General features: G+C 70.1%; 50 protein-coding genes and 1 riboswitch (2 of these 51 cut by a window edge). Of the genes, 20 read left to right on the forward strand and 30 right to left on the reverse strand.

Features of this window, described 5'->3' with window-relative positions:
• Window positions 1-1,566: the 3' portion of a hypothetical protein gene (locus TA3x_RS16935; RefSeq protein WP_435015834.1), read on the forward strand. It extends 531 nt beyond the left edge of the window; only the last 1,566 of its 2,097 coding nucleotides appear in the window; its start codon lies off the left edge, out of view; it ends in the stop codon at window positions 1,564-1,566.
• A gap of 6 nt (window positions 1,567-1,572) precedes the next feature.
• On the opposite strand, the gene TA3x_RS16940 is transcribed toward TA3x_RS16935, so the two are convergent.
• From TA3x_RS16940 to carB, 8 genes are all read right to left on the reverse strand, one after another.
• Entirely contained in the window at window positions 1,573-2,982 is a 1,410-nt protein-coding gene (locus TA3x_RS16940; protein WP_435015835.1) for a DUF1501 domain-containing protein, read from the reverse strand.
• 26 nt (window positions 2,983-3,008) lie between these two features.
• Complete coding sequence (locus TA3x_RS16945; RefSeq protein ID WP_435015836.1) at window positions 3,009-5,981, reverse strand: DUF1553 domain-containing protein; 2,973 nt, start codon at window positions 5,979-5,981, stop codon at window positions 3,009-3,011.
• Window positions 5,982-6,069: 88 nt separating this feature from the next.
• A complete protein-coding gene (locus tag TA3x_RS16950; protein ID WP_435015837.1) occupies window positions 6,070-8,247 on the reverse strand; it encodes a VWA domain-containing protein in 2,178 nt (725 codons plus the stop codon).
• Window positions 8,244-9,167, reverse strand: coding sequence for a DUF58 domain-containing protein (locus TA3x_RS16955; protein WP_435015838.1), 924 nt, complete (start codon window positions 9,165-9,167; stop codon window positions 8,244-8,246). Before TA3x_RS16955 ends, TA3x_RS16950 begins: the two co-directional genes overlap by 4 nt.
• A 157-nt stretch (window positions 9,168-9,324) precedes the next feature.
• A complete protein-coding gene (locus TA3x_RS16960; protein WP_435015839.1) occupies window positions 9,325-10,299 on the reverse strand; it encodes an acyl-CoA desaturase in 975 nt (324 codons plus the stop codon).
• 98 nt (window positions 10,300-10,397) lie between these two features.
• Complete coding sequence (locus TA3x_RS16965) at window positions 10,398-11,504, reverse strand: alkaline phosphatase family protein (protein WP_435015840.1); 1,107 nt, start codon at window positions 11,502-11,504, stop codon at window positions 10,398-10,400.
• 54 nt (window positions 11,505-11,558) lie between these two features.
• Complete coding sequence (locus tag TA3x_RS16970) at window positions 11,559-12,338, reverse strand: AAA family ATPase (RefSeq protein WP_435022385.1); 780 nt, start codon at window positions 12,336-12,338, stop codon at window positions 11,559-11,561.
• A gap of 38 nt (window positions 12,339-12,376) precedes the next feature.
• A complete protein-coding gene (gene carB / locus TA3x_RS16975) occupies window positions 12,377-15,613 on the reverse strand; it encodes a carbamoyl-phosphate synthase large subunit (RefSeq protein WP_435015841.1) in 3,237 nt (1,078 codons plus the stop codon).
• Window positions 15,614-17,000: 1,387 nt separating this feature from the next.
• On the opposite strand from carB, the gene TA3x_RS16980 reads away from it, so the two are divergent.
• Complete coding sequence (locus TA3x_RS16980; protein ID WP_435015842.1) at window positions 17,001-17,669, forward strand: PEP-CTERM sorting domain-containing protein; 669 nt, start codon at window positions 17,001-17,003, stop codon at window positions 17,667-17,669.
• 103 nt (window positions 17,670-17,772) lie between these two features.
• On the opposite strand, the gene TA3x_RS16985 is transcribed toward TA3x_RS16980, so the two are convergent.
• Entirely contained in the window at window positions 17,773-18,687 is a 915-nt protein-coding gene (locus tag TA3x_RS16985; RefSeq protein ID WP_435015843.1) for a prolyl oligopeptidase family serine peptidase, read from the reverse strand.
• 164 nt (window positions 18,688-18,851) lie between these two features.
• Here TA3x_RS16985 and TA3x_RS16990 point away from each other — a divergent pair, with 164 nt between their 5' ends.
• Window positions 18,852-19,082: a hypothetical protein gene (locus TA3x_RS16990; protein ID WP_435015844.1), complete on the forward strand. Its 231-nt coding sequence runs from the start codon at window positions 18,852-18,854 to the stop codon at window positions 19,080-19,082.
• 209 nt (window positions 19,083-19,291) lie between these two features.
• On the opposite strand, the gene frr is transcribed toward TA3x_RS16990, so the two are convergent.
• The 9 genes from frr to TA3x_RS17035 form a co-directional block, all read right to left on the reverse strand.
• The gene (gene frr, locus TA3x_RS16995) at window positions 19,292-19,852 is read right to left on the reverse strand and encodes a ribosome recycling factor (protein ID WP_435015845.1); all 561 of its coding nucleotides are present in this window, start codon (window positions 19,850-19,852) and stop codon (window positions 19,292-19,294) included.
• 95 nt (window positions 19,853-19,947) lie between these two features.
• A complete protein-coding gene (gene pyrH / locus TA3x_RS17000) occupies window positions 19,948-20,715 on the reverse strand; it encodes a UMP kinase (RefSeq protein ID WP_435015846.1) in 768 nt (255 codons plus the stop codon).
• A gap of 97 nt (window positions 20,716-20,812) precedes the next feature.
• Window positions 20,813-21,436 carry an elongation factor Ts gene (gene tsf, locus TA3x_RS17005; RefSeq protein ID WP_435015847.1) on the reverse strand — a complete coding sequence of 208 codons (624 nt, stop codon included), beginning with the start codon at window positions 21,434-21,436 and terminating at the stop codon, window positions 20,813-20,815.
• A gap of 153 nt (window positions 21,437-21,589) precedes the next feature.
• Window positions 21,590-22,639, reverse strand: a complete 1,050-nt coding sequence (gene rpsB / locus TA3x_RS17010) for a 30S ribosomal protein S2 (protein ID WP_435015848.1) — start codon at window positions 22,637-22,639, stop codon at window positions 21,590-21,592.
• A 134-nt stretch (window positions 22,640-22,773) separates the two neighbouring features.
• Window positions 22,774-23,922 carry an aminotransferase class V-fold PLP-dependent enzyme gene (locus TA3x_RS17015; RefSeq protein WP_435015849.1) on the reverse strand — a complete coding sequence of 383 codons (1,149 nt, stop codon included), beginning with the start codon at window positions 23,920-23,922 and terminating at the stop codon, window positions 22,774-22,776.
• A 48-nt stretch (window positions 23,923-23,970) separates the two neighbouring features.
• On the reverse strand, window positions 23,971-25,041 hold the full coding sequence (locus tag TA3x_RS17020) for a ThiF family adenylyltransferase (RefSeq protein WP_435015850.1): 1,071 nt from the start codon (window positions 25,039-25,041) through the stop codon (window positions 23,971-23,973).
• Window positions 25,042-25,335: 294 nt separating this feature from the next.
• A complete protein-coding gene (locus tag TA3x_RS17025) occupies window positions 25,336-25,605 on the reverse strand; it encodes a ubiquitin-like small modifier protein 1 (RefSeq protein ID WP_435015851.1) in 270 nt (89 codons plus the stop codon).
• A gap of 105 nt (window positions 25,606-25,710) precedes the next feature.
• Window positions 25,711-26,991, reverse strand: coding sequence for a threonine synthase (thrC, locus tag TA3x_RS17030; RefSeq protein WP_435015852.1), 1,281 nt, complete (start codon window positions 26,989-26,991; stop codon window positions 25,711-25,713).
• A 196-nt stretch (window positions 26,992-27,187) separates the two neighbouring features.
• Window positions 27,188-27,328, reverse strand: a riboswitch (SAM riboswitch).
• Window positions 27,329-27,424: 96 nt separating this feature from the next.
• The gene (locus TA3x_RS17035; protein ID WP_435015853.1) at window positions 27,425-27,766 is read right to left on the reverse strand and encodes a hypothetical protein; all 342 of its coding nucleotides are present in this window, start codon (window positions 27,764-27,766) and stop codon (window positions 27,425-27,427) included.
• A gap of 274 nt (window positions 27,767-28,040) precedes the next feature.
• Here TA3x_RS17035 and TA3x_RS17040 point away from each other — a divergent pair, with 274 nt between their 5' ends.
• Window positions 28,041-31,073, forward strand: a complete 3,033-nt coding sequence (locus TA3x_RS17040) for a proline dehydrogenase family protein (protein WP_435015854.1) — start codon at window positions 28,041-28,043, stop codon at window positions 31,071-31,073.
• Window positions 31,074-31,131: 58 nt separating this feature from the next.
• On the opposite strand, the gene TA3x_RS17045 is transcribed toward TA3x_RS17040, so the two are convergent.
• Entirely contained in the window at window positions 31,132-31,623 is a 492-nt protein-coding gene (locus tag TA3x_RS17045; protein WP_435015855.1) for an aminoacyl-tRNA deacylase, read from the reverse strand.
• Window positions 31,624-31,871: 248 nt separating this feature from the next.
• Between TA3x_RS17045 and rpsT the strand changes: the two genes are divergently transcribed.
• The gene (gene rpsT, locus TA3x_RS17050; RefSeq protein WP_435015856.1) at window positions 31,872-32,150 is read left to right on the forward strand and encodes a 30S ribosomal protein S20; all 279 of its coding nucleotides are present in this window, start codon (window positions 31,872-31,874) and stop codon (window positions 32,148-32,150) included.
• 37 nt (window positions 32,151-32,187) lie between these two features.
• Window positions 32,188-32,883 (forward strand): endonuclease III domain-containing protein, encoded by a 696-nt coding sequence (locus TA3x_RS17055; RefSeq protein ID WP_435015857.1) that lies wholly within the window; start codon window positions 32,188-32,190, stop codon window positions 32,881-32,883.
• Window positions 32,884-32,991: 108 nt separating this feature from the next.
• Here the strand turns inward: TA3x_RS17055 and TA3x_RS17060 are convergent, their stop codons facing one another.
• A complete protein-coding gene (locus TA3x_RS17060; protein WP_435015858.1) occupies window positions 32,992-34,104 on the reverse strand; it encodes a hypothetical protein in 1,113 nt (370 codons plus the stop codon).
• 312 nt (window positions 34,105-34,416) lie between these two features.
• Between TA3x_RS17060 and TA3x_RS17065 the strand changes: the two genes are divergently transcribed.
• The 9 genes from TA3x_RS17065 to TA3x_RS17105 all read left to right on the forward strand — a co-directional run bounded on the left by TA3x_RS17065 (window position 34,417) and on the right by TA3x_RS17105 (window position 44,662).
• Complete coding sequence (locus tag TA3x_RS17065) at window positions 34,417-35,418, forward strand: hypothetical protein (RefSeq protein ID WP_435015859.1); 1,002 nt, start codon at window positions 34,417-34,419, stop codon at window positions 35,416-35,418.
• Between the two features lie 161 nt (window positions 35,419-35,579).
• Entirely contained in the window at window positions 35,580-37,340 is a 1,761-nt protein-coding gene (locus TA3x_RS17070; protein ID WP_435015860.1) for a DUF7507 domain-containing protein, read from the forward strand.
• Between the two features lie 323 nt (window positions 37,341-37,663).
• Complete coding sequence (locus TA3x_RS17075; protein WP_435015861.1) at window positions 37,664-38,710, forward strand: glycosyltransferase; 1,047 nt, start codon at window positions 37,664-37,666, stop codon at window positions 38,708-38,710.
• A complete protein-coding gene (locus TA3x_RS17080) occupies window positions 38,707-39,417 on the forward strand; it encodes a class I SAM-dependent methyltransferase (protein WP_435015862.1) in 711 nt (236 codons plus the stop codon). Before TA3x_RS17075 ends, TA3x_RS17080 begins: the two co-directional genes overlap by 4 nt.
• A gap of 75 nt (window positions 39,418-39,492) precedes the next feature.
• Window positions 39,493-40,950 carry an FAD-binding oxidoreductase gene (locus TA3x_RS17085; RefSeq protein WP_435015863.1) on the forward strand — a complete coding sequence of 486 codons (1,458 nt, stop codon included), beginning with the start codon at window positions 39,493-39,495 and terminating at the stop codon, window positions 40,948-40,950.
• 86 nt (window positions 40,951-41,036) lie between these two features.
• Window positions 41,037-41,804 carry a hypothetical protein gene (locus tag TA3x_RS17090; protein WP_435015864.1) on the forward strand — a complete coding sequence of 256 codons (768 nt, stop codon included), beginning with the start codon at window positions 41,037-41,039 and terminating at the stop codon, window positions 41,802-41,804.
• Window positions 41,801-43,054, forward strand: coding sequence for an FAD-binding oxidoreductase (locus TA3x_RS17095; RefSeq protein ID WP_435015865.1), 1,254 nt, complete (start codon window positions 41,801-41,803; stop codon window positions 43,052-43,054). The genes TA3x_RS17090 and TA3x_RS17095 overlap by 4 nt, the downstream gene beginning before the upstream one ends.
• A 34-nt stretch (window positions 43,055-43,088) precedes the next feature.
• Window positions 43,089-44,444 (forward strand): (Fe-S)-binding protein, encoded by a 1,356-nt coding sequence (locus tag TA3x_RS17100; protein WP_435015866.1) that lies wholly within the window; start codon window positions 43,089-43,091, stop codon window positions 44,442-44,444.
• Window positions 44,441-44,662, forward strand: a complete 222-nt coding sequence (locus TA3x_RS17105; RefSeq protein ID WP_435015867.1) for a hypothetical protein — start codon at window positions 44,441-44,443, stop codon at window positions 44,660-44,662. The genes TA3x_RS17100 and TA3x_RS17105 overlap by 4 nt, the downstream gene beginning before the upstream one ends.
• A gap of 12 nt (window positions 44,663-44,674) precedes the next feature.
• Here TA3x_RS17105 and TA3x_RS17110 read toward each other — a convergent pair whose 3' ends face one another.
• The 6 genes from TA3x_RS17110 to upp all read right to left on the reverse strand — a co-directional run bounded on the left by TA3x_RS17110 (window position 44,675) and on the right by upp (window position 50,049).
• Window positions 44,675-45,433 carry a PEP-CTERM sorting domain-containing protein gene (locus tag TA3x_RS17110; protein WP_435015868.1) on the reverse strand — a complete coding sequence of 253 codons (759 nt, stop codon included), beginning with the start codon at window positions 45,431-45,433 and terminating at the stop codon, window positions 44,675-44,677.
• A 103-nt stretch (window positions 45,434-45,536) separates the two neighbouring features.
• On the reverse strand, window positions 45,537-46,376 hold the full coding sequence (locus TA3x_RS17115) for a purine-nucleoside phosphorylase (protein WP_435015869.1): 840 nt from the start codon (window positions 46,374-46,376) through the stop codon (window positions 45,537-45,539).
• Window positions 46,373-47,668 carry a NupC/NupG family nucleoside CNT transporter gene (locus TA3x_RS17120; RefSeq protein ID WP_435015870.1) on the reverse strand — a complete coding sequence of 432 codons (1,296 nt, stop codon included), beginning with the start codon at window positions 47,666-47,668 and terminating at the stop codon, window positions 46,373-46,375. Before TA3x_RS17120 ends, TA3x_RS17115 begins: the two co-directional genes overlap by 4 nt.
• A gap of 65 nt (window positions 47,669-47,733) precedes the next feature.
• The gene (locus tag TA3x_RS17125; protein ID WP_435015871.1) at window positions 47,734-48,063 is read right to left on the reverse strand and encodes a TfoX/Sxy family protein; all 330 of its coding nucleotides are present in this window, start codon (window positions 48,061-48,063) and stop codon (window positions 47,734-47,736) included.
• 10 nt (window positions 48,064-48,073) lie between these two features.
• Window positions 48,074-49,372 carry a thymidine phosphorylase gene (locus TA3x_RS17130; protein ID WP_435015872.1) on the reverse strand — a complete coding sequence of 433 codons (1,299 nt, stop codon included), beginning with the start codon at window positions 49,370-49,372 and terminating at the stop codon, window positions 48,074-48,076.
• 41 nt (window positions 49,373-49,413) lie between these two features.
• Complete coding sequence (gene upp / locus TA3x_RS17135) at window positions 49,414-50,049, reverse strand: uracil phosphoribosyltransferase (protein ID WP_435015873.1); 636 nt, start codon at window positions 50,047-50,049, stop codon at window positions 49,414-49,416.
• 342 nt (window positions 50,050-50,391) lie between these two features.
• On the opposite strand from upp, the gene TA3x_RS17140 reads away from it, so the two are divergent.
• A complete protein-coding gene (locus TA3x_RS17140) occupies window positions 50,392-50,643 on the forward strand; it encodes a hypothetical protein (RefSeq protein WP_435015874.1) in 252 nt (83 codons plus the stop codon).
• Window positions 50,644-50,645: 2 nt separating this feature from the next.
• Window positions 50,646-51,101, forward strand: coding sequence for a type II toxin-antitoxin system VapC family toxin (locus TA3x_RS17145; protein WP_435015875.1), 456 nt, complete (start codon window positions 50,646-50,648; stop codon window positions 51,099-51,101).
• Between the two features lie 14 nt (window positions 51,102-51,115).
• On the opposite strand, the gene TA3x_RS17150 is transcribed toward TA3x_RS17145, so the two are convergent.
• From TA3x_RS17150 to fusA, 4 genes are all read right to left on the reverse strand, one after another.
• On the reverse strand, window positions 51,116-51,412 hold the full coding sequence (locus TA3x_RS17150; RefSeq protein WP_435015876.1) for a type II toxin-antitoxin system RelE/ParE family toxin: 297 nt from the start codon (window positions 51,410-51,412) through the stop codon (window positions 51,116-51,118).
• Window positions 51,409-51,639, reverse strand: coding sequence for an addiction module protein (locus TA3x_RS17155; RefSeq protein WP_435015877.1), 231 nt, complete (start codon window positions 51,637-51,639; stop codon window positions 51,409-51,411). Before TA3x_RS17155 ends, TA3x_RS17150 begins: the two co-directional genes overlap by 4 nt.
• A gap of 101 nt (window positions 51,640-51,740) precedes the next feature.
• Window positions 51,741-52,382, reverse strand: coding sequence for a hypothetical protein (locus tag TA3x_RS17160; protein WP_435015878.1), 642 nt, complete (start codon window positions 52,380-52,382; stop codon window positions 51,741-51,743).
• Window positions 52,383-52,548: 166 nt separating this feature from the next.
• A complete protein-coding gene (fusA, locus tag TA3x_RS17165; RefSeq protein WP_435015879.1) occupies window positions 52,549-54,630 on the reverse strand; it encodes an elongation factor G in 2,082 nt (693 codons plus the stop codon).
• Window positions 54,631-55,167: 537 nt separating this feature from the next.
• On the opposite strand from fusA, the gene TA3x_RS17170 reads away from it, so the two are divergent.
• The 3 genes from TA3x_RS17170 to TA3x_RS17180 all read left to right on the forward strand — a co-directional run.
• Window positions 55,168-55,677, forward strand: coding sequence for an HIT family protein (locus TA3x_RS17170; protein ID WP_435015880.1), 510 nt, complete (start codon window positions 55,168-55,170; stop codon window positions 55,675-55,677).
• A gap of 92 nt (window positions 55,678-55,769) precedes the next feature.
• A complete protein-coding gene (locus TA3x_RS17175) occupies window positions 55,770-56,861 on the forward strand; it encodes a PIN/TRAM domain-containing protein (RefSeq protein WP_435015881.1) in 1,092 nt (363 codons plus the stop codon).
• Between the two features lie 19 nt (window positions 56,862-56,880).
• Window positions 56,881-57,537, forward strand: partial view of a hypothetical protein gene (locus TA3x_RS17180; RefSeq protein ID WP_435015882.1) — the 5' portion only. 462 nt of this gene lie beyond the right edge of the window; 657 of the gene's 1,119 nt are visible here — the first part of the coding sequence; its start codon is at window positions 56,881-56,883; its stop codon lies off the right edge, out of view.

Genomic DNA, 57,537 nt, shown 5'->3' on the forward strand with positions numbered 1-57,537 from the left:
GACACCGGCTTTGCCGGTCTCATGCCGGGGTGGGACGCGGCCCACTGGGTCGATCCCGACGGGGCCATGCGGCGTGGCATCTTCAACCCCCACCTGAAGGCCAGGTCCCACGCCGTTTCGGGCCGGGCCATCGCGGCGCAGGGGGAGGGCGGGGCGCTGGCGGTGTTCCCGGCCCCCCATCGTTTCTTCTATCCGCAGGATGAGGCGTTCAACCTCGAATTCGTCTGGCATGGCCGCGACTACGCCGGATCCGACACCGGCTATGGCATCGGCATCCGCCAATCGCTGGAGGGCGACAAGCGTTTCTCGCCCTGGTTCAACGCCCCCCCCGGCACGGAGCAGCACCTCGGCGTCTTCCTCCTACTGGCCCGCGGCGACGGCAAGGCGGCGCTCGATGCGGTCGCGACGTACACCCACGGCGACCGCTACAAGGCCCTGCCCGGGCACCAGACCTTCACCAGCCACTACCACGTCGAGCACACCCTGGAAACCCTCCGCAAGCGGCGGGAGCAGGGGACCGACGGCGTGCCGAAGGGGCTGGAAGTGCCGGGCATGGTCACGACCTTCAAGGCCCGGGGCGTGGACATCGTCCACCTCGCCGAGTTCCACGTCGGCGAGACGCCCAAACTTCCCGACGAGCGCCGGCTGCCGCAGTTGAAGCTCCTCCATCAGGAATGCGAGCGGCTGTCCAACGACGAACTCCTCCTGCTCCCGGGCGAGGAGCCCAACGTCCACCTCGGCGGGCACTGGATCAGCTTCTTCCCGAAGCCGGTCTACTGGGTGCTGAACCGGGCGCCGGACAAGCCGTTCATCGAGCAGGTCGAGGGCTACGGCACCGTTTATCACGTCGGCAGTTCCGAGGACGTCCTCCGGCTCATGGAGGCCGAGGACGGCCTGATGTGGACGGCCCACCCGAGGATCAAGAGTTCGATCGGCTTCCCAGACGGGTACAAGGACCGCGACTTCTTCCGCTCGCCCCGCTTCCTGGGCGGTGCGTGGAAGGCGATGCCGGCCGACCTGTCGCGGCCGACCCTCGGCTGGCGGGTGCTCGACCTGCTCGACGACATGAGCAACTGGGGGGCGAGGAAGCAGATCGTCGCCGAGGCCGACCTGTTCCGGATGGAGCCGAGCTTCGAGACCTACGCCCACATGAACATCAACTACCTCCGGCTCGACCGCAAGCCCCGGTTTGCCGACGGCTGGCAGCCGGTCCTCGACGCCCTCCGGGGCGGCCGGTTCTTCACGAGCACCGGCGAGATCCTGATCCCCGAATTCACCGTGGGCGGCAAACCGTCCGGCGAGACCATGCCCGCCGTGACGGAGGCCGAGACCATCGTCGAGGCGAAGCTCGACTGGACCTTCCCGATGGCATTCGCCGAGGTCGTCTCGGGCGACGGCAAGCAGGTCTATCGCCACCGGGTCGACCTGACCGACACCGAAGGCTTCGGCACCCGCTCGCTCCGGATCCCGCTCGACCTCCGGGGCCGGACCTGGGCCCGGTTCGAGGCCTGGGACATCGCCGCCGACGGGGCGTTCACCCAGCCGGTCTGGATCGCCGCCCCCTGACGGCGATCAGGCCAGGATCGCCTTGATGACCCGGCCGTGGACGTTGGTCAGCCGCCGCTCGATCCCGTTGTGGTAATACGTCAGCCGCTCGTGGTCGACCCCGAGCAGGTGCAGGACGGTGGCGTGGAAGTCGGGCCACGTCACCGGGTACTCGGCCGCCTTCCAGCCGATCTCGTCGGTCGACCCGTGGGCCATGCCGTGCTTGAGCCCGGCCCCGGCCATCCAGACGGTGAAGCCCTCGGCGTTGTGGTCGCGGCCGGCGCCCACCACATCGGCGGCCGACTGGGTGTACGGGGTCCGGCCGAACTCGGTGGTGAACAGGACCAGCGTGTCGTCGAGCATCCCCCGGCGCCGGAGGTCGCGGAGAAGGCCGGCGACCGGCCGGTCGATCCGCAGGGCCTCCTGGCCGTGGTTCGCCTTCATGTCCTCGTGGCCGTCCCAGTTCCGCCGGGGGCTGCCGAACGTCCCGCCCGAGAGCAGCTGGACGAACCGAACGCCCCTTTCCATGAGCCTCCGGGCGAGCAGGCAGGACCGGCCGAAGTCGGCGGTCTCGGGGCGATCGACGCCGTACAGGCCCAGCGTCTCCGGGCTCTCCCCCTTCAGGTCGGCCACATCGGGGACCGAGGTCTGCATCCGCGCGGCGAGTTCGTACCCCTTGATCCGCGTGGCCAGGGCATCCTCGCCGGCGCGGGCGTCGAGGTGGCGGCGGTTCATCGCGGCGATGAGGTCGCGGGCGGCGGACTCGGCCCCGCGATCGATCGGCCGGGCCGGGAACAGGTCGTCGATCGGCTCCCCCTTCGGCCGGATCACCACGCCCTGATGCCGGGCCGGCAGGAAGCCGTTGGACCAGTTGATCGCCCCGCCGGCCGGGAGTTCGCGGGCGTCCGGGATCACCACGAAGGCGGGCAGGTCGTCGGCCTCGCTCCCCAGGCCATAACTCAGCCACGAACCCATCGCCGGGAAGCCGTTGAGCCGGAACCCGCTGTTTTCCTGGAAGGTGGCCGGCGTGTGGTTGGCCGTCTCGGCGACCATCGAGCGGATCACGGTCAGTTCGTCGGCCACCTCGCCGATGTGCGGGAACAGGTCCGACACCCAGAGCCCGGACTGGCCCTTCTGGGCGAATTGCCAGTCGGGCGCCCGCAGCCGCCCGACCTGGCCGAAGAAGGGGTCGGGCCGGGTGGAGGTCTGGAGCTTCTGCCCGTGCCCGGCGAACAGGTCGGGCTTGTGGTCGAACGAGTCGACGTGGCTCATCGCCCCGCACAGGCAGATATGGATCGCCCGCTTCGCCTTCGGCGCGAAGTGCGGGCCGGTTGAGGCGGTGGCCTCGCGGGCCACCCCGTCGCGCATGAGCAGCGAGGACGCCGCCGCGCCCGCCAGGCCGCCCCGGACCCACGAGAAGAAGTCGCGACGATCCATCGGAGTCACCCCACCGGGCCGGCCGGTCAATCGAGATACGAGAATTCGCCGCCATTGAACAGGGCCCGCGCCAGGGTCGCCGCGCCGAACCGCTCGACCGCCCGCACGGCCTCCACGCGCTCGTCGGCGCGGGGGGCGCGGCCGAACGCCAGGCGATAGGCCCGGTCGACCTGCCGCCCCGGGTCCGGCCCGGCCTCGCGGGCGAGCCGTCCGGCGAAGGCATCCGAGAGGTGCAGCACCAGCGCGTTGTTCATCATCGCCAGGGCCTGCAACGGCGTCGTCGTGACCGGGCGGCGGGGCGAGGTCGACGACGGGTCGGGGCAGTCGAACGCGTCCAGCAGCGGGCTCCGCCCGCCCCGGGTCCAGGCCCGGTAGAGGGTCCGGCGGTCGAGGCCGGGTGACCCCGGGTCGGTCGGGACGTACAGCACCGAGGGCGTGCCCTCGACCTTGGCGATCCTCCGGTCCAGGAAGCTCGGCCCGCCCGTCGTGGCGTCGAGCCGGCCCGCGACCGAGAACATGGCGTCGCGGACCATCTCAGCCTCCAGCCGAACCGGGGCCTTGCGCCAGAGCAGGCGATCGCCGGCATCCTTCGCGATCGCCGCCGGGTTGATCCGCGACGACTGGCGGTAGGTCGCCGTCAGGAGGATCGCCCGGTGCATCGCCTTGAGGCTCCAGCCCTTCGCGACTACCTCCGACGCCAGCCAGTCGAGCAACTCCGGGTGCGACGGGATCCCGCCGTTGAAGCCGAGGTCGCTGGGCGTCTCGACCAACCCGGTGCCGAAGTGGGCCTGCCAGAGCCGGTTGGCGATCGCCCGGGCAAACAGCGGGTTGCCCGGCGCGGCGATCCAGCCGGCCAGGGCCTTCCGCCGCCCGGCCTCCGGGGCGTCGGGCGGGAGCCCGAAGTCGGCGTCCGGCCCGTCCACCGCCGCCACGCCTCCGGCCGAGACGGTCTCGCCCAGTTGCCCGGGATTGCCGCGGAGGTTCACCTTCATCACCCCCGACTCGCGAGGGGAGACCGCATAGGCCCGATGCGATCGCCGACTCAGCGAACCCCGGAGCGAATCGATCTCGGCAAGAAGCCTCGCCCGCTCCTCGCGAAGCCCGGCCGGGAGCGCCTCGGCGATCGCGCCGGGCGGGAGGTAGGACCCGGAGGTGGCGGCCGACGCGGCAACTTCCTCCGGTCCCAAAGCCCGGTCGTAGAGCCGGGCACGGATGATCGTCCCGGCCAGCATCCGGTTCCCGCCCGCCGGCGCGTGGCGGAGGCCGAACAAAACCCGCGAGCGGCCCTCGCGGAACCGGGCCGGCCCGCGCGAGGCGTAGGCGCGGCCGTAGGGCCGACCGTCGCGATAGAGCCGGATCGTCCCATCCTCGGCATAGGTGATCGCGATCGCCACCGGCCGGCCGGTCGCGTCCGCCTCGGCTTCGCCGCCGACGTCGCGGGTCCGGGCGAAGTTCTCGCTCCCGGCCATCCATCGGCCCGGCTCCGCCTCGCCATAGACGATCGCGTCGAACGGCCCATCCTCCAGGGCCTGGAGGCTCATCACGCCCCCGCCACGCTGGTCGGGGCGGTCGAGCCGGACCCAGGCTTCGAGGGTCTTGCTCCTCAGGTCCCGGTCCAGCGGCGGCGAGGCGGCATAGGCGGCCCGGCCGTCGAGCCGGAGCCCTTCGGGCGTGATTGTCGCCCCTCCTTCCAGGCGGAGGTCGAGCGGGCCGAGCCCATCGTCGAGGCCCCGGTCAAAGTCCCAGGCGGCGACAGGCGTGGGCCCGGTTTCGGGCCGCCCGGACCGGAGCCGGTCGCGGGCCGGGGCCTCGATTGCCGCGACGCGGGCGGCCAGCCCTTCGATTCGGGCCCGGGCCGCGATCCGGTCGGGGTCGATCGCCGAAAGGTCGCGCACCCCGGGGCGGATCCCGCCGAGGGCCGAGGCCATCCGGTAGTACTCGGTCTGGCGGATCGGGTCGAACTTGTGGTCGTGGCACCGGGCGCAGTGGACGGTCAGGCCCAGGAAGGTCTGGCCCACCGTACCGACGAAGTCCTCCAGCTCGTCGGCCCGCACCGCCGCCTTCATGGCCACGCTGACCTGGTTATTGCCCACGGTGTCGTACGCGCCGGCGACCAGGAACCCGGTCGCGTCGACGGCGGCGGGGTCGTCGGGGCGGAGGACGTCGCCGGCGATCTGGAGGCGGGCGAACTCGTCGTAGGGCAGGTCGCGGTTGAGGGCGCCCACGACCCAGTCGCGATAGCGCCAGGCGTCGGGGCGGAACTCGTCGTACTCGAACCCGTTGCTCTCGCCGAACCGGGCGAGGTCGAGCCACCATCGGGCCCAGCGCACCCCGTACTGGGGCGAGCCCAGCAGGCGATCGACCAGGGATTCATAGGCCGTCGGCGACGCGTCGGCCGCGAAGGCGTCGACCTCCTCGGGCGTCGGCGGCAAGCCCGTCAGGTCGAAGGTGACGCGGCGGATCAGGGCGACCCGGTCGGCCTCGCGCGCCGGGGAAAGCCCATTGGCCTCCAGCTTCGCCAGGACGAACCGATCGATCGGCGAGCGGGCCCAGCCGGGGTTTTGCACCGGGGGGACCTCCGGGCGGGCGACCGGCTGGAGCGACCACCAATCGCGGCCGGCGCGGCGGCCGGTCGTCAGCCGGAACGCGTCGATCGGGTCGGTCCCCCACGCGGCCCCGGCGGCGATCCAGCCCCGGATGGCCTTCGCCTCCGCCTCGGGAAGCGCGGCCTTGGGAGGCATCTCGCCGGCGGCGACCCGCTCCCAGAGCGGGCTGTCCTCCGGATTCCCCGGGACGATCGCCGGGCCGGAGTCGCCGCCCGCGAAGGCGGCCGTTTTCCGCGACAGGTCGAGCTTCCCCTTCGCATCCGGCCCGGAGTGGCAGTCGAGGCAGCGGCGGGCGAGGATCGTCGCGACCCCGGCATCGAAGTCGGCCGGATCCTCGGCCCGGGCCGGAGTCGACATCAAGCAGCCCAGGAGCAGGGCGATCGCGGGTTTCATGGGCGGGGTCCGGGTGCGGGTCGGTAGGGCGGACGCATCGCGCCGGGGGCACCTTCCTTGGTACCATGATCCGGCCCGGATCGGTAGTTCATGACGGCCGAACACCGCCCCGGGCCGACATCCGCCGGGTGAGGGCGATCTCCAGGCAGAGGCCGGCGAGCACGGCCAGGATCAGGGCCGGGGCGGCCTCGCGCCGGGCCGGGGCGGCCGAGCCGCCGGTGAGCCGGTCGGGCAACTCGCCGTCGCGGCCTTCCAGGAAGGCCAGCGGCCAGCCAGCGGCCAGGGTCGCCCGATCGGCGTCGGCCAGCGGGCTCGCGTCGGCCGGGCCCGCGTCCTGCCCGACGATCGCGAACCAGGATCGGCCGCCCACGGCCAGGCGATAGATGCCGGGCTCGTCGGTGTCCGGGACGAGCACCCGGGCCGAGGCCCCGGACCGGGCGATCGGTACGTTCAGGCTCCGGCCCGACGGCAGGGTCAAGATCGCCTCGCCGGCAGAGGAGGGCGGGGCGGGGTCGAGGTCGAAGGCGAGGGGCGATCCGGGCGGGATTGGCCGGGGAGGCGGCGGGGTGTCGGCCAAACCGGCGACCAGCTCGTGGGCGAACGGGACGAAGTCGGGGTTGGCGACCAGCGTCCCCGCCGCCGCGTCGAGGCCCGTCGCCACCACCGCGACCCGGCCCCGGCCCAGGGGTCGGGCGACGATCCAGGGGTCGCCGTCGTCGAGCCGGGCCAGGACCGACGCCCGGGGCACCGGCGTCAGCCGACGATGGGCGACGAACGTCGCGGAACCGAGGGCGGGGGTCTCGCCCCGACCCAGGGGAGCAAGGGCTGGGCCGTTGAAGCTCCGGGGATCGGGCCGGACCGCTTCCCCCTTGATCGGGCCGACGCCGGCCGGCAGGAGGTCGGGGCCGAGGCCGCGGGCCCAGGCGTCGGGGTCGGCCGACGGGCCCGGGACGAGCAGGAGGCCGCCGCCCGCCTCGACGAACCGGGCGAGCATCCGGCCATAGTCCGGGGAGATCGCCGTGACGCCGGCCAGCACGGACACATCCTGCCCTTCGAGTTGATCGGGGCGGAACGCCCGGGCCGCGACCGATGTCGCTTCGAACCGGGGCGACCGGTCGCCGCCCGGGGCCAGGGCGGCCCGGAGGAACGGGGTCGCGCCCAGCCCGGTCGCCCCGTCGATCAGGACGACCCGGATCGGCCGGGCGACGCGGACCATCGCGGAGGACTCGTCGTCCTCGGGCCGGGGGTCGGCGCCGGGGACCAGGCGGACCGCGACCAGATGGTCGCCGAGGTCGGCGAACTCGGCCGAGAACTCCACCGGGGACCGGCCCCCGGGCGGGATCGGCCCGACCACCCGCGACGAGCCCGGGACCGCGCGGCCGTCGACGACCAATTCGGCCGCCCGGGTCATCGGCCCGGGACCCGCGTTGGCGACGGTCGCGGACACCCCGACCGGCATCCCCGGGGTGGGCGTGGCCCGCGTCAGGGCGATCGGCCCGACCGAGCCATCGGGGGCGCCGGACCCGTCCGGCCCCGGCGGAAACGCGGCGACCCAGAGCGAGGGCGGGGCCGGCATCCTCGCGCGGAGGTCGCGGAGCAGGTTCCAGCGGCCGGGCTCATCGAGCTTCCACGCGGCCCGCCCGCCGTCGGTCAGCACGATTACGTCCCGCGCCGGGTTGCCGGCCCGTCCCAGGATCCGGAACGCCTCGGCGATGGCCGAGGGGATGTCGCCGGCCCCTCGGGTCGCCGGGGCATCGGCCAGGGCCCGGGACGCGGCCTCCAGGTCGTAGGCGGGCGGGTCGATCACCGGGCGGACGCGGCTCCCGGCCTGGAGCACCGCGACCGAGTCACCGGGGCGGAGCGTCGCGACGAATCGCCGGGCCCAGGCGATCGCCCGATCGCGGGGGGAATCGTCCCCGGGCCGGCCCATCCCGGCCGAGCCGTCGAGGATCAGGACCACGTCGCGTCGCGAGGATGACGCAGACGACCGAGACAGTTCCGAGCCGACCACGGATGCATTCGCCGGATTCCAGTAGGGCCGGGACAGGGCGAGTGCGGCCAGCGCCAGCGGGATGATCCGGGCGAGCATCAGCAGGGCATCGGCGAAGCGGACGCGGCGGCGTTGGCTCGGCGCCAGCTCCAGGAACTGCATGGCCCCCCAGTCGACGACCGGCTCATCGCGGCGACTGAGGAGGTGGATGGCGATCGGGATCGCCACGCCGGCCAGCCCGCCCAGCATGGCGACGTTGGCGACTCCCCAGCTCATCGGCCGCCCCCCGGCCGGGCCCGGCCCCGGGCCGATCGGGCGGCCAGGTAGTCGAGCACCGCCCGCTCCGGGGGCAGGGCGGTCGAGGCCCGGTGATAGTCGGCCCCCATCCCCCGGACGGCTTCCTCCAGCCCGCGTCGAAAGGCTTCGAATCGCTCCAGGTAGTGCGAACGGAGCGCCGAGGGATCGACCCGCGTGGCCTGGCCGGCCACTTCCAGGTTGCGGAACCGGGCCGGCCGGCGGAACGGGAACGTCTCCTCCTCGGGGGCGAGGACGTGGAGGAACAGGACCTCGTGGCGGCGGTGGCGGAGGTGCCGGAGCGCCCGGGTCAGGTCGTCGAGCCGGTCGAAGCCGTCGGACAGGATCACGACCAGCCCGCGACGGCGGATCCGCCCGGCCAGGGCGTCGAGGATCGCTCCCAGCGGGGCCTCGCCGCCGGGCTGGGCCTGTTCCAGGGCCCGGCACAGGACCGAGAAGTGGCCCGGGGCGGATCGCGGCGGGATCGCGGCGCGGAGGTCGTCGTCGAAGGTCACCAGGCCCACCGCGTCGCGCTGGCCGATCATCAGGTAGGCCAGGGTCGCGGCGACCTGCCGGGCATGCTCCAGCTTCGACGCGGTCGAGCCGGCATAGCCCATGCTGCCCGAGGTATCGACCACGAGGTAGGCGCGGAGGTTGGTTTCCTCCTCGTATTCCTTGACGTAGTAGCGATCGGTCTTGCCCAGGGCCCGCCAGTCGATGTGGCGTATCTCGTCGCCCGGCCCGTACTGGCGATGCTCGGCGAACTCGACCGAGAACCCCTTGAACGGGCTCCGGTGCCGCCCGGACATCATCCCCTCGACGGCCAGCCGGGCGAGCAGTTCGAGGCGGCCGAACCGGGCCAGGGCGGACGGGTCGATCGGGCTCGTTCCGGGCGGGGTCATGGCGCGTCCCGAGGTCAATTCGTCGCGGACCGGGCGGACGACCCCCGGATGCGTGCCCGCGACGGCAACCGGCCCTGGATCGTAGGCGATCCGCGGCCCGGCGGGCAAGCCGGCCCCGGGCCCGGAGCGATCAACGCCCCCGCTTCGCCGACGTCCCTCAGGCCTCGGTCAGCCCGGCCAGCGGCGACGGGGCCAGGCCCGCCTTGAGCACCGGCTCGGCCCGCCCATGGCCGGCGTGCGGCGTGGCCGGTGAGATCACGTCGGTGACCAGCCCGAGCGAGCGGAATGCCAGGATGGTCAGGTAGGTGATGTCGATTTCCCACCAGCGATGGCCGTGGGCCGCGCACTTCTGGTGGGCGTGGTGGTTGTTGTGCCAGCCCTCGCCGTTGGTCAGCAAGGCGACGATCCAGTTGTTCCGGCTGTTCTCGCCGGTCGCGTAATTCCGGTAGCCCCAGAGGTGAGTCGCGGAATTGACCGCCCAGGTGATGTGCCAGACGTACACGGTCCGGACAATCACCCCCCACACGAACACGCTCCGGCCGAACTGGAGGGCCCCTTCGCGGGTCCCGGTCAACAACCACCCGGCCAGCGTCCCGGCCAGCAGGAACAGGACGGCGTGGGCGGCGTAGACCCACATCCAGGTGTGGTTGCGGTGGAGCCGGACGTAGAACGGATCCCGGAACACGTCGCGGGCATACTGCTCATAGGTGCTCAGCCGGTTCAGGCTGCGATTCTCCGTGACCAGCCAGCCCAGGTGGGCCCAGATGAAGCCGACCAGGGGGCTGTGCGGGTCGGGCTGCTCGTCGGAGTGCTGGTGGTGCATCCGGTGGATGGCCACCCACCGCCCCGGCGAGTCCTGGAGCGCGCAGATGCCCAGCAGGGCGAAGAAATGCTCCAGGCGCTTCGAGCACTTGAAGCTCCGGTGCGTGAGCAGCCGGTGATAGCCGATATTGATGCCCAGCGAGCCGAAGACGTAGTTCCCAAGGAACACCAGGGCCACGCCGGTCCAGCTGAATAAGTCGGGCCGTAACGCCAGCAGTGCCAGCAGGTGGAAGGCGGCGAAGACGATCACATACGGCCACACGAAGGCGTGGCCCGACGCCGAAACCGGACGCGGCAGGGTGTCTTGCACGGTGGGTCCTTCCCCGTATCAAGCTCATGGTGGAGGATCTGAGACGCGAGAGTAACCGAAGTCTTTCATTCCGACCATCGCGGTCGCGTCGGATCTTTTCAGGGCGTGCGCGGCCCGGCGATGGCGCCGGCCAGCGGGGCCGCCGACTTCGGGCTGGCCGCCCGGTAATCCTCGCCCACCAGCCCGGCGATCGTCGCCGCCACCTGGGACTGGGTCGCCTCGACCCCCTCGCGGACGCCCAGCGACGGCACGCCGGGGCCGATCAGGGCCATCCAGACCGCCTCGGCCCCATCCACCTTCTCGCCGTGGCTGGTCCAGTCGGATGGGGTGCCGCCCCGGCCGTGGTCGGTCGTCACCAGCAGGGCCGTCTTCCCGGCGTATTCGGGCATGGCCTGGATCTGCTCCCAGAGTTCGCCGAGATAGCGGTCGGCCGCGTGGGCCGCGTCCAGGTAGAGGTCGTAGCGGCGGCCGTGGGCCCACTCGTCGGTCTCGCCCAGGCCGATATACAGGACCCGGGGCTTGTGGCGGAGCAGGTGCTCGCGGGCGGCGGCCATCGTGACCGCGTCGTAGACGTTGTCGGCCCAGTACCGGGGCAGGCGGTCGAGCCAGAGGTTGGCCTGCTTCTGCCCCTCGGTCAGCGGCTCGTCGACGATCGGGGTCCAGCCGGAATGGACCTTCAGGCCGTTGCTGTCGGAGCGGAAGATCGACGGGAAGACGTCCCAGGTGCAGAACGCCGCAACCTTGCCCCGGAACGCCGGGCGGGCGTCGAGGAACTCCAGGATCGACCCGTTCGGGTTCGACTTCTTGGCGTTGGAGTCGATCCGGTCGTCCGGGAACCCGCAGAACATCTCGCTGTAGCCGGGGTACGAGAACTTTCTGCCATTGGTCACCTTCGCCGGGGACTTCTTCGACGCATCGCCGAACACTTGCCCTTGCTTCGCGACCGTCCCCCAGAGGAACGGCAGGATCGCCTCGCGGCTGGCCTCGGCCGTGTCGCGTCCGTAGGCCTTCCGCAGCTTCTCGACGTTGGCCACGCCCCCGGCCTTGGGGTGGACCAGCGTCTCGTCGGCCCCGCCGAAGAAATCCTGGGGACGGAAGCCGTCGAGCGTGACGACGATCACGTTCTCGGCCCGGGCGGGCTCGCCGGCGCCGGCGGGGGCGGTCAGGAGGCACGCGAGGCCGATCATCGAGGCGATGCGCATCATGGTGGGGAGGCTCGCAGGGTGGAGGGTGGGAATCGGGCCGCCCGCCGCCGAGGGTCAATCCTCGGGAGGGTCATCCATCAGGATCGCGAGCGACCGCGCGGGGTTGCTCAGGAACCCGCGGGTCACAAGGTAATGCTCGGTGTCCCTGTAGTCCACCGCCGCGACCCCGGCATCATCCAATCGATAGATGATCGCGTCGGGATAGGCCATGATGATCGGCGAGTGGGTGGCGATCAGGAACTGCCCGCCCCTGCGGACGTAGTCGTGGAGCAGCCCGAGGAACTGCACCTGACGGGTCGGCGACAGCGCGGCCTCGGGCTCGTCCAGCAGGTAGAGGCCGTGGTCGCCGAACCGGTTCTGGAACAGGGCGAAGAACGACTCTCCGTGCGACTGCTCGTGGAGCGACTTGCCGCCATACGCCCCGATGATCGGCGGGCCGCCGCCGCCCTCGTCCAGCCGCTCGATCTCCGAGGCGACGTTGAAGAAGCTCTCGGCCCGGAGGAAGTAGCGGTCCCTCGGGGTGCTCGGCGGCCGGGCCAGCCGGATGCACCCCTCCAGCGGCGAATGCGAGGCGCGGGTGGCGAAGCGGAAGTTCTGGCTGCCCCCTTCGGGGTTGAGGCCCGAGGCGATCGCGATCGCTTCCAGCAGGGTCGACTTGCCCGACCCGTTCTCGCCGACCAGGAACGTCACCCGGGGGTGGAAGGCCAGGGTGTCCAGCCCCCGGAACGCGGGCAGGTTGTACGGATACGCCCCGGCGTCCAGGATGCGGTCGCGGAGCAACTCCATGTGGAGCAGGTACGGCCCGGGGGTGGTCTTTCGCTTCCGCGCCACGATGCATCCCCGGGCCGCCGATTCAACCTGTCGACGTCAGATCAACCCTTCGGCCCGAGCAGGTCCTGGAGGGCATACACGTCGAGCGGCCCCTGGCGGAGCCGTTCCAGGGCGGCCACCGCGGCGCGGGCGCCGGCCAGGGTGGTGATGCAGGGGACGCCGTGGCTGACCGCCGAGGAGCGGATCCGCCCCTCGTCGGTGCGGGCCCCCTTGCCGCTGGGGGTGTTGACCACCAGGGCGATCTCGCCGTTGGCCAGGTGGTCGAGGAGGTTGGGCCGCCCTTCGGCGATCTTGCGGACCGGGGCCACGGCGATGCCGTGCTCGGCCAGGACGGCGGCGGTGCCCGCGGTGCACATCAGGTCGTAGCCCATCGCGGCGAACTTGGCCGCGATCGGCACCACGGCCGTCTTGTCGCGGGGTGCGACGCTCAGGAACACCGTGCCCGAGGCGGGCAGGACGCAGCTGGCGGCCATCTGGGCCTTGGCGAACGCGGCCCCGAAGTCGGTGTCGATCCCCATGACCTCGCCGGTCGACCGCATCTCCGGGCCGAGGACGATGTCCACGCCCGGGAACTTGGCGAACGGGAAGACGCTCTCCTTGACCGACACGTAGCCGGGCTCGACTTCCGAGGTGATCCCCAGCGATTCGAGCGTCCGGCCGACCATGACCCGCGCCGCCGTCTTGGCCAGGTTCAGCCCGGTCGCCTTGCTCACGAACGGGACGGTCCGCGACGCCCGGGGGTTGACCTCCAGGACGTAGATCTCCTTGTCCTTGACGGCGAACTGGATGTTCATCAGCCCGCGCACCGTCAGGGCCTCGGCCAGCGCCACGGTCTGCCGCTTCAACTCGGCCACGGTGGCGGCGTCGAGCGTGAATGGGGGGATGGCGCAGGCGGAGTCTCCGGAGTGGATGCCGGCTTCCTCGATGTGCTCCATCACCCCGCCGACGATGGTCCGCTCGCCGTCGCACACGGCGTCCACGTCGACCTCGCGGGCGTCCTCCAGGAACTTGTCGATCAGCACCGGGTGGCCGGGGCTGGCCTCGATCGCCTCGGCGACGAACCGCGACAGGCTCGGCTCGTCGTAGACGATCTCCATGGCCCGCCCGCCCAGCACGAAGCTGGGCCGGACCAGCACCGGGTAACCGATCCTTTCGGCGATCCGCCGGGCTTCCTCGTAGTTGGTGGTCGACCCGTTGGGGGTCTGCTTCAGGCCGAGGCGGTCGATGATGACGCGGAACCGCTCGCGGTCCTCGGCGAGGTCGATGCTCTCCGGGCTGGTCCCCAGGATCGGCACGCCGGCCGCCTCCAGGGCCCGGGCCAGGTTCAGCGGCGTCTGCCCGCCGAACTGGACGATCACTCCGATCGGCTTGACCCGCCCGATCACGTTGAGCACGTCCTCGACCGTCAGGGGCTCGAAGAACAGGCGGTCCGAGGTGTCGTAGTCGGTGGAGACCGTCTCCGGGTTGCTGTTGACCATCACCACTTCATACCCGTCGGCCCGGAGGGCGAACGCGGCCTGGCAGCAGCAATAGTCGAACTCGATCCCCTGGCCGATCCGGTTCGGGCCGCCTCCCAGGATCACCACCCGGGGCTTGTCGCCGACCCGGGCCTCGTCCTCGCTCTCGTAGGTCGAGTAGTAGTAGGGCGTGACCGCCTCGAACTCGGCGGCGCAGGTGTCCACCAGCTTGAACACCGCCTTGATCCCCCGCCGCTCGCGGTCGGAGCGGACGGCGGCCTCCTTCTCGCCCCAGAGGTGGGCGAGCTGGCGGTCGGAGAACCCGTTGCGCTTGGCCTCGCGGATCAGGTCGTCATCGGCCCGGTCCAGCGACCCGGCCTCGCGGAGCCGCCCTTCCAGCAGGACGAGGTCGCGGAGGTTGTGGAGGAACCAGGGGTCGATCCCGGTCAGGCCGTTGATCCGCTCGATGTCGAACCCGGCCAGGAAGGCGTGGCGGATCGACCAGATCCGGTCGGCGTTGGGCGTGGCCAGCTTCGCGGAGATCTCGTCCTCGGTCGGCTGCTCCGGGGTGCCCCAGGTGTCCTTGGGGTCGCAGCCGAAGCCGAACCGCCCGACCTCCAGCCCGCGCAGGGCCTTCTGGAAGCTCTCGCGGAAGGTCCGGCCGATCGCCATGACCTCGCCTACCGACTTCATCTGGGTAGTGAGCACCGGGTCGGCGTCGGGGAACTTCTCGAACGCCCAGCGGGGGATCTTGGTGACGACGTAGTCGATCGTCGGCTCGAAGCAGGCCGGGGTCTCGCGGGTGATGTCGTTGCGGATCTCGTCCAGGCGGAACCCGACGGCGAGCTTGGCGGCGATCTTGGCGATCGGGAAGCCGGTCGCCTTACTGGCCAGGGCGCTGGAGCGGCTGACCCGCGGGTTCATCTCGATCACGATCATCCGGCCGGTCTTCGGGTCGATGGCGAACTGGACGTTCGACCCGCCGGTCTCGACGCCGATCTTGCGGAGGATCGCCAGCGAGGCATCCCGGAGCTTCTGGTATTCCTTGTCGGTCAGGGTCTGCGCCGGGGCGACGGTGATGCTATCGCCGGTGTGGACCCCCATCGGGTCGAAGTTCTCGATCGAGCAGACGATGACGGCGTTGTCGGCGCAGTCGCGCATCACCTCCATCTCGTACTCTTTCCAGCCGATCACGCTCTCCTCGACCAGGATCGACCGGACCGGGGAGAGTTCCAGGCCGAAGGCGACCATCCGGTCGAACTCGTCCCGGTTGTAGGCGATGCCGCCGCCCGACCCGCCCATGGTGAAGCTGGGTCGGAGCACGCAGGGCAGGCCGATCTGGTCGCGGACCTTCTGGGCTTCCTCCAGGGTCGTGACCATCTCCGACCGGGCGCTCTCCAGGCCGATCTCCTCCATGGCGGCCTTGAACAGGGCGCGGTCCTCGGCGGTGCGGATCGCCTCGGCCGTGGCGCCGATCAGGCGGCAGCCGTGGCGTTCCAGGGCGCCGCTCTCGGCCAGGGCCAGCCCCACGTTCAGGCCGGTCTGCCCGCCCAGGGTGGGCAGCAGGGCGTCGGGCTTCTCCTTGGCCAGGATCTGCTCGACAACGGCCGGGGTGATCGGCTCGATGTAGGTCCGGTCGGCCATCTCGGGGTCGGTCATGATCGTGGCCGGGTTGCTGTTGACCAGCACGACCTCGAAACCTTCCTCGCGGAGCGCCTTGCACGCCTGGGTGCCCGAATAGTCGAACTCGCACGCCTGGCCGATCACGATCGGCCCGGCGCCGAGGATCAGGATCTTCTGGATGTCGGTACGCTTGGGCACGGCGGGTCTCTCTGATTCCTCGCGACCCGGCCCGAGGATCGGGGCCGGGGCGACCGCGAACCGCCGGCAAACGGGCGGGGCTGGCCACGGACGACGCCCCCGCGCGCGGGGGCGCGATCGGCATGTCGCGCCGACCGACACCGGATTTTAGCGATTCCGGCCCGGCCCGGGCAAGTGAGGGGAACCGAGAGCCTCGCCCGGGCCCCTCGGGCGATGCTCGCTCCGCCGCCCCCGCAACGCCGGGACGCGGCCCCGGGTCGTGCCGGACGACCGGTTCCGCTTCGATCCGGTGCTCGAAGCCGCGAAATGGGATCAGCAGTTCGCTCCGGGGGGACCGCCCTTTTTCCGGGCGGACCCTGACCACCACGTCACCCATGCCGAGATAGATCGATCCTCCCGGCCCGAGTGCCATGGAGGTCGCATGCCTGGGCTGCCATGGCGCCGCTTCGAGCAGGACATCCGCCCGTTTCGTGGCGAGATCAATCCGGAGGATGCGGGACAGGGTGGCGACCACCAGCGTCCCATCGGCGTCGACCCGCCCGGCGGAGGCCATCCCTCCCAGCCAGACGAGGCGGCTCGCCCGATATCGGCCGGCGTCATCGCGGCCGATCCGGACGACCCCGCCCCGATGGTCGGAGCCGTGGGCGAGCCCGTCGACGGCCAGCAGGCCCGCGGCCGTGGGGATGAACTCGTTGATCCACAAATCCCTGCTCAGCAGGGACCGGCGTCTCCCGTCCTCCGAGAACCACCAGAGTGCGGCCCCGAACTCCCCACGATTGAACGCCACGATCCAGCCGTCGTCGACCCTGGCGAACCGCTTCCGCCCGGAGAATTCGTCCTCTTGTCGCCCCTCTTCGATGGCAAACGGCAAGTCGGGGCCCATCCAGTCGCGTCGACTGGCCAACCGGGCCATGGGACGGCCCTGTTTCAGATAGACCGTCCATCGATATCCCGAGTGCCCCTCCCAGGTCCCGCCCCCCGGGGCCCAGACCTGCCACTTCGCCAACTCATTGGGGTACGACAACCGTGCCGGCGGAAAGCCCGATGCCAGGGTCATTGCGATCAGCAGTCGATCCATGAAGTCCTCCCGCGAGCGAGCCCGGTCCCTGCGGCGATCCGCCATCCTCCAGACGCGGCCCGCGGCCGGTCATTCGATCGCCCCGAAGAATGCCGGCCCCGCGAAGCCGGGGCGGTCGGCGAACACCGGTCGGTCGGCGTCGTGATGCCGAGCCGCCACCCTCTCGTTGCGTTCAACCAACAACATGTTGAAACGAAGCACCCAGGAGTCCGGCGACCGCCGACGCGGTGTTTCAGGTTCTAGATCCGAGGGGTTGCCGACGTGGGCTCCCTCGAAGCACGCTCGGATGTGCCTGACGAGAGGTCTTCGATGTCGATGATCCGATGCTCGCTGTTCGCCGGGATGGTCGCCCCGGTTACGACCCTGGCCGGGTCGGCCCGGGCCGATTTCACGCTGAATTTCGACAATGTCTACAACGGCACGTCACCGAACGGCAGTTCGCCTTTCGGGTCGGCCACCTTCCAATCGATCGCGCCCAACACGGTCCGCCTGACGATCATCAACGGCCTCACCGGCACCTCGCCTTACCTGGCCGGGGCCTACTTCAACGTCAACCCCACGATCAACCCGTCTTCGTTGAGCTTCTCGTTCGTCTCGGGGCAGGCCGTCGAATCGATCACCATCGGGGCGAATTCCGTCCAGCCCCCGGGGCAGGGCGGCCAGTTCGACATCCTCCTGGCATACGAAAGCGCCAACAACTCCAATCGGTTCACGGCCGGAGAGACCTCGGTCTACACCATCACCGGGACCGGCATCACCGCCGAGACGTTCGCCTTCCAGAGCCAGAACGAGGCCAACGCCTTCTACGGGGTGATCACCGTCCGGGGCATCCCCGCGTCCGGCGGCGGCACCGCCAGCGGCGAGGTCGCCTCCGGCAACCCAGCCGCGGTCCCCGAGCCCTCGTCGCTGGCCCTGTGCGGGATCGCCGGACTGGTCGGACTCGGGATCGCCCGCCGTCGGGCCCGCTCCCGGGGCTGAGTGCCGGGGCCCATCGGGCCGCGTGAAAGGCGAGCGGGGCATTGCCCGGGCCCGGGAGGCCGGCCGACGCCCCGCCGTCATACGCCCCCGGACGGGCCGTCGATCACTTCAGGAGATGGGCATCGAACCAGTCGGCCAGCACGGCCTGGTCCTGGCCCATGTTCGGCCAGCCGTGCGCGGCGCCCGGCTTGGGGATGAGCTTGGCCTCCACGCCGGACTTGCTCAGCTTGCCGACGATCAGCTCGGCCTGCTGGATCGGGACGAGCTTGTCGGCGTCTCCGTGGATGATCAGCGTGGGCGGGTCGTCGGAGGAGGCATGGTTGACCGGCGAGATCGCCCGGCCGATTTCCTGGATCTTCGCCTCGTCGGTGATCGTGACGAACTTCTTCTTCGCCGGGTCGAACTCGCGGAATTCGAACGGGGCGGCGAAGTCCTTCAGGATCCCCCGGCCGAGCGCATCCTCCCCCTCCTTGCCGTAGTTGAGGAAGTCGGTCGGCGGGAAGAAGCAGGCCACGGCCGCGACCCGGCTGGAGGCCCGGTCGACGGGGTCCTTGGCGTCCGGCTTGCCGGCGGTGCCGGCCGTCCCCTGCATCAGCGACAGGTGGCCGCCGGCCGACCCGCCGGTGATCCCCAGCTTGTCGGGATCGACCCCATACTCCTGGGCGTGGGTGCGGATGAAACGCACGGCCCGGTGCATGTCTTCGAGGACCTCGGGGATCGTGAACTTGGGCTGGCTGCCGTGGACCACCGCGAACACGGTGTAGCCCCGGTCGGTGAAGACCTTGACGCCGGCGGCGTTCACGCTGTCGTGATTGGAGAACCAGCCGCCGCTGACCACCGAGATGATCCCGCGGCCGTTGCCGTTGGCGGCCGGGCGGAACACGTCCATCGTGAGGGCGGTGCCGTACTTCCGGCCGTAGATCACGTCCTGGTCGCGGCGGACGGCGGGCTCATCCCCATTCGCTGCGGGCACGGCCGACGCCAGGGCCAGCAGGATCCAAACGCAAGGCCGTTTCATCGCGATCGCTCCGGGAGATTGGGAGGGGGGTGGGTGCCGTTCCGAGATCGGAGGATACCCGAGCGGCCGCCCCCCGGCATGCCATTCGCCACCAATCCGGGCCAGGTCCAGGAAAGAGCCCGTCCGCCCGGGCCCGATCGACGACCCCACCCGGAGCCCCGACCATGAGCAACCCCGCCGCCCCCCATCTCCCGCCCGACTCCAACCGCAGCGACGCCGACGCCCCGACTCCGCCGATCCCCGACACCGACGGCACGGGCGGCTTCGGCCCCGACGTCCCCCGCCTCCGCCCCGAGGACGTAGCCCGGGGCCGCGATACCCCGTCGGACTCCTCGTCCGGATCGGTGCACGTCGGCGACGACGATTTCGTGGCCGAGGACGACGCCGCCCGTTAGGGCCCCGGGCCGATCGGGCGGGGTGCCCGCCTTGCGAGGACGCCGGCCGGGACGAGCGGCGGAGGCCGACGACGCCCGACGGGCGATCCGCCCCGATCGCCGGGCATCGCGGTCGATTCGCGGGCCGGTTCAACGAGGAAGCCGACGGCGGGCCCCGCGAGGGTCGCGGGCCGGCGTCGGCTTCGGGTCGGCGTCAGGGCTCGGAGGCTTCAGACTTCGAGGATCTCGGCGGACTTCTTCTCGGCCATCTCGTTGACCTTGCCCTCGAACCGCTTGGTGAGGGCCTGGATCTCTTCCTTGCAGCGTTCCAGGTCGTCCTCGGTCATCGTCTTGTCGGCCAACTCCTTATCGCCCGACTTGTTGGCATCGCGGCGGATGTTGCGGATCGAGATCCGCGCCTCCTCGGCCAGGTCCTTGACGCGATTGGACAGCTTCTTGCGCTGCTCGACCGAGAGGGACGGGACGTTGAGGCGGATGACCTTGTTGTCCGAGTTCGGGGTCAGGCCAAGTTCGCTGGCCTGGATCGCCTTGACGATGTCGCCGATGGCGGTCTGGTCGAACGGGCGGATCAGGATCTGCTGGGGCTCGGGGGTGCTGAGGTTGGCGAGCTGCTTGAGCGGGGTCGGCGAGCCGTAGTAGAGGACCCGGATCGAGTCCACCAGCCCGGTGTTGGCCCGGCCGGTCCGGACCCCCTTGAGCTGATCGGCGAGCAGCGCAATGCTCTTTTCCATCTTCTCTTCGGCTTCGAACGCGATCTCTTCGATGCTCATGGCTCACCTCGGAAGGCTCGGCAACCCGCAAAACGCCCGGTGGGCAGATTGTAACCGGAGGGGGATCGGCAGACGACCCCGACGGCATCCAACGATCAGGCCAGCGTGCCCGGCAAGGGTCGGGGCGTGTTGGCCACCCAGGTCCCGATCGTCTCGCCGGCCACGACCCGCTCGATGTTGCCTTCCTTCTTGAAGTTGAAGACCAGGATCGGCAGGGAGTTATCCAGGCACATCCCGATGGCGGTCATGTCCATGACCCGGAGGTCGTCGCGGACGACCTGCTCGTAGGTCAGGTGCTCGTGGCGGACGGCGTGGGGATTCTTCTCGGGGTCGGCGGTGTAGATGCCGTCGACCCGGGTGGCCTTCATCAGGACCTCGACGCCCAGCTCGGTGCCCCGGAGCGCCGCGGCCGTGTCGGTGGTGACGAAGGGGCTGCCGGTGCCGCACGCCAGGATCACGACCCGGCCCCGGGACAGGTGGGTCAGGGCACGCCGGCGGATGAACGGCTCGGCGACCTCGTCCATCTTGAACGTGGTCATCAGGCGGGTCTCGCAGCCCAGCCCTTCCATCGCGTCCTGGAGGGCCAGGCCGTTGATGACCGTGGCGGTCATCCCCATGTAGTGGGCGGTCGCCTCGCGGATCACCGTGGAGCCCCGGAGCGAGGCCCCGCGGAGGAAGTTGCCGCCGCCGACCACGATGGCCACTTCCACGCCATGGGCCGCCACGCGGGACGCCTGGCGGGCGATCCGGCTGACTTCGTCGACGCTGATCCCCCCTTCGCCGGGCCGCCCGAAGCTCTCCCCGGAAAGCTTCAGCAGGATGCGTTTGAAGACCGGAGGCCCGTAGGAATGCGAGGCGTCCATGACAACTCCGTTGTCGTTGAGGCGGGGGATTCGGGTCGGGGGGATCGGGCGACCGACGGGCCGGGGGATATCCGCGTCGATCGCCCCGGTGATGGGCTCAGCCTTCGGCTTCGGGCGTCTCGGCCGGGGCGGTCTCGCCCAGGATGAACCGGGCGAACCGGGCCACCGAGATGTTTTCGCCGGTCCGGGCGTTGACTTCCAGAATCATGTCGCTGACCTTCTTGGCCGAGTCCTTGACGTAGACCTGGTCCAGTAGGACGCTCTCGCTATACCACGAGTTGAGCTTGCCGTCGGCGATCTTCTCGCGGATCTGCTCGGGCTTGTCCTCGGCCTGCTTCAGGAAGATCCGCCGCTGCTCCTCGACGACCGCCGGGTCCATCTCCTCGCGGCGGACGCAGATCGGGTTGGCCGCGACGACCTGGAGGGCCAGGTCCTTGCAAAGCTGGCGGAACTCGTCGTTGCGGGCGACGAAGTCGGTCTCGCAGTTGACCTCGATCAGGGCGCCCGACTTGCCGTCGTGGTGGATGTAGGTCTCGACGCGGCCCGCCTTGGCGGCGCGGCCGGCGCGCTTGGCGGCATTGGCCTTGCCCCGCTCCTGGGCGAGGGTCATGGCCTTCTTGGGGTCGCCGTCCGCCTCCTTCAGGAGCGCCTTGCACTCCATCAGGCCCAACCCGGTCGCCTTGCGGAATTCGTTGACAACCTGAGCCGTAATAGCGGCCATCGACGCTTCTCCTCTGCTCTGTCGCAGACCTTGCGGGATTCGTAATCGGTGACTGGGTTCTTCGCGGGCACGAGGCCCGGGGGACGGCGGATGGCCGTCAAGCCCCGGGCCTCGTCGATCGTTCGGGTCAAACCGGGGCGGGCCCCGACTCGATCATTCGCCCTGCGGGGCGGCTTCCGGCTCGGCCGCGGGGGCCGGGGCGGCTTCGGCCTGCGCCGAGGGGGGCGTATCGGTCACGCCCTGACCGCCGGGGATGGCCGGCTGGGCGTCGGCCTGGGCTTCCAGGTCGGTCGGAACGCCGGCCTCGACGGCCGCCGCGGCGGACTGATTGGGCTGAGGGGGGGCCGGGGAGGCGGCCGCCGCCGGGGCGTTGGAAGAACGGATCCCGCCGCGGCCATAGCCCTGCGGGCCGCCACGATTCGGGCCGCCGCGATCGCCACCGCGTCCGCCGCGGTCGCCGCCGCGACGATCGCGGTCATTGCGGCCGGGCTCCGGCTCCTCGCGACGCGGGGGCTCGGGCGGGGCGGTGAGCTTGCCCTGGATGATCGAGTCGACCAGCCGCTTGACCACCAGCTCGATCGACCGCATGCTGTCATCGTTGCCGGGGATCGGCAGGTCGATGGTGTCGGGATCGCAGTCGGTGTCCAGCAGGGCGACGATCTTGATGCCCAGCTTCCGGGCCTCGGACACGGCGATGTGCTCGCGGTGCGGGTCGATGACCAGGAGCGCCTCGGGCAGGCGGGTCATGTTTCGGATGCCGGCCAGGTTGCGGTCGATCTTGGCCCGCTCGCGGCCGAGCGTGGAGATCATCTTCTTCGAGTAGCTGAGCGCCTGCTCGCCATCGAGGATGCTCTCCAGTTCCTCGAGGCGCTTGAGTCGGCTGCGGATCGTCCGGAAGTTGGTGAGCGTCCCGCCCAGCCAGCGTTCCGTGACGTAGGGCATCCCGGCGCGGGTGCATTCCTCGACGATCGTCTCGGAGGCCTGCCGCTTGGTCCCGACGAACAGGATCAGCCCGTTCTCCGAGGCCACCTTGTGGAAGTACTTGGACGCGCGGAGCAGGCCGCGGACCGTTTCCTTCAGGTCGATGATATGGATCAGGTTGCGCTTGCCGTAGATGTACGGCTTCATTTTCGGGTTCCACCGGCTCGCCCGGTGCCCGAAGTGTACGCCCGCATCGATCAGGTCTTTAACCGCAAGTGCCACGAGAACTTCCTCCGTCCCGCCGAGACATTCCGGGCCGCGATCCCCGCGCGATGGGCGACGGGGCGGCCTTGCTGATGGCCGGGAGTGATCAGAAACGAGGGGTCAGTGTAACGACACGCGTATCCGGAGTCAAATCAGAGCACCCCGGCGGTGATCTCGGCCAGCGCCGCCAGGAAGGTGTCGATCTCGGCCTCGGTGGTGAAGGGGCCGGGGCTGACGCGGAGGGTGCCGTCCGGGAAGGTGCCCAGGGCCTTGTGGATGTACGGGGAGCAGTGGAGGGCGGGGCGGACGGCGATCTCGAAGCTGGTGTCGAGCATCCCGGCCAGTTCCTGGGGCGTCAGCCCTTCGGGCACGATCAGGGACAGCGCCCCGACGTGGGTGGCCGGGTCCCAGCGGCCGGCCACGCGCCAGCCTTCGGCGGCCTCGGCCCAGTCGACGACCTTCTGGAGCAGGCCGACTTCGTGGAGCCGGGCGGCCTCGACGCCCCGCGCGGCGACCCACGCCACCCCGGCGGCCAGGCCGGCCACCCCCAGGACGTTGGGCGTGCCGCCTTCCAGCGCGTAGGGGAGGATGGCCGGCTGGGTCTCGCTGGCGGAGTCGCCGCCGGTGCCCCCCTCGCGCCAGGCGGCGGGGTTGGCCCGGGGGCCGACATACAGGGCGCCGGTGCCGGTCGGCCCGTACAGGGCCTTGTGGCCGGGGAAGGCGAGCAGGTCGATGGGCGTGGCCTTGAGGTCGATCGGCACCAACCCGGCGGACTGGGCGGCGTCCACCAGGAACAGGGCCCCGGCCTGGCGGACGATTGGCGCGATCGCCTCGATCGGCTGGACCGTGCCCAGGACGTTGGACGCATGGGTCAGGGCAACCAGCGAGGTCTTGGGCGTGAGGGCCTGGCGGACGGCCTCGGGGTCGAGGTAGCCCTCAGTCGACGCCAGGCGGGTGAGGGTGATCACGCTGTCGCGTTCGAGCTTGCGGAGCGGCCGGCTGACCGAGTTGTGCTCCATGTCCGACGTGATCACATGGTCGCCGGGCTTGACCGTCCCCTTGATGGCCATGTTCAGGGCGTCGGTGCAGTTGAGCGTGAAGATCCAGCGCTCGGGCCCTTCGCCCCGGAAGAACTGGTTGAGGGCGTGCCGGGCGTCGTCCAGGGTCCGTTCGGCGGCCATCGCCATCCGGTGCCCGGCGCGGCCGGGGTTGGCCAGGCTGGTGCGGGCGAACCGGTCGAGGGCCTCGTAGACGGGCTCGGGCTTGGGGAAGCTGGTCGCGGCGTTATCCAGGTAGATCATCGCGGGTGTCCTGCGGGCGGGAGGTCGGCCGGGGGAGGAGCGGGCGGCTCAACTCCCCACGAACTGGGCGTAGAGGGTCCGGGCCTTGGCGATGTCGTTGGTCCCCTTGATGATCGCCCGGCCGTCGGGGAAGACGGTGAAGTCATGCCCCTCGGCGGCGAACCGGAGCATGAAGGCGTTGTGCTTGACCTCGCCGATGGCGCCGAGGCGGCGGGCCATGTCGGGGAAGTCGATCGGCTCGGGGCGGCGGGCGGCGATCTGGACGGCGTTGCGCCCGCACAGGGTCGTCGTGTGCGACCCGAGGTCGCCGGCCAGCCACTCGTACTGGTGCCGCTGGCAACACGGACAGTCGACCTTGCCCAGCAGGCCCGCGACCTTGAGCCGGCGGAACTGCCAGTCCCAGACGTCGACCATGATCAGCTCGGTGTTCAGGGCGGAATCGGCCCCGCTCAGGAGCTTGATCGCCTCGACGGCCTCGAACGAGGCGATCACCGAGACCGCCGGGCCCAGGACGCCGGCCGTCTCGCAGGTCGGGGTCATGCCGGGCGGCGGGTTGTCCTCGATCAGGCAGCGGAGGCAGGGCGTCTTCCCCGGCCGGATCGTCATGGTCTGGCCTTCGGAGCCGATCACCCCGCCGAAGATCCAGGGCTTGCCCAGCTTCACGGCGGCGTCGTTGATCAGGTAGCGGGTCTCGAAGTTATCGGTTCCGTCCAGGATCAGGTCGGCGTCGGCCACGAGGTCGAGGATGTTGGTGTGGTCGATGTCGGTCACGACCGGCTCGATCGTCACCGACGAGTTGATCCGCCGGAGCTTGCGGGCGGCGGCCTCGGCCTTGGGCAGGTTGGAGGCGACGTCGTCCTCGTCGAAGAGGATCTGGCGCTGGAGGTTGTGGGTCTCGATGAAGTCGCGGTCGACCAAGCGGATGTGCCCGACCCCGGCGCGGACCAGGTGATTGGCCAGGACCGTGCCCAGGGCGCCGCACCCGCAGATCGTGACCCGCGATTGCATCAACCGCCTCTGCCCGGCCTCGCCCAGATTGGGGAACCGGACCTGTCGGCTGTATCGGTCGAGGGGATCGGGGGTTGCGTCTCCGCCGAGGCCGGCGCTGTCGCTTGCCATGACCTTCATCTACCCTTCAGATCGCCCCCGGGGAGGGGCGGTTGGCTTCGTTTGGGATGCGGCGCGTTGGCTTCGTTTGGGCGAGTCGGATGGTTGCGATCGACCGACCGACCTCGGTCCAACTCGCCGGCGCCGTGGTTGGCAAGCCAACCACAGCCACCCAGGATTGAGTTCGTTTTTCCGGAGTCCTGGCCGAACCGGCGACATCGATTGGGTTCGTTTGGTATTCGGGTGGCGGTGGTTGGCTTGCCAACCACCGCGCCCGTGCCGCCCGACTTTGGGTTCGTTTGGCGATCAGCCTCCGGCGACGGCCGGGATGATGCTGACCTCGTCCCGGGCCTCGACCTTGGTGTCGAGGTCTTCCAGGTAGCGGATGTCTTCGTTGTTGACGTAGACGTTGACGAACCGACGCAGCTCGGCGCCGTCGAACAGGCGTTCGCGGAGGGCGGGGTGGGCCTCGAAGACCTGGCCGAGGACTTCGCCGACCGTCGCGCCGGCGGCGTCGACGCTGTCGAGGTTATTGGCGTGCGGGCGGAGCGGGGTCGGGATGCGGACGACGGGCATGATGCAAAGGTCCTTGCGGACCGGGGCCGCGTCGCCATTCGGGGCGACGCGCCTCGGCACTCGGTGCTGGGGAGAAGATAGGATGTTGCGTCTCGCCTGGGGAACTCAGGCCCCGGCGCCGATCAGCTGGCCGGCGTCGGCGGGGGAGCCGACCAGGGCCTCGAACTCGTCGAGGCTGGGGCGGATCACGGCGGGCTTGTCGACCTTGCCGTGGAGCGCCTCCTGGGTCTTGAGGCCGTTGCCGGTGATGCACAGGACGGTCGACCCGTCGCGGTCGATCTTGCCCTGCTCGATCAGCTTGCGGGCCACGGCCAGGGTCACGCCGCCGGCGGTCTCGGCGAAGATCCCCTCGGTCTCGCCCAGCAGCTTCATGGCGTCGACGATGGCGTCGTCGTCCACGTCCTCGCTCCAGCCGCCGCTCTCGCGGATCAGCTGGGAGGCGAAGTAGCCGTCGGCCGGGTCGCCGATGGCCAGGCTCTTGGCGATCGTCTTGGGGTCGCGGACCGGCCGGACCTTCATGGCGTCGGACTTGACCGTGTGCGAGATCGGGTTGCACCCGGTCGCCTGGGCGCCGAACATCTTGGTGCGGACCGGGCCGTCGATGATGCCGAGGGTGGCGAACTCGTTGAACGACTTGTGGATCTTGCCGATCAGGCTGCCGCCGGCCATCGGGGCGACGACGTGGTCGGGGATCCGCCAGCCCATCGCCTCGGCGATCTCGAAGCCCATCGTCTTGGACCCCTCGGCGTAGAACGGCCGGAGGTTGACGTTGACGAAGCCCCAGCCGTACTTGAAGGCGATCTGCGAGCAGAGCCGGTTGACGTGGTCGTAGTTGCCCTTGATGGCGATGACCTTCGCCCCATAGATGCTGGCGCCCAGCACCTTGCCGGCTTCCAGGTCGTCGGGGATCAAGACGTAGGCTTCCAGACCGGCGGCGGCGGCGTTGGCCGCGACGCTCCCGGCCAGGTTGCCGGTGGAGGCGCACCCCACGGTGCGGAAGCCGAGCTCGACGGCCTTGCTCAGGGCCACGGCGACCACGCGATCCTTGAACGAGAGGGTCGGGTGGTTGACCGCGTCGTTCTTGATGTAAAGCTCGGCCACGCCCAGGGCCTTGGCCAGGCGATCGGCGCGGATCAGGGGGGTCCCGCCGACGTGGAGGCCGACCGTGGGCTCGCCGTCGATCGGCAGCAGTTCGCGATAGCGCCAGATCGTCCGGGGGCGGGAGAGGATCGCCTCGCGGGTCATCGTCCGGCCGACGGCCTCGTAGTCATAGACGACTTCGAGGGGGCCGAAGTCCTCGGTGCAGAAGTTGAGGGCTTCCTTGGGATAGAGCTTGCCACAGAGGCGACACTTCAGGCCGAGGACGAGTTCGTCGGACACCGGCATATCTCCCGACAAGGCCGTTCCACCGTCCCGCGAGTCGCGAGGGGATTCGGGCCCGAACCAGGGAACCGGACGAACCGAAAAGCATGGGTCCGTCCGCGGTGCGCGCACGTTCTGATCGGCGAGTGTATGAGGGGACGGGTTGGAAGGCAGGAAGGGCTGTAGGTGCGGACGCGGGGATGTGCGCCGACCTCAGACCATCTTATCTGTCCCATCGCGATTCCCTGGGGGCGTTGCCGCCGGGTGCGATAGGGCAGGAGTTAGCACCAGCATCCGCCGTGATGGCAGACCGGTTGCTGTGGCGTCGTCGGGCCCGTCCCTCAGCCACTCTGGATAAGATGCGCACCGAATTATGACGCCCCAACTCTACAGATCCCGGGGCGGTTCGTCAAGGAACCGCCCGAGGATCGGGGCGAAAAGTCACCGCGCCATCGGCTTATTCGGCAGCCTTGTTCTTGCCGGCGTACTTCTCGATGTTGACCTTGGAAGCGACGCCGTCCTCGTGGGTCACCTTGACCTTGGTCCCCTTCTTGAGCTTGGAGATGTCGAACTTCTTGGCCGTCTTGCCCTTGGGGTTGACCCACTCGGTGTCGTCCTTGACGGTGACGTCGACGTCCTTCTCGGGGTCCTCCTGGGTGACGACGAACTTCTTGTTATCGGCGTCGACCGACTTGACGGTGCCCAGCAGCTCGGCGGCGAAGGCGGTGCCCAGGGTCAGGGCCAGCGAGGCGAAGGCGGCGAAGACGGCGGTCATCATCGAGCGGCGGGTCTGGGGCATGGGCGGGATCTCCCTGGCTTTCATGGGGCATTCGGAAGGCCGTGCGTCCCCGACGCGGGGGACGCGACGCGAGAGGGCTGGCCCTCGGGATCAGTCGCAACTCTCGGACACGAGGCGCGGCGCCGGTCCGCGAACGGATCGAACCATCCGGGTCCCGGGTCCGTTCCTACCTATATAATGAAGCGGTCGGGGGCGGGGAAGGAGTCGCCGGGCTCGCGCGTCGGGCTTCCCCCGATTTCGCGGCAACTTCACAGGGGAGGCCAGGACCGTGACGATGATCGCGCATCCCGCGACGCCGGTCGCATCGACCCCGCACGACGTCGAGGGGCGGGCCCAGGCCATCGGCCGCTCGCTGTTCGCCGAGGTGGCGCGGGGCCGCTCCATCCTGTCGAGGGGATGGTGGGACGACCGGGCGATGGCCCTGACGATGGACGACCCGGAGGTCAAGGCCCAGCTGTTCCGGTTCATCGATGCCCTGCCGGGGCTGGAGAAGCCCGAGGCCGTGGGCCGGCACCTCCGCGAGTACCTGGGGGAGGCCGAGGAGCGGGTCCCCTGGTGGATGAACCTGGGCGTGGGCCTGGCCCCGCCCGGCACCGCCCGCGAGAAGCTCCTGTCCGGCCTGGCGCGGGCGTCGGCCACCCACATGGCCGGCCGGTTCATCGCCGGGGCCACGCCGGCCGAGGCGTTCCGGACCGTCCGGCAACTCCGCAGGCGCGGGGTCGGCTTCACCGCCGACCTGCTGGGCGAGGCGGTCATCAGCGACCGCGAGGCCGAGGCTTATGCCGCCACCTGCGTCGAACTGCTGCGCGGGCTGGCCGGCCCCCTGAGCCAGGAGCCCGAAGTCCCGACGATCGACCGCGACCAGCACGGGCCGATCCCCCGGGTCAACCTGTCGCTCAAGCTCACCAGCCTCACGCCCCGGTTCGACGCCCTGTATGCCGAGTCGACGATCCGCCGGGTCGCCGAGCGGCTCCGGCCGATCCTCCGGGTGGCCCGCGAGGTCGGGGCGTTCGTCAACGTGGACATGGAGCAGTACGCCCACAAGGATTTGACCTACGCGATCTTCTGCGCGGTCCTCTCCGAGCCCGAGTTCCGCGACTGGGCCAACGTCGGCATCGTGGCGCAGGCGTATCTGCCCGAGGCCGAGGGGGATCTCCGCGCCCTGGCCGACTGGGCCCACGTCCGCGGCACGCCGGTCTCGGTCCGGCTGGTAAAGGGGGCCTACTGGGATTACGAGACCACGATCGCCCGCCAGATGGGCTGGCCGGTGCCGGTCTATCCCGAGAAGTGGGCGACCGACGCCAGCTACGAGCGCTGCGCCCGGTTCCTCCTGGAGCACCACGAGACGCTCCGCCCGGCCTTCGGCAGCCACAACCTCCGGAGCCTATCGTACGCGATCGCCACGGCCGAGGCCCTGGGCGTGCCGCAACTCGGCTACGAGATCCAGATGCTCCACGGGATGGGCGGGCCGGCCGAATCGGCGCTGGTGAGGCGCGGGCATCGGGTCCGGGTCTACACCCCTTATGGGGCGATGCTGCCGGGGATGGCCTACCTGGTCCGCCGCCTCCTGGAGAACACGTCCAACGAGTCGTTCCTCAAGGCCAGCAACGCCGGCCGGGCCGACATCGACGCCCTTCTACGCAACCCCGAGGAGGTCGGAGCCATGCTGCTGTCGCGCAAGAAGAAGGCCCCGGCCGCGCCGGGGGCGATCCCGCCGTTCCGCAATGAGCCGCTGACCGACTTCACCCGCGCCGAGCCCCGCGCGGCGATGGCCGAGGCGCTGGCGCAGGTCAAGGGATGGCTCGACGGGGAGTATGGCCCGATGATCGGCGGCGAGCCGATCCGCTCCGGGGAGGTCTCCTCGGTCGCGGCCCCCGGCGATCGGACGCTGGTCGTCTCCCGGACCGCGATGGCGACCGCCGCCGACGCCGACCGCGCCGTGGCCGCCGCGCGGGACGGGTTCGCCGACTGGTCGAAGGTGGAGCCACGAAAGCGGGCCGATGTCCTGCTGCGGGCCGCCGCGATCTTCCGCGCCCGCCGGTTCGAGCTGGCGGCGTGGGAGGTCTACGAGTGCGGCAAGCCCTGGCGCGAGGCCGACGGCGACGTGGCCGAGGCGATCGACTTCTGCGAGTTCTACGCCCGCGAGATGATCCGCCTGGCCGAGCCGTCCCGCCGCGACGTGCCGGGGGAAACCAACCGGATCGACAAGATCGCCCGGGGCGTGGTCGTGGTCATCCCCCCCTGGAACTTCCCCCTGGCGATCCCGACCGGCATGGTGGCCGCCGCCCTGGTGGCGGGCAACTCGGTGATCCTCAAGCCGGCCGAGCAGTCGCCGGCGATGGCCTGGCACCTGGTCAAGGTCCTCCGCGAGGCGGGCGTCCCGGATGGGGCCCTCCAGTACCTGCCCGGGAAGGGCGAGGTGGTCGGGCAGGCCTTGGTGGACGACCCACGGGTCGACCTGATCGCGTTCACCGGGTCCAAGGCGGTCGGCCTGGAGATCAACCGTCGCGCGGCCGAGCCCCGGCCGGATCAGCATCACGTCAAGCGGGTGATCGCCGAGATGGGGGGCAAGAACGCCGTGATCATCGACGACGACGCCGACCTCGACGAGGCGGTGGTCGGCGTGATCCGGAGCGCCTTCGGCTATGCCGGGCAGAAGTGCTCGGCCTGCTCGCGGGTGATCGTCCTGGACGGGATCTACGACGCCTTCGTCGCCCGATTGGCCGAGGCCGCGCGGTCGGTCGTGGTCGGCCCGCCCGAGGACCCCGAGACGCTGGTCGGCCCGGTCATCGACGCCGACGCCCGCGACCGGGTCCGCGACTACGCCCGGATCGCCCGCGAGGAAGGGCGGACGATCCTCGACCTCGACATCGGCGAGCTTGCCCAGCGCGGCCACTACGTCGGCCCGGTGATCGTGGCCGACGTGGCCCCGGACGCCCGCGTGGCCCAGGAAGAAATCTTCGGCCCGGTCCTCGCCGTGATCCGGGCCCGCGACCTCGACGACGCCCTGCGGATCGCCGATGCCACGCCCTATGCCCTGACCGGCGGGATCTATTCCCGGAGCCCCGGCCACATCGAGCGATTCAAGCGCGAGGCGCGGGTCGGCAACCTCTACATCAACCGGCCGATCACCGGCGCCCTGGTGGACCGCCAGCCGTTCGGCGGCTTCCGCCTCTCCGGGATCGGCACCAAGGCGGGGGGCTCGGACTACCTCGACGAGTTCTTGCTCACCCGCACCGTCACCGAGAACACCCTCCGACGCGGCTTCGCCCCCGACGCGGACGCCGAGGCCGTGGAAGGGGCCTGAGCAGTTTGGCCGATGCCGCCCCCTGGGCCGAACCCGAGGGGGCGACATCGGCCCGGTCTCAACCCGCCTTGCGGCTGCGCGGGCGGCGCGGGGAGATCGGCTCGGCGAATCGGGCCTTGAGCGGCGACTCGATCGCCTCGTAGTCGCGGAAGCGCATCCGGACCCCTTCGTGGGTGGTGTTCGCCACGAAGACGATCTCCGACCCGCCCGACAGGCTGGTGTCGACCACCGTGGCGATCCCGTACAGTTGCCCGAACGGGGGCAGCACGCCCGGCTCGCAGTCGGCGAAAATCTGCTCGACCTCGGCCTCGGTGGCGATCCTCGTCTCCACCCCGCCCAGGGTCCGGCCCAGGCGCTCCAGGTCGATGCGATGGGTGGCGGGCAAGACGGCCAGGGCATACCCCTCGCCGGCCCTGACCAGCACCCCCTTCGCCACGCAGCGGCCGGGCACGTGGATGCTCTCCGCCAGGTGCGAGGCCGAATGAGACGGCCGGTGCAGGAACACCTCGAAGCGTGCCGACCGGCTCTTGAGGAATTCGCGGATGATCATGAGGCTGCCTCCCAGGGTGTTACTTTGGGTAATATAGAACAATTACGCCACTTCGGCAACAATCTCCATCCGGTCAAATCAGGGAGATCTTGCCGGGCAAAACCCGGCTCCGACACCGAACCGACGATCGGATCCCGGAAAGGTCGCTTGAATCTGGCAGGTCCGACGTGTTAGGATCCGCAATTCGCCGGAGCCGGATGATCCGGCGGCGGGTATCTCGCGAACAGTTCGAGCCTCTGGACCCAGCAATGCCGAATACGCCCTCAGCGATCAAGCGTTTGAAGCAGAGCGAGAAGCGCAGGCTGCACAACCGGATTGCCAAGAAGATCATCAAGACCTACACCAAGAAGACCCTCGCCGCCCTCGCGGCCAAGGATTTCGAAAAGGCCGAGGCCGACTACCGGACCACGGTCGCGAAGATCGCCAAGGCGGGCGTCCGCCGAGTCCTGCACCCCAACACCGCCGACCGCCGCAAGAGCCGCCTGGCCCGGGTGTATGCCGCGGCCGTGGCGAAGGCCAAGGCCTGATCGGATTCGTGGGAAGGCGGGGAAGGGAGCGACCGGCGTGCCTCGGCTCGACGACTCCCGCCCGGCCTTGCTCGACGCCATCCAATCTCGATACGGCCCCCCTGCGCCCTCGGGACGCGGTCCCGGGCCCGATGACGATCCGTTCGCGCGGATCCTGGTGGAGGCCCTGGGCCTGTCCGCCGACCCCCGGACCGTCGCCTCGGCCCTGACGGCCCTGGCCGCCGAGGGGTTGCTCGACCCGGCTGCGCTGGCGGCGGCCGACCCGTCGGAACTCGAAGCCCTGTTCCAGGCGCATCGGATCCGGCTCACGGCGAAGGCCGTCGCGCCGGCGCTGAAGCTGGCCCGGTGGGTGCAATGGTCCGGGTTCGATCGCGCCGCGGCGGAGGTCGCCTCGACCGAGGCGCTCCGCGAGGCATGGCGGGGGCTGCGCGGGATCGGCCAGGCCACGGCCGACGCCCTGCTACTGCATGCGCTCGACCGCCCGGCCTACCCGGTCGATCGCGGTTCCTACCGGATCTTCCTCCGCCACGGCTGGATCGACGCGTCGGCCGACTACGACGAGGCCCGCTCCGTCTTCGAATCCGTGGCCCCCGACGACGCGCCCACGCTCGTCGCACTCTCCGCCGGACTCCAACGCCTGGCTCGCGAGTTCTGCAAGCCCGGGACGCCCCGGTGCGAGCATTGCCCGCTCCGCCCCCTCCTGCCCGAAGGCGGCCCGCTGGGCGAGGAGTAGACCCGGAGCCGGGTTCCAAAGCAGTCGGGCACGGACGCGATGGCGACCCGATCCGGTCGCTCGCGCCCGTGCCCGTTTGGTTTTCCCTCCCCAGGACCGGGGCCGCCCTTACTTGGGGGCGGCCGGCTCGGGGGTAGGGGTGGGGCTCGGCTTGGGGAGGATGCCCAGGCCGGTGCCGTCGCCCGGGTCTCCCTTGGGGATGATCAGCGAATCCTTGAGGGTGGCGGGCTCGCCCTCCTGCTTGGCCGCCTCGGCCTTCTTCCGCTCGGTCTCGACCATGATGGAATTGTCGAGGTAGGAGAGGAACAGCTCGGTGTCATCCTTGGGCGGGTTGGCGGCATCGGTCGGGGCCTGGAAGGAGAACAGGGCCGGGTCGATCGCCGCGTCCGGCTTGAGGCCGTATTCGAGGGTGACCGTGCTCGGGTTGATCTTGGGCGGGGGCCGCTTCACGCCGATCGGGCGACCGTCCTGGCCGATCTTGCGGGTGTCTTCCTGCATCGACAGGATCGACGGGGCATTGCCGATCATCTTGATGCGGTACGGCCAGTGATCCTCGGCCCCCAGGGTGATCTGAATATTGCTGGGGACGTAGGGGGGCAGGGGGGCGGTCGGGGAGAGTGGCTGGTCGCCGGGCCCGAGCAGCTTCTCGCGGTTGGTCCAGGTGCCGCCGATGATGACGACCGCGCGGCCGTCCTCGGTGTCATTGCGGAGCTGGTCGAACCTGGCGTACTTGCGGAAGCCCATCAGCAGGGCTTCGGGACCGCCGAAGCCCATGTTGGCCACGACCAGCTCGCGGAAGGCGGGATCGAGGTTGGGGTTCTTGAGCCGTTCCAGGATCGGCCCCAGCTCGCGTTTGGTATAGCTGGGGGCGGAGAGGACCTTCTGGTAATCCCAGAGGGTCTTGCCGTCGCTGATCTGGAGCATGGTCGCGTCGGTCCCGCCCAGCCCGGAGAGGTCGAGCTTGAGGCGGACGCGATACCCCGTATCCTTGTAATACTCGCCCTTGATCTGGAACTTCTGGTTGAGCATGTCCACGGTCTGGAGGATCGTGGAGGAAACGCGCTCCATCGCGTGGATCTTGGCGATGGCGACGTCGAGGAATTGTTCGGCGGGCGTCGGCCCTTCGGGGGCGGCCGCGGCCGCCGGTTCCGCGGGGGCGGGGGCCTGCGCGCGGGCGAGGAATCCGCCCATGGCGACCAGTGCGATCGCGGTCGCGGGCATCACGCGGATCGTTTGCATGGTAGGGATGGGGGCAATTCCTCAAGGGTTCGGATGGGAATGCCCGATCCTATCCTCGGGCGTCGTTGGACGCAATGCCGGCAGGACCCGGAGAGGCGTCCCGAAAGGGGTCTCCCCTCCACGCCGGCAGGTCGGCCTCGACGCGAGGGGCGTTCCCGCCGGGACCCGGCCGGGAGCCTACGCGTCAAATCCAGGATGGTGTGCTTCCTCCCGGGCGGTCGGGTGGGGCGGGGGATGCCCGATGCGGGGCGTCCGCGGCCCATGCGATGGCGTGCCGGGAGACAAGGAGGTCTGATGACTTCGCTCGGAGTGATGCTGCTCGTGGCCTCGGCCACGACCGGGTTCGGCAAGCCGCACGTCGGCGGCATGATGTTCCACCGTCACGGCGTCGTGGCCGATGGCCCGCCCCCGCCCGGCGGCCCGCTCCAGCCCGGCGGCCCCGGGATGCCCGGCGGGATGGGGATGCCCGGCGGCCCGGGGATGCCCGGCGGCCCGGACGCCAATCGCCGGTTCGCCAACGTCAAGAGCCAGGTCGTCTTCTTCGGCCCCGGCGGCACCAGCGGCGCCGGCGACATGAAGATCGGCTGGCAGAGCGGCGCCGGCAACGGCGAGAAGGTGTACCTGCCCGGCCGGAGCACCCCGTTCCGCTATAACTTCATGCAGGGCTACATCTACCGCCTCCGCCTGTCGGAGATCGCGGGCCGCCCGACCTTGAACCTGTACCCGACCATCGAGGTCGCCCCCTCGACCCCGGCGACCGACGCCTACCTGACCCACAACCAGATCCCGGTCCAGTTCACGGCCGAGGACCTGGACCAGGTCGAGGGCGGGAACTTCGTCACCAAGGTCATCTACCTGCCCGACCCCCGCTACCAGGAACTGGCCGTGGCCAACGTCGAGACGCTGGTCTCGACCCGCCTGGAGCCGGGCGTCGACCCGGTGATCGAGGCCGACAAGCGTGGCACCATCCTGATGATCGTCCGCCTCGGCGGCATCGACCTGGAGATGGACGGGTCGGGCGTCGTGACCATGCCCGGCGACACCGCGCCGGCCCCGGTCCCGAACTCGACCATGATGCCCCCGGGTGCCTTCCCGGCCAACGTGGCCCCGGTCGCCCCGATCGAGAGCGTCCCGCTGACCGAGGCCCCGGTCTCGCCGAACGCCCCGGGCCTGGTCGCCCCGCCGGCCCCGCCCGAGCCGGCCGCCCCCGCCGACCCCATCACCCCGCCGCCGCCCGCCGAGCCGGCCCCGGCCCCCACGCCGGCCCCGCCCGCCCCCGAGCTGCCGGGCTTCTGATCTGACCGAGGTGGCCCATCGGGCCTCCGCCGGCCGCACCATCTCGCCCCGGCGGGCCGCGTTCTCGGACCGCGACCCGCCGGGGCTTTTCATCGCGCCGAAGTGATGACGGACCATCGAGCCACCGGGCGCAGGACGCGCCCCCGACGAGGACGATCGTGATGAGCCGAACAGGAAGGACCCTTTGCGACGCCGGACGGCCCGCGCGGCTTGCCTGGCCCCTGCTGGGCCTGGCGATCGCGGCGGGCCTCGGCTCGTCGCGCACGGCCCGGGCGCAGGACGTCGCCCCCCCGAACAACCGGATGGTCCCCGTCGCCTCGACGCCCATCCTGACCGAAGTGAGCCCTCCCGGCGAGGCCGTCGCCGGACCGGCCGAGCCCGGCGTCGTCGGCGCGGCGGTCCTGCCGCACGACGTCCAGGTGGTCCGGTTCCACGGCCCGGCCGGGACCAAGGTGGAAGTGTTGGCCCCCGCCCCCGAGCCCGTCCCCCTGGGGGATGGTCAGGGCCTGGCCACCTTCGGCATGAAGGTCGGCAACGCCTACCACCTCCGCGTGAGCGAGATCCCCGACCGCCCGGGCGCGGAGCTGTTCCCGGTCGTCGAGATCGTCGGCCACCTCCACCGGCCCAACGGCGTGGACCCCGGCAAGTATCCGATCCGGATCGTGCTCCGCGAGGACGACATCACCGATGCCGTCGACCGCGGGCTGATGGTCACGCAGGTCATCTACCTGGAAGACCCCGACCTGGCCATCCCCGTCAAGCTGGAGAAGGATGATCCCCCCTCGGTCTCGCTCTCGCCGTCGGAAGACCCCTTGCGGGTGGCCCGCGCCCTGGGCCGGGTGATGGCGATCGCCCGGATCGGCGGCCGTCAGCCGACCCCCGAGGAACTGGCCGGGCCGACCGGCCTGGGCCTGCCGAATACGCCGTGCCCGTTCTCCGTGGCCGAGGGCACCCCGTGCGGCCTGCCGTGCGGGATCGTCTGCGGCACGCCGCCCCCGCCCGGCCGCCCCTGGATGCCCAAGGACGAGTTCCTCTGCGACGGCGGCGACCGCGGCGAGCCGGTCCACTTCACCGGCGACGGCGGGCTGGCCGGGATCGACCCCCGCGACGCCGTGGTCCAGTTCCACGACGCCGTCCGGCCCCGGGTCCTGCCCACCAACCGGATCTGCGTCTATGCCCCCCGGTTCGCCTCGGTCCGGGTCGGCATCGGCGCGTCGGAGGCGCTGAACGCCCTGTCGCTGGTAACCTCCGAGTTCCTCCAGCGCGGCGAGCAGGCCGCGATGCGCCAGGGGCCGCGCCGGCTGCTCCGCCAGGAGAACGCCGAGACCAGCCGGGTCCACCTGCGGGCGACCGACATCTCCACCCTCCAGAGCGCGGGCGAGCGTTCCGAGGTCCGCGTGCTGGCCGGGGTCGACACCTCGACCGCCATCACGGCGATGAAGACCGTGCAAAGCCCGGACATCGTCCGCGACCGGGCCAGGGCGATCACGGTCCGCCAGCGGATCAAGGTCGACGCCCTGAAAACCGCCGAGGGGCCGGTGATGACCGGCCTGATCCAGAGCGGCGGGCAGGTGGTCGTGGTCAAGTCCCCCAAGGAAGTGGCCGGCGTCGAGGAGCCGCCCGCGAAGCCCGGCCTCGCCGTGGTGAAGCTGGTGGACGCCGACGAGGCCGAGCCCGGCGACATCCTGACCTACACCATCAAGTTCCGCAACATGGGCAACGTCCCGCTCCGCGGCGTGTCGATCACGGACAGCCTGCTGCCCCGGCTCGAATACGTCCCGAACTCGGCCCAGGGCCCGGCCAAGACCGTGTTCACCTCCGGCCCCAACAAGGCGGGCGCCCTGGAACTGCGCTGGGACCTGCCCGGCTCGCTCGCCCCCGGGGCGGAAGGCTCGGTCACGTTCCGCGCCACCGTCCTGTAGGCTTCGGGATCCCGATCGCGGCCCCCGCCCGCGGGGCGGAGAAGAAATCGACGCCCCGCCGCACCCCGCCCGGGTGCGGCGGGGCGTCGGGCATTGTGGCGTGGTCGAAACGTCCCGGCCTCGATCGTGGCATTCCGGGAGCCTGCGGACGGCCCGGCGGTCGTTCGCAATTGACAAAGGGTTCGGCTTATCCTTACCTTCTGCCGTGGATTCGCGGCATCGTCGCGATCGACGCAGGGCCCGGCTCGTCCACGCCACCCGCCGTCTCCTCGCGGGATGGGCATCCGATCCGGCCGTCCCGAACATCCTGATCCAGCGAACTCATGCCCGAACTCGATCCCCCCGGCCCCCCCGAACACGCGTCGCTCGATCGGGCCGAGGCCAGGCGGCCGGCCCTGCTCGTCATCCCCACCTTCAACGACTGGGAATCGCTGGCCGGGCTGCTTCCGATGCTGGACGAGGCCCTGGCCGCCGGCGGATACGCGGCGGATGTCCTGATCGTGGACGATGGATCGACCGAGCCCCTCCGGCCCGACTTCGCCCGGGGCCCCTATCGCGCCCTGAAGCGGGTCGACGCGCTCCCGCTGCGGCGGAACCTCGGCCACCAGCGGGCCATCGCCATCGGGTTCGCCTACGCCGAGGATCGGCTCGACCACGAGGCGATCGTGGTCATGGACGCCGACGGCGAGGACGCGCCGGCCGACGTGCCGAGGCTGCTGGACTGCCTCCGGGCCAAGGGGGGTCGGGAGATCGTCTTCGCCGAGAGGACCCGGAGGTCGGAGGACATCGTCTTCCGCACCTTCTACGGGGTCTACCGGTTCGTCCATCGCTACCTGACCGGCTACGCGGTCCGGGTGGGGAACTTCAGCGCCGTGCCCAGGAGTCGTCTGGAAAGCCTGGTCGTGGTGGACGAGATGTGGAACCACTACGCCGCGGCGGTGTTCCGGTCCCGCCAGCCCTATTGCTCGATCCCGACCCACCGCGCCCACCGGCTGCGGGGGCGATCCAAGATGAACTTCATCGGGCTGGTCGTCCACGGGCTGAGCGCGATCTCGGTCTACGGCGAGATCGTGGGCGTCCGGCTCCTGATGCTGGTGATCGCGATGGGCGGGCTCGCCGCCGCGGGCCTGGTGGCGACGGTCGCGATCCGCTTGACGACCTCGCTGGCCATCCCGGGCTGGGCGACCACCGCCGCCGGGCTGTCGCTGATGCTGCTCATGCAGGCGATGATGCTCGCCTTCGTCCTCTGCGCGGTGATCCTGGGCGCCCGCCGCGGGACCTCGTTCGTGCCTCGCAAGGATTACGCCATCTACATTCGCGAACCGGTCCGGCTGGATCGACCCGCCGCCTCGGAGGAGAGCCAGGCATGAGCTACGTCTACGTCGGATCGGAACTGGACCTGTTCGCGGCGGCCACCACCTGGAAGGGCTACGTGCGGAAGCAGATCGCCCCGTACCTGGGCCGCGAGGTCCTGGAAGTCGGGGCCGGCCACGGCGGGACGACCTCGGCCATGTGCCGGGGCGAGCAGGACCGCTGGGTCTGCCTGGAGCCGGACGGGGAATTGCTCAACCGCGCCGCCAAGGCGATCGCCGAGGGGAAGCTGCCCGCCTGCTGCGAGGCGGTCCAGGGCACCCTGGACAGCCTGCCCCCCGAGGCGAAGTATGACACGCTCCTGTACATGGACGTGATGGAGCACATCGAGGACGACCGGTCCGAGGCCCGCAAGGCCTCCGATCGGCTCAAGCCCGGGGGCCACCTGGTGATCCTGTCCCCGGCGCATCAGTTCTTATTCACGCCCTTCGATACGTCGATCGGCCATTTCCGCCGCTACTCGAAGCGGACGCTCCGCGAGATCATCCCGGCAGACCTCGAACGGGTCCGCCTCTCCTACCTCGACACCGTGGGGCTGCTCGCGTCCCTGGGCAATCGCCTGGTGTTGAAGAGCGCGATGCCGAATCCCCGCCAGATCGCCGTCTGGGATAAGATGATGGTCCCCTTCTCGAAGATCGTCGACCCGATCCTGGGATACACCTGGGGCAAGTCGGTCCTGGGCGTCTGGCGCAAGCCGAAGGCCTGAGCGATGGCCACGGGGCCGGGCGGCTGGTATCCTGGGGCGATCCCGACCCAACCGGCCCAAAGCGAACCGCAAGCCATGCCCGCGACCGCCGCCGCGCCCGGCTCCCGCCTGCTCGACGACCTCGCCCTCGCCGTCGGGGCGGAGAACCTGCTCCACCGCCACGACGAGCTGGTCGTCTTCGAGTGCGACGGCTTCGTGATCGAGAAAAGCGTGCCCGACGTGGTCGTCTTCCCGACCACCACCGAGCAGGTGGCCGCGGCGGTCAAGGCGTGCAACCGCCACGGCGTCCCGTTCGTGCCCCGGGGGGCGGGGACCAGCCTGGCCGGGGGGACCCTGGCCGTGGGCGGCGGGGTCATGATCTGCCTGACCCGGATGAAGCAGATCGTCGAGATCAACCTCCGCGACCGCTACGCGGTGGTCGAGGCCGGGGTGGTCAACGTCTGGCTCAACCGGGCCCTGGCCGGGACCGGGTTCCACTACGCCCCCGACCCGTCGAGCCAGGGGGCCTGCACCATCGGCGGCAACGTCGGGACCAACTCCGGCGGGCCGCACACCCTCAAGTACGGCGTGACGGCCAACCACGTCCGTGGGATCGAGATGGTCCTGCCCGACGGCTCCGTCGTCGAGGTGGGCGGGGTCGAGGAAGAGTCCCCTGGCTATGACCTGGCCGGCCTGCTGGTCGGCAACGAGGGGACGCTGGGGATCGCCACGAAGGTCACGGTCAACCTGAGCCGCGACCCCGAGGCGGGCCGGACCTTCCTGGGCGTGTTCGACACGGTCGAGGCGAGCACCCAGGCGGTCAGCGGGATCATCGCCGCCGGGATCGTCCCGGCCTCGCTGGAACTGATCGACAACATGATGATCCGCGCCGTCGAGGCGGCGTTCCGGTTCGGCTTCCCGGTCGAGGCCGGGGCGGTGCTCCTGATCGAGATCGACGGGCTGGAGGCGGGGCTGGACCGCGAGGCGGCGGCCGTCGCCGAGATCGTGGCGGCGCACGGCGGGACGATCCGAAACGCGATCGCCTGGCGGACCCGCAAGGAGCCCGAGTACGTCGCGATCTGGAAGTGCCGCAAGTCCGCCTTCGGCGCCATCGGCCGGCTGAGCCCGACCTTCTGCACCCAGGACGGCGTGGTCCCCCGGACCAAGCTGCCGCACATCCTCCGGTTCACCGACGAGGTCGCCCGCAAATACGGCCTGCGGATCGCCAACATTTATCACGCCGGCGACGGCAACATCCACCCGATCCTCCTGTTCGACGAGCGCGTGCCCGAGCAGGTCCGGGCGGTGCTGGACGCCAGCCGGGAGATCCTCGACGAGTGCATCAACGTCGGCGGGAGCGTGACCGGCGAGCACGGCATCGGCGTCGAGAAGATCGAGTTCATGCCCCGGCTGTTCGCCCCGGCCGACATCGCCGCGATGGTCGCCATCCGCCTGGCCTTCAACCCCGACGGCCGGTGCAGCCCGGAGAAGATGATCCCCGGCGGCGTCGGCTGCATCGAGCGCAAGAGCCCCGGCCATCGCGCCTCGGCCTGACCCCCGGCGCGATCTGGCGGGGCGGGGCGTCCTGGGGTAAGGTGTCGCGACGAATCCAACCATCCTCGGACCGGAGGGCTGCCCTCGTGGCGCGACGATCCCGGCTCCCGCGACGACGCCCCGAGGGGATCTTCCGGCTCGGGCAGGCCCGCCCCGCCGCCCCGGCCGCCAACCTCGACGAGCAGCGGCTCACCCTGTACCTGCCGCCCACCGTGCTGGACTGGGCCGAGGCCCAGGCGATCGAGGCCGGCGTCTCCACCGTCCAGATCTACTGCGCCAACCTGCTCCGCGAGGCGATCGAGTCGGCCCACGAGCGCGGCCGGGTCGCCGAGGCCGAGGCCCGCCAGGGGACGCTTGCCGGCTTCCGGGCCATCGAGGACGACCCCGAATACCTGGCCGAGTGGAGCGCCTCCGTGGCCCCGGCCGCTTCGCCGCCCCACGACATCCACGTGATCGAAGCCCCCACCCCGTCCCCGAACCTTGACATGCCCGACCGACCACCCAGCGCCGCCGCCCAGGTCGTCTTCCGCCACGCCGCCTCCGGGAGCGACGATCGGGGCGGGTTCCTGCCCACGCTCCGGCGGGGCGAGACGATCGTCGACTCCGTCGCCCGCGAATTGATGGACGCCCTCCATACGCTCGAAATCGAGCATCAGGGCGTCCCGACCATCGACCGACGCCTGGCCTACGCCCTCCACCGCCTCGCCTACGAAGGGCAGGTGCTCCACACCGACGCCTATCCCGGCCAGCTGGACGGGGCGACCGTCGACGCTCTCCGGCTGGTGCAGGAGGCCGTCGACCGCGTCCTGTCGGGCGAGGACATCCGCTATTTCGCCCCGGAGATGCCGCGTTGAACCCCGAACCACCGGCCGGAGGCGACCCGATCGGCGACGGCCAATTCGCCCTGGCCACCGATCGCCCCCAGACCATCGAGGAACTGGTCGAGGCGGTCGCCCGCCGCGTGGCGGAAGGGCACGCCCTCTACCCCCAGGGCGGGCAAACGGCCCTGGATTACGGCGGCATCCCCACCCGGCCGGGGGCGGCGATCGACGTCCGGGGCCTGGATCGGATCGTCGACTACCCGGCCGCCGACATGACCGTGACCGTCGAGGCCGGGATCACCCTGGGCTCGCTCCGCGAGGCGCTGGCCCGGGAAGGGCAACGCCTCTGGGTCGAGGCCCCGCAGCCTGACCGGGCGACGCTGGGCGGGATCTTCGCGACCGACAGCAGCGGTCCGCGCCGGTTCGGCCTGGGACGGCCCCGGGACCAGATCCTCGGCGTCCGCTACGTCTCGGCCGCCGGCGAGGTGGTGAAGGGGGGCGGCCGGGTCGTCAAGAACGTGGCCGGGTACGACCTGCCCAAGCTCCTGACCGGCTCTTTGGGGACGCTCGGGATCATCGCCGAGATGACCCTCAAGGTCCGCCCGGCCCCCGAGTCCTCGGCGCTGGCCTGGGCCTCCTATCCGAGCCTGGCCGCGGCCTCCGACGCCCTCGACGCCCTGAACACCTCGGCCACCCGCCCCGTGGCGGTCGAGTTGCTCAACCCGCCGGCCGCCCGCGCGATCTTCCCCGGGCAGCAGGACGGCGCCTGGGCGGTGGTCGTGGGTTTCGAGGACAATCGGGCGTCGATCGAATGGCAGGCGGATCGGATCGCGGCGGAGTTGGCCTCCGGAAAGCCGACCGTCGTCCGCGATGCCGAGGTCGAGCCATTCTGGGCCGCGCTGGTCGAGTCCCAGGCGGCCGGCGACGGGCCGATCCGGTTCAGGGCCTCGCTCCGTCCGTCCGCGCTCGCCCGGTTCCTGGATTCCGTCGACCCGGGCCTGTGGTCTGTCCAGGCCCACGCCGGCAACGGGATCGCGCGGGGTGCGTGGATCGGCGAGGCGAGGGACCTGGATGCGTTCGCCGATGAGATCGGCCTGCTCCGTGAGCGGGCGAAGACGCTGGGCGGGACGCTGATCCTGCCGCGATGCCCGACGGCCTGGAAGGGGCGGCTCCGGGTCTGGGGCGACCCCCGGCCCGACTGGGGCCTGTCCGCGAAGGTCAAACGGGCCCTGGATCCGGCGGGGGTGCTGAATCCCGGCCGATTCCTGGATACAATCGGATAGATCGAGATCCCGCCCCGCGAGGCCCCGCAAGCTCATGGCGACCGAGACGACCCGACCCCCGGCCCCCCCGGCGCCCGGGGTGGACCTGGCCTGGCTCGCGGCCAAGATCCCCTATGAACGCTACCAGGAATGCGTCCATTGCGGGCTCTGCACCGCGAGCTGCCCGACCTACGTCGAGACCGGCAACGAGAACGACGGCCCGCGCGGGCGGATCTACCTGATGCGCGCCGTGGTCGACGGCCGGCTCGGCGTCTCGGCCGACGTGCGCCGCCATCTCGACCTCTGCCTGGACTGCCGCGCCTGCGAGTCCGCCTGCCCGTCGGGCGTCCAGTACGCCAAGATCATCGAGCCGTTCAAGGTCGCCCTGCACGCGTCGGCCCCGCCCGGCGACCGCACCGGGATGCTCCAACGGCTGATCCTCCACCACCTGTTCCCCTACGCCGGCCGGGTCAAGGCGGCGCTCGCCCCGGCGCGGCTGCTCCAGAAGGCCGGCGTGCTCGGACTATTCGAGCGCTCGGGGCTGAACCGGCTCTTGCCGCCGACCCTCCAGCGGCTCCAGGCGATGCTGCCCAACCTGTCGAGCCCCGGGGCCCGTCTGCCGGAAGTCCTCCCGCCGATCGGCCCGAAAAGGGCGCGGGTGGCCCTGTTCCTCGGCTGCGTCTCCGACGCCATGTTCCCGGAGACCAACGCCGCTACCGCCCGGGTGCTCCAGCAGAACGGCTGCGAGGTCCACGTCCCGCGCGGGCAGAACTGCTGCGGGGCGATCCATTACCACTCCGGGGCGGAGGCCCCCGCGCTCGACCTGGCCCGCCGCAACATCGCCGCGTTCGACCCGTCGCAGTACGACGCGATCATCGTCAACGTCGCCGGCTGCGGGGCGATGCTCAAGGACTACGCCCACCTCCTGCCGCACGGCGACCACGCCGCCGCCGCGCAATTCGTGGCCAAGGTCCGCGACATCTCCGAGTTCCTGGTCGAACTCGGCCCGATCGCCCCCCGGCATCCGCTGCCGTTCAAGGTGACGTACCACGACCCCTGCCACCTCTGCCACGGCCAGCAGGTCCGCGCCCAGCCCCGGGCGCTCCTGAACCTGATCCCCGGCCTGGAGTTGGTCCCGCTCGAAGAAAGCGAGATCTGCTGCGGGGCGGCCGGCACGTACAACCTGACCCAGCCCGAGATGTCCGAGCGGCTGGGCCGGCGCAAGATGGACCGGATCGAGGCGACCGGGGCGAAGGTGGTGGCCACCGGCAACGTCGGCTGCATCCTCCAGATCGCCCGGCAGGTCAAGGACCGCCGGAGCCCGATGACCGTCGCCCACCCGGTCGACCTGCTCGACATGGCCTATCGAGGCCCGTCCTCCACCACCGAACCCTCGGGACCCGGTCGATGAGCCCCCAATACTGCTACGCCATGCTCGACGTCTTCGGCAAGTGCTGGGTCATCACCGACCAGGCCACGCAATCCTATTCGATGGCCGCCCTGCTCAACGAAGGCTGGGTGCCGATCCGCGAGACCCCGTTCCACAACGCGACCGGCTCGGCCTACATCCTGGTCCTGCTGGAACGGGCCCCCGAGGGGGAGATGGGCTTCGGCTTCCGCCAGGGCTGACGGAAGGGCCGATCAGGCCGATCGCGGCTCGGCGGCTAACCTCCGCCGACGGGCCGCCGCACGAATGCCGATAGCCGCCATGCCGACCGCGAAGAACGCGATCGTCGAGGGCTCCGGCGTGGGCGTCGGGAGCCCGGACGGGGTGAGCAGGAAGTCGTGCGTCTCGCCGTGGATCGTCCCCTTGGCGAGGATTCGCCCCAGGTCGTCGATGGCGTAGGCTTCGGTCAAATGGATGCCCAGATCGGCTGCGATGTTGTCATCAAGGTAGGGATCTACCATGCTCGACGACATCGCGAAACCGAAGGAAGTCCCCACAGCCTGACCGTGGATATTGAAGTCTTTGACAGGCACGTCGTCTGAATGCCAAGAAAATCCACCGCCACCTGGGGAGTATACATTGTAAACATCACGCCCAGACTGTCCGTAATGTTCGTACCGGATAGAGCCGTATGCGTTTGAAGCAACCTGAATATACGCGGGCCGGCGGTCCGCGTAGGGCATATTGAAGATTTGACCGCCGATGTTGACTTGTTGGTAATTTTGAACAACAACGGGATGATCAGGATAATTAACCGGGAATTTATCCCAATCATACTGGATCGATCCGCTGCTCAGGTCCGTCACCCGATAAGCATCGCGATTGCCCCCACTCACCCGATAAGCATCGCGATTGCCCCCACCGAGAATCGGCTCGGCCTTCGCCGAAGGGGGATAGGCCATACAGGCCATCGCAATCATGGCCAGCGCGATGCGGGGGGAAAGGTTGGCCACCGGGTCGCTCCTTCGACTGTCGGGCAAGGACTTCATGGGGCGAAGGATAGATCCGGCCCGACATCAGCGTCAATCTCAGTTCTGCAAATGATCATTGAAGAAATTAGGTGCCCGGCTCGGCGGGCAGGGCGTCGACGATGGCCTCGATCAGGGTGCCGAGCCGCTTGCCCGCCTCGATGCCCGCTTCCAGAACTTCAGCGTGGGTGATCGGGGCGCCGGTCATCCCGGCCGCGGCGTTGGTGACCAGCGCGAAGGCCAGGACGTCCATCCCGGCGTGGCGGGCCACGATCGCCTCGGGCACGGTGGACATCCCCACCACGTCGGCCCCCAGGGCCCGGAGCATGCGGATCTCGGCGGGGGTCTCGTAGCTCGGCCCGGGCAGGCAGGCGTAGACGCCTTCTTGAAGGGTCATCCCCAGCGCAGCGGCCCCGGCGTGGGCAAGGTCGCGGAGATGCGGGGCGTACACGGTGGTCATGTCCGGGAACCGGGTGCCGAGGCGGTCGTCGTTGCCGCCCCGGAGCGGGTTGGAGCCGATCAGGTTGAGGTGGTCCGTCACACAGACGAGGTCGCCGGGCCGGAAGGTGGGGTTGATCCCGCCGGTGGCCGCCGTGAGGATCAGGGTCCGCACGCCCAGGGCCTTCAGCACCCGGGCCGGGAACGTCACCGTCTCCAGGTCGTGCCCCTCGTAGAAGTGGAACCGGCCCTGGAGCATCGCCACCCGCTCCGGGCCGAGGTCCCCGACCAGCACGTTGCCCAGGTGCCCGGCCACGGTCGGCGCGGGGAAGTGGGGGATGTCGGCATAGGGCACCACGACCGGGCCCGACAGGCGATCGGCGAGCACGCCCAGCCCTGAGCCGAGGACGATGGCCACGCGGGGCGGGTCGCCGATGCGGGAACGAAGCACATCGGCGGCCTGTTCGATCCGGTCGTGGAGCGTCGTCATAGCAGGATCCCCGCGATGCAGGCCGAGAGGAAGTTCGCCAGCGTGCCGGCCAGAAGCGCCCGAAACCCGAGCCGGGCCAGGTCGACCCGGCGTTCCGGGGCCAGGGCGCCGATCCCGCCGAGCTGGATGCCGATCGAGCTGAGGTTGGCGAACCCGCAGAGGGCATAGGTCGCGATGGTGAACGACCGCGAACCGGGTGTCAGGCCCGACTTGCCCAGTTGCTCGAACGCGATCAATTCGTTGAGCACGGTCCGGGTGCCGAGCAGCCCGCCCACGGTCGGGCAGTCGCGCCAGGGGATGCCGAGCAGCCACGCCACCGGCGCCAGGGCCATGCCGAAGACCTGCTGCAACGACAGGCCGGCCAGCCCGAGCAGGAGGTTGACGAAGGCGATCAGGCCCAGGAACGAGATCAGCATGGCGGCGATGTTCAGGGCCAGTTGCAGCCCCTCGCGGGTCCCGCGCGACGCGGCGTCCAGGAGGTTGGCGTCGGGGCGTTCGGTCGTGGGCCGGGCGTTGCCCAGGGTTTCAGGCGTCTCGGTCTCGGGCACCATGAGCTTGGCCAGCAGGATCGTGCCCGGGGCGGTCATGATGACCGACGTGAGGATGTGGCGGATCTCCGCCCCGGTGGCGATGTAGGCCGCCATCACCCCGCCCGAGACGTGGGCCATGCCCGAGGTCATCACCGTCATCAGTTCGGACCGGGTCAGGCGGGGCAGGTAGGGCCGGATCGTGAGCGGGGCCTCGGTCTGGCCGAGGAACAGGGACGCGGCGACGTTGAGCGACTCCGCCCCGCTGGCCCCCATCAGCTTCTCCATCGGGATCGCGAACAGTCGGACGATCCACTGCATGATCCCGAGGTGGTACAGCACGGCGAACAGGGCCGCCACGAAGATCACCGTGGGCAGGACGCGGAATGCGAACACGAAGCCCGCCGGGCCGTCCGGCGCCGCCAGCTTCGGACCGAACACGAACGCGGCCCCGTCGATGGCGCAGTCGAGCACCCGGCCGATCCCGACCCCGGCCCGGCGGATCGCCTCGCGGCCCGGCTCGAACCGGAGCACGACGAACGCGAACGCCCACTGGAGCGCCAGCCCCCAGAACAGGACCCGGCGCGAGATCGACCGGCGGTCGGCCGACAGGAGGACCGCGACGGCCAGGACCGCCGCGATCCCCAGCAACCCCTGGAACCGCGCGGCCATCCCCACGACCTCGGGGGCGGCCGGCGGCCCGGCGCCGAGGGCGGTCGAACCCGCCAATGCCACCATCAGCAAGACCCATCCCGGTCGAGGCATCCCGCGCATCCTTCCGGTTTCGACGAAGGGGGGCGGCGCCGAGGCCCCGCCCGGTGATGTCACGATCATGGCTCGGGGAGTTGCCCGACGAACTCGATCGCCCGATCGATCCAGCCCGCCAGTCGAACGTCGTTCTCGCTGCCGTCCGGGCCGATCAGGACCCAGCCCTTCATGGGCCGCGACCCATTCATGAACGGCTCGGCGTCGGGGCCGTTCACCGCCTCGGCCGCCCCCTCCGGCCCCAGCCGGGCGAGCAGCGAATCCCGGACGACGGCGACCGTCAGCCGGCCGAACCGGAGGAAGGCGAGCCCGCCGAACATCCGCCGTTCCTCGATGCCCGGCGAGCGGGCGAGGGCGTGGCGGACCCGGTCGGCGAGCGATTCGCTGTAGGCCATCCCGGAGCCCTCAGAGGCGTTCCACGATCAGTTCCCGGCAGGGCAGCGGCCCGCTGTCGACCCGATAGGCGGCCCCGATCATGGCCAGGGCCGATTCGAGGCCGAGGTCGTCGTTGAGGTAGACCGTGCAGAGGGGTTCCCCCGCCTTGACCGGATCGCCGATCTTCTTGTGGAGCACGACGCCCACCGCCGGGTCGATCACCGAGTCGACGCGGGCACGCCCGGCGCCGAGGAGCATGGTCGCCTGGCCGATGGCCCGCGCGTCGAGGCCGTGGACCACGCCGTCGTGGGTCGAGTCGACCTCGACCTCCCCCTTGGGCTGGGGCAGGCGATCGAAGTGGTCCAGGGCCCGGGCGTCGCCCCCCTGGGCGTGGACCAGCCTGCGGAACCGCTCCAGGGCCGACCCGTCGGCGATCGTGGCGAGGCAGCGCTCGCGGGCCGCCTCGATGGTCGGCTCGACCTCGGCCATCAGCACCATCTCGGCGGCCAGCTCGATCGACAGGTCCATCAGGTCGGCGGGCCCCTCGCCCCGGAGGCATTCGACGCTCTCGATCACCTCCACGGCGTTCCCCACGGCGCGGCCGAGCGGCTGGTCCATCCGGGTGATCAGCGCCCGCATCCTTTTGCCCAGGCCCCGGCCGATCGCGCACATCGCCTGGGCCAAGGCCCGCGAGTCTTCCAGCTTCTCCATGAACGCCCCGCGGCCGGTCTTCACGTCCAGGACCAGCCCGTCGATCCCCTCCGACAGCTTCTTGGACATGATCGACGCCGAGATCAGGGGGATCGACTCGACGGTCGCCGTGGCGTCGCGCATCGCGTACAGGAACTTGTCGGCCGGGGCAATCTCGTCGGTCTGGCCGATCAGCACCAGCCCGCACTCGGCGAGCACCTTCTTGTAGTGGTGGAGGTCGAGGTTGACGTTGAACCCTGGGATCGACTCCAGCTTGTCGAGCGTCCCCCCGGTGTGGCCCAGCCCCCGGCCCGAGACCATCGGCACCGGCACGCCGGCCGCCGCGGCGATCGGCGCCAGGATCAGGGAGGTCTTGTCGCCCACCCCGCCGGTGCTGTGCTTGTCCACCTTCAGGCCGGGGATCTCCCCCAGGTCGACCACCGACCCGGATCGCATCATGGCGTCGGTCAGGGTGGCGGTCTCGCGGTCGTCCATCCCCCGCCAGACGATCGCCATCAGCAGGGCCGACCACTGGTAGTCGGCGACCTCGCCGCCGATCCCGGCGACCATGAACCGGATCTCGGCGTCGGACAGGGCGTTTCCCTCGCGCTTCTTGCGGATGATGTCGACGGCTCGCATGGATGGTCCTGGAGGCGGGGAGGGGGGGAAACAGGGTCAGATCAGTCCTGGTGCAGCGTGTTGAACTGGCGGTCGCCGGCGTCGCCCAGGCCGGGGTGGATGAACCCGACCTCGTTGAGCTTCTCGTCGATCGCCGCGACGTGGATCGCGACGTCGGGCATCGCCGCCGACAGCGCCTCGATCCCCTCGGGTGCGGCCAGGATCGAGAGATACTTGAGCCGGGTCACGCCGGCCGCCTTGAGCAAATGGCAGGCATGGACCGCCGAGCCGCCGGTGGCCAGCATCGGGTCGAGCAGCAGCACCAGCCCGACCCCGCATCGCGTCGGCAGGCGGGTGTAATATTGCTCCGGCCGGAGGGTCTTCTCGTCGCGGCGGAGGCCGATGTGCCAGACCTGCGCATCGGGCACGACATCCAGCACGCCGTCGGCCATCCCCAGCCCGGCGCGGAGGACCGGCACGAGCGCCACCGACGCCGCCGGCACCCGGCACTTCGCCGTGGCCAGGGGCGTCTCGACCTCGACCTCGCGGGTCTCCAGGTCGGCCATCGCCTCGTAGGCCAGCAGCATCGCCGTGACCCGGACTAGCCGGCGGAACTCGGCCGGGGGCGTCCGGGCATCGCGCAGGGCCGAGATGTTGCTCAGGATCAGGGGATGCGTCGACGGGTGGACGGACGCCACGGGGGCCTCCCGGATGGTCGGACGGTCGGGCAGAAGCCGTCGCCTTCCGCGGGAAAGGAGTCGGGCAGGGGAGGCCCGTGCGGAGGGCAAGGTCCGCAGATCCTACACGATCCGAGGCCGCAATGGGCGTGGCTGTTCGGAAAGTGACCCGCGGAGCGGGCCATCATCACCCGGCCCCCTGGATCTTCGCGCGGGCTCCGGCATCGGGCCGCGTTCGGACGATTCGGAATAAAGCCAACCCCGGCCATCGCCGACGCACGAGTTGACCCCCACGGGACCTTCCCCGACAATAAACTTGATGACGCCCCCGGGCGTCGAACCACGCGGGTGGAGGATCATCCCATGTCCGAATCCATGACGCCTCCGGGCGTCGAGCAGGGCCCATCGGCCCCGAATCGCCTGAAGTTGGACGCCCGGGGCCGTGCGCTCCCCCGGACCGACGAGGAACGGGCCGCCGACGCCGAGCGGATCCGCGAGTTGGTGGAGATCCTCAAGGCGACTCCCCCCGACGACCCGCCCGGGGAGACTGAAGCGTTCATGCGGGCGATCGATTCGCACCGTCCCGATCGGCCGCTGTTCGAAGGGTATTACTGACCGTGGCGAGGATCGTCCTGCTGGATGCCGGGGTGATCGGCCTGCTGGTCTCCGACCCCCACCTGCCCGCCGTCGCCCACGGTATTGCCTGGCTTGGCGACCTGGCCGGCCGAGCAGACGTCACGATCCCCGACGTCGCGGCCTTCGAGGTCCGCCGCGAATTACTCCGCATTGGGGCGTCCCGGAAGCTGTCCAATCTTGCCAGCCTCCGCGCCCGGCTCCTCCGCGCCGAGGTCACCGAAGACGCATGGATCAAGGCGGCCGAGTTCTGGGCCCTGGTGCGGCGGGCCGGCAAGCCCACCGCGAATCCCGAAGCGCTCGACGCCGACGCGATCCTGGCCGGGGTGGCGGCCACATTAGGGATGCCTGGGGATGACGTGGTCATCGCCACGACCAACGTCCGCCACCTGACGCGGTTCCCCGGGATCGACGCACGCGAATGGCGAGCGGTCCGCTGAATCACGTCGTTCGGTCAAGTCCGAGCCTGCCAGATGGTCGGGTCGCGAGAGGTGTGGAAGATCGCGATGACCTCGACCCTGTTCGATTCCGCCCGGTAGTACACGCAGTAAGGAAACTTCGCGACCACAGTTTTTCGCACGTCTGCCAAGACGGATTTGTGCAAATCCGGGTTGGCGGCGATGCGGTCGAAGACGTCCTGCACCCGTGCCGCGAAGTCAATGCCTCGGCCAGCCCGCTGCTTCTCGTAGAAGTCGAACGCCTCGTCGAACTCGGCCCGTGCCTCGTCGCGCAGGACGACCGGCAGGTTCACCTCGCCGCCCTGGCCAATGCCTGGGCTTTGACTTCCTCCCAGGAAACCACCGCTTCTGGGCGCTCGAGGCTATCCGCCCACCGCCTCTCCAACTCCTGGCGTTGGGCCTCGCTGAGGGGAGCTTGTTCGACGTCGCGAGCCGCGCTGTCCCAGATCGCCTGGGCCAAGGCGATCCGATCCTCAACGCTCAGGCGATCAATTCCCAACTCGGACAGGGATGGCAACATCGAAGGCCTCCATGATGGGCGACAGGATACGACCGTACCTTACCACGCCACTTCGATCATTGGCGACGCCCTATCCGAGCTGCACGATCAGGCCAGCCGCGTCACTCCCGCACTTCGGCGGAGAGACTTTTGACCCATCGCAGCCCGATTGGTAGAAGACGCATTCGATTCTGGACGTCGTGACGGAAATCTCTCACCATCGGCACTGACAGCCAGCCATTCACCCACGGCAACTGCCGAGCCAGGTCAAAGAACACCCACTTGACCGTCGGATCCTCGCAACCATAACACGCCACCTTGGTGAACCCGCCGACGACCTCATGTGATGGCGGGCCGAACTCGCCGAGCAAGTTCTCCTCGGTCATAACCCTATGCCTGAATCCGCGAGTTCTGATGGTTGCAGCGAACCCACGCATCTCGGCCACTCGCAACAGCCGAACGGGTCTGAGATAGCCGAGTTTGAAGGCCACTTCCGCGTACACCGAGGCGACCTCGTTGACGAAGTGGGGGAATGGCCGATGCTGGAACTCGAATTGTCCGCAGACCCGTCGGCATCCCCGGATGTAAGTGTTCTTGGCGTCGGCCCACTCCTGCTCCCGCCCGTCGATGAAAGCGAGCGTGCACAGCAGATGGAGCAGAACCATTTCTGTGGCATCTGCGGTACCGCTGCGCATCGAGGGCCGGAAGACCGTAAAACTCAGGTCTTCGAGCAGATGGTCCCGAATCTCGACGACTGAACGCATTCTTTCCTCGTGTGGATAAATTTCGAGGAAAATACTCGATGCAGCCTCCCACATCGACCAGGATTTGATCACTTGCCAAACTGAGTCAACATATCAAAAAGAAGGCCCACCACCGGATCTTACCGGTGGTGGGCCTTGATGACTCACAGGAACCGAAAGTCGCGGATCAGGCCTTGGCCTTCTCCAGGGCGACCTTCTTGACGATCTCTTCCTGGAAGCGGGCGGGCAGCTTCTGGTACTTGAGGAACTCCATGCTGAACCCGCCCTTGCCCTGGGTCATGGAGCGGAGGTCGTTGGAGTAGCCGAACATCTCGGAGAGCGGCACCTCGGCGAGGATCACGGCGAAGCCGGCGCGGGCCTCGGTGCCGAGGATGACGCCACGCTTGGACGAGATGGCGCCGGTGACGGGGCCCTGGAACTCGGTCGGGACCTCGACGTCGACCTTCATGATCGGTTCGAGGAGGACGGGCTCCGCCTTGCGGAAGGTCTCGCGGAAGCAGTCGCGGGCGCAGATCTGGAACGCCATGTCGGACGAGTCGACGTCGTGGTACGAGCCGTCCTGGAGCACCATCTTGACGCCCAGCACCTCGAAGCCGGCCACGGGGCCCTTGTGGAGCGAATCCCGGAAGCCCTTCTCGACCGACGGGATGTACTCGTTGGGGATGCGCCCGCCGGTCACCTCGTTCTCGAAGATGAACTGCTCGGGGGAATCGTCCGGCATCGGCTCCAGGATGCCCTTGATGTGGGCGTACTGGCCCGAGCCGCCGGTCTGCTTCTTGTGCTTGTAGTCGAACGACGTGGCCTTGGTGGGCGCCTCGCGGTAGCTCACCTTGGGCATGCCGACGGTGCAGTCGACCTTGTACTCGCGGCGGATCCGCTCGACGTAGATTTCCAGGTGGAGTTCGCCCATCCCGGAGATGATCGTCTCGCTGGTTTCCTTGTCGACGTGGACCCGGAAGGTCGGGTCTTCCCGCATGAAGCGGTTCAGGGCCTTGGACAGCTTGTCCTGGTCGCCCCGCTTGCTCGGGGTGATGGCCAGGTCGATGACCGGCTCGGCGGCGTAGATGCTCTCCAGCGAGAGGTACTGGCCTTCCTCGCAGTAGGTATCCCCGGTCGCGCACTCGATGCCCATCACCGCGACGATGTCGCCGGCGCCGGCCGAATCGATGTCTTCCTTCTCATCGGCGTGGACGCGGAGGATGCGGCTGATGCGGGCCTTCTTCCTCATGCGGGAGTTGAAGTAGAACTCCCCCTTCTTGAGGGTACCCTGGTAGATCCGCATGTAGGTGACCTGGCCGAACGCCTCCTCGACGAGCTTGAACGCCATCGCCACGAGGGGCTTCTCGGGGTCGGCCTCCAGCGGCATCTCGACCATCCCGTTGGCGTTGTCCTTGGCGTGGACCTCGCGGTCGAGCGGGCTGGGCAGGTAGGCGTTGACGGCGTCGAGCAGGAGCTGCACGCCCTTGTTCTTGTAGGCGGAGCCGACCAGCACCGGGCAGATCTGCTGGGCGATGGTCGCCTCGCGGATCGTGGTGTGGATCAGGTCCAGGGGCACTTCCTGCTCTTCGAGCAGCAGCTCCATGATCTTGTCGGAGACCAGCGAGAGGGCTTCCAGCATCCCCTGGCGGGCGCGCTCGGACTCCTCGGCCAGCTCGGCCGGGATGGCCTCGCGGCGGATCGTCTCGCCCTTGTCGCCGTCGAAGTAGACCGCCTCGCGGTTGATCAGGTCGATCACGCCGCCGAAGTTGACCTCGCCGCCGATCGGGATCTGGATCGGCACGGTGGTCAGGCCGAGCTTGCTCTCCAGCTGGGAGATCACGTTGGCCGGGTTGGCCCCGGTGCGGTCCATCTTGTTGATGAACGCCAGGCGGGGGACGCGATACCGCTTCATCTGGCGGTCGACGGTGATCGACTGCGACTGGACGCCGGCCACGGCGCAGAGGACCAGCACGGCGCCGTCGAGGACGCGGAGCGACCGCTCCACCTCGACGGTGAAGTCGACGTGGCCGGGCGTGTCGATGATGTTGATCTTCTTATCTTTCCACTGGACGGTCGTCGCGGCCGACGTGATCGTGATGCCGCGCTCTTTCTCCAGCTCCATGTGGTCCATCTTCGCGCCTTCGCCCCGGACCTCCTTGATGGAGTGGCTCTTGCCCGAATAGAACAGGACGCGCTCGGTCAGCGTCGTCTTCCCGGAGTCGATGTGGGCCGAGATCCCGATGTTCCGGACGTTGCTAAGATTTTCCATGAGCGGTATCGTCTTGTTCCAATTGGGCGGTCGGTGGGCCTGAATGTCCCGGGAGCAGCCGAGAATCGCCAGGCTGGGGATGGCTCGACCCATCAGACTTCGACGGGCCGAAAGATTTGCCGGTGGCACGCCGCGGGCTAGCGACCGTCCCCGATCCTTCCATGATGATCCGGGACGGGCGTGCCGGGCGTGGTTGGCAGGGTGAGGGCCCCGGGCGCGTCCGACAACGCAGGGCCTCCCATGATACCGATCAGGGCACATCCGTCAAGTGTTCCCCAATCGGATCGGATGTCATTCATGAACTACTCTAGGCGGGTGGGCAAGCCCGGCCCTCCGACACCCCGGCCCGCGGCGCGGGGACGGGGTCGGCCGGGCCGCCCCGGACGGCGCCCAGAAGCGAGGCGCGGCCGCGGATCCGGCCGAGAATGGCGGATCAGGTCCGAGACATCGGGCCGGATGGATGCTAGGATGGGGTCCCAGGCCCGACGGCGTCGGATCGGTGATGGGCCGCGAGACTGGCCATTTTAGGGTGCGAGCATGGACCGCCTCTGGGCCCCCTGGCGGGCCCAATATATCAAGGACAGCGCGGCCCGGCCCGCGGACGCGGATCCGGGCTGCTTCCTGTGCCGGGGGCTCGCCTCCGACCCGCGCCACGACCGCGACAACCTGCTGGCCTGGCGCGGGGCCCACGCGGCGATCTTCCTGAACCGATTCCCTTACAACAACGGACACCTGCTGGTCGCGCCCCTGGTGCATCGGGGGACCCTGGCCGAATTGGAGGGTCCGGACCTGACCGAGCCCCTGCTGGCCGTCCGCCGGGCGATCGCCGCCCTCGATCGGATCCTCCGCCCTCAGGGCTACAATGTCGGGCTCAATCTCGGCAAGGCCGCCGGCGCGGGCCTCCCCGGCCACCTCCACTGGCACATCGTCCCGCGATGGGATGGAGACACCAATTTCATGCCGGTCACGGGCGAGACCAAGGTGATCGTCGAAAGCCTGGCCGAATTCCACGATCGGCTGGTCGCGGAACTCTCCGCCGGGGAATGACCCCGGAAGCCGCGATCGGCTCGATCCCCCACGACGATTCCGAGGCCTCCCTCTCCCCCCCGCTCATCCCGGCCTTCGGCGAGGTTCATTCCATGCTCATGCTCATCATCCGGGCGGTGTTCGTCGTTGTCATCGCCGGGCTCGGCGTCCGCCTGGCCCGGGCGACCGGCGACACCGCCCACTGGCTGTTCATCTTCGGGGGGGTGGTGGTCTCGGCCGTCATCGTCCTGGTGGTCGACCTCGCCACCCCGCGCAAGCGGATCCAGACGATCTCCGCGGTCTATTTCGGCCTGATCGTCGGCCTGATCCTGGGCAACCTGGTCCAGAGCGCCATGGAGCCGACGCTGACGCTGTTCCAGCCCGACGCCAACATCCAAAGGGCCCTGACCGGCATCGTCACCATCGTGATCTGCTATGCCTGCGTCAGCCTCTTGCTCCAGACCAAGGACGACTTCCGGTTCATCATCCCCTACATGGAGTTCTCCAAGGACGTGAAGGGGTCGCGCCCCCTGGTCCTGGACACCTCGGTGGTGATCGACGGCCGGATCGCCGACGTCGCCGAGACCCGCGTCATCGACCAGCCCCTGATCGTCCCCCGGTTCGTGCTCCAGGAACTCCAGGGGATCGCGGATAGCTCGGACAAGCTCCGCCGCAATCGCGGCCGGCGCGGGCTGGACATCCTCAACAAGCTCCAGAAGTCGAGCGGCATCGAGGTCAAGATCCACGACGCCGAGATCCCCGAGCTGGCCGGCATCCGCGAGGTCGACCAGAAGCTGGTGGTCCTGGCCAAGCACCTGGGCGGGCGGGTGGTCACCAACGACTACAACCTCAACAAGATCGCCCGGCTCCAGGGGGTCGAGGTCATCAACCTCAACGACCTGGCCAACGCCCTCAAGCCGGTGGTCCTGCCCGGCGAGATGCTCACGGTCAAGATCCTCAAGCGCGGCGAGGAGCCGGGGCAGGGGGTCGGCTACCTCGACGACGGGACCATGGTCGTGACCGAGTTCGGCCAGCACCACCTGGGGGAGACCGTCCGCCTCACGGTGACCAGCGTGCTCCAGACCAGCGCCGGGCGAATGATCTTCGGCCGGATGGACCAGCCCGTCGCGCCGGTCGGCCGGGGCGGGCCCGGCGGCATCAACAACGCCCCGCCCCACGAGCCCCACGGCCGTGCCAACGCCTGAGCCGGATCGTGGCCGACGGATGATCCGGCCTCTCGGACGCGGGACGATCCGCGTCCTGGGGGTCGTCGCGGCCGCGGCGGCCACCGCCTCGCTGGTGCCCTGGACGGCCGGCTCGACCGGCCCGAGCGGGCTGATCGTCGCCCTCGCGGCCGGGGTCGCTGCCCTGGTCCCCGAGGTCCTCGCCCTGCGATCGCTCCTGGGCCGGAGCGGCGATCGGCCCCGTCCGCCCGACGGGGCCCGCCCCGCCGACGGCATCGTGGATCGGTCGGGGATGGCCGGCGTCCGGTCGGAGCCCAACGAGGAGGATCCCGGCTGGCGGCGGTTCCGGGCCATCGAGCCCGACGGCCCGCCCCCCACTCGGCTCGTCCGCGCGGTCCCGCCGCCACTCGGCCGCGTGGCCCTGATCTCGGTCTTCGTCGGCCGAGACGGCCGGGACTGGACCGATCCGGAGATCGCCCGGGGCCATCGGGCCCTGGAGCGGGCCGGGGCCTGGCTGGAACGCGAGGCCGCGTGCTGGGACGCCCCGGTCAACATCCTCCTGCCGGACGTCTACTTCCAGGGCCGGGACGACGCGGACGACCCGGTCGAGTTGTCCTACCAGGCGGAAGGGGATGACTTCGGCCCGATGGAGGCGGGGGCGGCCTTCAAGGGGATCGCCTCGGCCAGCCGGGTCGCG

It is taken from the genome of Tundrisphaera macrotermitis, from assembly GCF_051175315.1.
Taxonomy (GTDB): domain Bacteria; phylum Planctomycetota; class Planctomycetia; order Isosphaerales; family Isosphaeraceae; genus Tundrisphaera.

Coding starts and splice junctions, on each gene's coding strand:
- TA3x_RS16940 (WP_435015835.1), bottom strand. CDS start 2,982: ATGGATCGTCGCGACTTCTTCTCGTGGGTCCGGGGCGGCCTGGCGGGC.
- TA3x_RS16945 (WP_435015836.1), bottom strand. CDS start 5,981: ATGAAACCCGCGATCGCCCTGCTCCTGGGCTGCTTGATGTCGACTCCG.
- TA3x_RS16950 (WP_435015837.1), bottom strand. CDS start 8,247: ATGAGCTGGGGAGTCGCCAACGTCGCCATGCTGGGCGGGCTGGCCGGC.
- TA3x_RS16955 (WP_435015838.1), bottom strand. CDS start 9,167: ATGACCCCGCCCGGAACGAGCCCGATCGACCCGTCCGCCCTGGCCCGG.
- TA3x_RS16965 (WP_435015840.1), bottom strand. CDS start 11,504: ATGATGCGCATCGCCTCGATGATCGGCCTCGCGTGCCTCCTGACCGCC.
- TA3x_RS16980 (WP_435015842.1), top strand. CDS start 17,001: ATGTCGATGATCCGATGCTCGCTGTTCGCCGGGATGGTCGCCCCGGTT.
- TA3x_RS16985 (WP_435015843.1), bottom strand. CDS start 18,687: ATGAAACGGCCTTGCGTTTGGATCCTGCTGGCCCTGGCGTCGGCCGTG.
- TA3x_RS16990 (WP_435015844.1), top strand. CDS start 18,852: ATGAGCAACCCCGCCGCCCCCCATCTCCCGCCCGACTCCAACCGCAGC.
- frr (WP_435015845.1), bottom strand. CDS start 19,852: ATGAGCATCGAAGAGATCGCGTTCGAAGCCGAAGAGAAGATGGAAAAG.
- pyrH (WP_435015846.1), bottom strand. CDS start 20,715: ATGGACGCCTCGCATTCCTACGGGCCTCCGGTCTTCAAACGCATCCTG.
- tsf (WP_435015847.1), bottom strand. CDS start 21,436: ATGGCCGCTATTACGGCTCAGGTTGTCAACGAATTCCGCAAGGCGACC.
- TA3x_RS17015 (WP_435015849.1), bottom strand. CDS start 23,922: ATGATCTACCTGGATAACGCCGCGACCAGCTTCCCCAAGCCCGAGCCC.
- TA3x_RS17020 (WP_435015850.1), bottom strand. CDS start 25,041: ATGGCAAGCGACAGCGCCGGCCTCGGCGGAGACGCAACCCCCGATCCC.
- TA3x_RS17025 (WP_435015851.1), bottom strand. CDS start 25,605: ATGCCCGTCGTCCGCATCCCGACCCCGCTCCGCCCGCACGCCAATAAC.
- thrC (WP_435015852.1), bottom strand. CDS start 26,991: ATGCCGGTGTCCGACGAACTCGTCCTCGGCCTGAAGTGTCGCCTCTGT.
- TA3x_RS17035 (WP_435015853.1), bottom strand. CDS start 27,766: ATGCCCCAGACCCGCCGCTCGATGATGACCGCCGTCTTCGCCGCCTTC.
- TA3x_RS17040 (WP_435015854.1), top strand. CDS start 28,041: ATGATCGCGCATCCCGCGACGCCGGTCGCATCGACCCCGCACGACGTC.
- TA3x_RS17045 (WP_435015855.1), bottom strand. CDS start 31,623: ATGATCATCCGCGAATTCCTCAAGAGCCGGTCGGCACGCTTCGAGGTG.
- rpsT (WP_435015856.1), top strand. CDS start 31,872: ATGCCGAATACGCCCTCAGCGATCAAGCGTTTGAAGCAGAGCGAGAAG.
- TA3x_RS17060 (WP_435015858.1), bottom strand. CDS start 34,104: ATGCCCGCGACCGCGATCGCACTGGTCGCCATGGGCGGATTCCTCGCC.
- TA3x_RS17065 (WP_435015859.1), top strand. CDS start 34,417: ATGACTTCGCTCGGAGTGATGCTGCTCGTGGCCTCGGCCACGACCGGG.
- TA3x_RS17070 (WP_435015860.1), top strand. CDS start 35,580: ATGAGCCGAACAGGAAGGACCCTTTGCGACGCCGGACGGCCCGCGCGG.
- TA3x_RS17075 (WP_435015861.1), top strand. CDS start 37,664: ATGCCCGAACTCGATCCCCCCGGCCCCCCCGAACACGCGTCGCTCGAT.
- TA3x_RS17080 (WP_435015862.1), top strand. CDS start 38,707: ATGAGCTACGTCTACGTCGGATCGGAACTGGACCTGTTCGCGGCGGCC.
- TA3x_RS17085 (WP_435015863.1), top strand. CDS start 39,493: ATGCCCGCGACCGCCGCCGCGCCCGGCTCCCGCCTGCTCGACGACCTC.
- TA3x_RS17100 (WP_435015866.1), top strand. CDS start 43,089: ATGGCGACCGAGACGACCCGACCCCCGGCCCCCCCGGCGCCCGGGGTG.
- TA3x_RS17105 (WP_435015867.1), top strand. CDS start 44,441: ATGAGCCCCCAATACTGCTACGCCATGCTCGACGTCTTCGGCAAGTGC.
- TA3x_RS17115 (WP_435015869.1), bottom strand. CDS start 46,376: ATGACGACGCTCCACGACCGGATCGAACAGGCCGCCGATGTGCTTCGT.
- TA3x_RS17120 (WP_435015870.1), bottom strand. CDS start 47,668: ATGCCTCGACCGGGATGGGTCTTGCTGATGGTGGCATTGGCGGGTTCG.
- TA3x_RS17125 (WP_435015871.1), bottom strand. CDS start 48,063: ATGGCCTACAGCGAATCGCTCGCCGACCGGGTCCGCCACGCCCTCGCC.
- TA3x_RS17130 (WP_435015872.1), bottom strand. CDS start 49,372: ATGCGAGCCGTCGACATCATCCGCAAGAAGCGCGAGGGAAACGCCCTG.
- TA3x_RS17140 (WP_435015874.1), top strand. CDS start 50,392: ATGTCCGAATCCATGACGCCTCCGGGCGTCGAGCAGGGCCCATCGGCC.
- TA3x_RS17155 (WP_435015877.1), bottom strand. CDS start 51,639: ATGTTGCCATCCCTGTCCGAGTTGGGAATTGATCGCCTGAGCGTTGAG.
- TA3x_RS17160 (WP_435015878.1), bottom strand. CDS start 52,382: ATGCGTTCAGTCGTCGAGATTCGGGACCATCTGCTCGAAGACCTGAGT.
- fusA (WP_435015879.1), bottom strand. CDS start 54,630: ATGGAAAATCTTAGCAACGTCCGGAACATCGGGATCTCGGCCCACATC.
- TA3x_RS17170 (WP_435015880.1), top strand. CDS start 55,168: ATGGACCGCCTCTGGGCCCCCTGGCGGGCCCAATATATCAAGGACAGC.
- TA3x_RS17175 (WP_435015881.1), top strand. CDS start 55,770: ATGCTCATGCTCATCATCCGGGCGGTGTTCGTCGTTGTCATCGCCGGG.